The following is a 57,671-nucleotide window of genomic DNA, read 5'->3' as shown; positions in this document are numbered from 1 at the left end:
AGGGCTTCGAGCGTGCCGGCGAGCGTCTTGATCAGCGTCGACTTGCCCTGGCCGTTCGCGCCGAGCAGGCCGATGCGCTGACCGTTCTGGATCGACAGCATTACATGGTCGACGATTGGAATTTCGCCATCTTCACCGTGATAGCCGCAGCGCACGTCTTCCATCACCATCATCGGATTCGGCGCGGAATCGGGCGTGCGGAATTCGAACGTGAACGGCGAGGACGCATGCGCCGGCGCGATCATTTCCATCTTTTCGAGCGCTTTCACGCGGCTCTGCGCCTGACGCGCCTTGGTGGCCTGTGCCTTGAAACGGTTGATGTAGCTCTGCAGGTGCTCGACCGTGCGCTGTTGCTTCTCATATGCGCTCTGCTGCAAAGCGATCTGTTGCGCGCGCAGTATTTCGAACTGCGAATAGTTGCCGCCGTAACGCTTGATCTGCTGATGCTCCAGATGCAGCGTGACGTTGCAGACCGAATCGAGAAATTCGCGGTCGTGCGAGATCACGATCAGCGTGCCCGGGTAACGGTGCAGCCAGTCTTCCAGCCAGACGATTGCGTCGAGATCCAGGTGATTGGTCGGTTCGTCGAGCAGCAGCAGGTCGGAGCGGCACATCAGCGCCTGCGCCAGATTCAGCCGCATGCGCCAGCCGCCGGAAAAGCTGCTGACCGGCTCGCGCGTTTGGTCGAGCGTGAAGCCGAGGCCGAGCAGCAAAGCCTCGGCGCGGGCGGGCGCGGTGTAGCCGTCGGCGTCGGCGAACGCAGCGTGCGCTTCGCCTTCGGCGGCACCGTCATGCGCGGCCGAGGCTTCGGCGATGCGTGCTTCAATGGTGCGCAAGGCGGCGTCGCCGTCGAGCGTGTAGGCGACGGCGGTCTTGTCCGCGGCGGGCGTTTCCTGCGCGACGTGGGCGATCTGCCAGGTCGGCGGGATCGAAAAATCGCCGCCGTCCGCATGCAGTTCGCCGAGCAGCACGGCAAACAGCGTCGACTTGCCCGCGCCGTTCGCCCCCACGAGACCGGCCTTCTCGCCGGGGTTGAGGGTGAACGTGGTGTTTTCAAAGAGCGGCTTGGTGCCGCGCGCGAGGCTGAACTGGTTAAAGCGGATCACGAAGAGGCCGGCTGAAGAAAAACGCTATTTTAGACTGCTGGGGCTGACACCGGGCTCTCAGCCAGGATCGGCCATTCGGCCGACTGTACCGGCGCGGCTTTTGGCATAGACTGACGGCTTTCACGGGGAGAGCATATGACATCGATTTATTCGTTTTCTGCACGCACGCTCGGCGGCGAGGAAGTGAGCCTCGAGCGCTATCAAGGCAAGGTCTTGCTGATCGTCAATACGGCAAGCGAATGCGGGTTCACGCCACAGTACGCGGGTTTGCAAAAGGTTTATGACACTTACGCGGCGCGCGGACTCGCGGTGCTCGGTTTTCCGTGCAACCAGTTTGGCAAGCAGGAACCGGGTGACGCTACGCAGATCGGCAGTTTCTGCGAAAAGAATTACGGCGTGACCTTTCCGATGTTCGACAAGATCGATGTGAACGGCGCCAATGCGCATCCGCTGTTCCGCTATCTGACGGGCGAGGCGCCCGGTTTGCTGGGGCTCGAAGCGATCAAGTGGAACTTCACCAAGTTCCTGATCGGCCGCGACGGCAATGTGGTGAAGCGCTATGCGCCGCTCACCAAGCCTGAGGCGATTGTCGAAGACATCGAAAAGCAGTTGTAACGCGCGGCGGAGCCGGTGGTTCGGCTCGAGCCGGGTGCTGGAGTTGGAGACCGGACACGAGCCAGCGCTGGAACCCGGGCTGACGTTGATGCCAGTGCCGGTCTCGGTGGCGAAGCAGCCGGGGGGCTACAGGATCGGCGAGAACAACCGCGCCACGTGCATCAGCACGCGCCGCAGCGCGCTCGCCTTGCGGTATTCGTTGCGGTCGATTTCGAGCGACTCCGCGAAATCCTTGAGCAGCATCGCTTCGACATCTTTGGCGAAGCCGCGGTCCACGGTCAACACCATGATCTCGAAGTTCAGCCGGAACGAGCGGTTGTCGAGATTGGCGCTGCCGATGGCCGCCGCCGCGCTGTCGATCAGCACGACCTTCTGATGCAGGAAGCCCGGCTGGTAGCGGAAGATCCGGATACCCGCTCGCAGCGAGTCGTACGCATACAGTTTCGAGGCGGCGAACACCACGCGGTGATCGCGCCGGCAAGGAATCAGAATGCGCACATCCACGCCGCGTAGCACGGCCAGCCGCAGCGCGGAAAACACGGCTTCGTCGGGTATGAGATAAGGCGTGGTGATCCAGATCCGCTCGCGTGCCGCATTGATCGCTTCGACGAAGAAGAGCGAGCAGGTCTCCTGCTTGTCGGCCGGACCGCTCGGCACGACGAGGCAGTGCATGCCCTGGTCGTCTGGCTGGAAGGCCGGCATGGTGAACTCGGGCAGCTGCTGGGTCGCCCAGTGCCAGTCTTCGGTGAACACGAACTGGATGCTGGCGACCGCCGGGCCGCGCACTTCGATATGCGTATCGCGCCACGGCGACAGGGGCGGCTTGCCGCCGAGATATTCGACGCCGACGTTGTGTCCGCCGACAAACGCGCGCTCGCCGTCCACCGAGACGATCTTGCGGTGATTGCGGAAGTTCAACTGCAAGCGGTTGACGAAGCGGCGATTGGTGGCGAACGGGTGCATCTCCACGCCGCCCGCGCGCAGCGCTGCCACATAGCGGTGAGGCAGATCGAAACTGCCGATGCTGTCGTACAGGAAGTAGACGCGCACGCCTTGCTGCGCTTTCGCGATCAGCGCGTCTTTGAGCATGTCGCCGAGCGCGTCGTCGCGCACGATGAAGAACTGCACGATCACGTAGTTGCGTGCGCTTTCGATCGCTTCGAAGATCGCCTCGAAAGTCGCGGCGCCGTTCACCAGCGTGCGCACGGAATTGCCCGGCAGGAACGGCATGCCACCCAGGCGCGTCAGCGAATGCACGAGTCTGGCGCCAAGTTCCTGGGTAGGCAGCCCCGCGGAGGAGGCCAGGGTGTCCCATGCCTGAGGATGGGCGCGCGTGCGCAGCAATTCGTTTTCGATGCGGCGAGCGTCCGCGTAACCCTGGAATTTGCTTCGGCCGAGGAACAGATACGGCACCAGCGTCAGATACGGCATGGCGACCAGCGACACGGCCCATGCGATCGCGCCTTGCGACGTGCGGGTGTTCAGAATCGCGTGGCACGCCGCCACCACACCGAGAATATGGGCGAGGGCGACCAGCGGGCCGATGTGAAGCAGGTCGAATTCCATAGGCGGGCGAAGGGTTGGCAGGGTGCCGCCGCCGCTGCCTGACGGCGCAGCGTGCAGCTGACCGCGCCCATCTTACCGAACGTGAGTGCGTTGGGGTGGCGTGACGGTCCAGCTTCTTCGGGGATTCCGCGGATGCGGGGGGGAGGCGGGCGGTGCTGGCGTGTGCGGCTATGCGCTGCAACACGCACGGCAGGCAGTGAATGTCTGCCGCACGCGTCGCGCGATAAAGCGATCCGGCGACCCAGCGGCAAACGTCAGACCGGCAGATCCGCGGCCTGAATCAGGAACACATTGTCGTCGCCGGCACTCGTCGACAGCCAGACCAGATCGAGGCCGCCGAATGCCGCTTCGACGTTCGCGCGCTCGTTGCCGATCTCGACCACCAGCACGCCATCTTCGGTCAGCCAGTTGCGCGCTTCGGCGATGATCCGGCGCACGATATCCATGCCGTCCGCGCCACCGGCCAAAGCCATGTCGGGCTCGTGCTTGTACTCGGCGGGCAGTTCCTGCATCGAGGTAGCGTTCACATACGGCGGATTGCTGATGATCACGTCGTAACGGCGCTCAGCGAGCGGCGCGTACAGATCGCCTTCGAAGAGGGCGACGCGGTCGTCGAGCCGGTAGTCCGCGACGTTGCGCGTGGCGACTTCCAGAGCGGGTGCGGAGAGATCGACTGCGTCGATATCCGCGTTCGGGAATGCGTGCGCCGCGAGGATCGCGAGGCAGCCGGAGCCGGTGCACAGTTCGAGCACGGCGCTGACCTGTTCGGGATCTTCGACATACGGCTGCAGGCCGTCCTGCAGCAATTCGCCGATGAACGAGCGCGGCACGATCACGCGTTCATCCACGTAGAAACGGAAGCCATGCATCCACGCTTCCTGCGTAATGTATGCCGCCGGCACGCGCTGGCCGGCGCGGCGCTCGATCACGTTCAGCACGGCGTCGATTTCAGCCGCGGAGAGACGCGCGTCGAGAAACGGCTCCAGCAGATCGAGCGGCAGATGCAGCGTGTGCAGGATCAGATAGGCGGCTTCGTCGTAGGCGTTGGCCGAGCCGTGGCCGAACGACAACTCGGCCTGGTTGAAGCGCGACACCGCGAAACGCAGCAGGTCGCGGACGGTGGAAAACGGGAGCGTCATCGCAGAAATTCCTTGGTCAGGCGATCAGTTGTTCGAGCACGCGGCGATACACGTTCTTCAGCGGCTCGATGTGTGCGACTTCGATATGTTCGTCGATCTTGTGGATGCTGGCGTTCAGCGGGCCGAATTCGATCACCTGCTCGCAGATGCGGGCGATGAAGCGGCCATCCGAGGTGCCACCGGTGGTCGACAGTTCAGTCGTGACGCCGGTTTCGTCGTTGATCGCTTGAGCCAGCGCGTTCGACAGATCGCCACGCGGCGTGAGGAACGGCAGGCCGCTCACGGTCCATTGCAGGTCGTATTCGAGATTGTGTTTGTCGAGGATCGCATGGACGCGAGCCTGCAAGCCTTCCACCGTGCTCGCCGTCGAGAAGCGGAAATTGAACATCACGTCCGCATGGCCGGGAATCACGTTGGTCGCGCCGGTGCCGCTATGGATGTTCGAAACCTGCCAGGTGGTGGGCGGGAAGTATTCGTTGCCGTCGTCCCAGCGTTCGGCGACCAGTTCGGCCAACGCGGGCGCGAGCAGATGCACCGGATTTTTCGCCAGATGCGGATAGGCGATATGGCCTTGCACGCCCTTGACGATCAGCTTGCCCGACATTGAACCGCGCCGGCCATTCTTCACCATGTCGCCGAATTGCACGCTCGACGTCGGTTCGCCGACGATGCAGTAGTCCATGCGCTCGCCGCGCGCCTGCAGCGCTTCGACGACCTTGACGGTGCCGTCGGTGGCGGGGCCTTCTTCGTCGCTCGTAATCAGGAATGCGATCGAGCCACGATGCGCCGGGTGCGCTGCGACGAACTCCTCGCTTGCCACCACGAAGCCGGCGATCGACGCCTTCATGTCCGCCGCGCCGCGGCCATACAGCTTGCCGTCACGATGGGTCGGCTCGAACGGCGCCGAGTGCCATTGTTCGAGCGGGCCGGTCGGCACGACGTCCGTGTGGCCGGCGAACGCTAGCAGCTTGCCGCGCGTGCCGTCGACGCCACGTTTGACGGCCCACAGGTTGGTCACGCCGTTCGATTCGATCGTCTCGTGCTCGAAGCCGAGCGCGGACAGGCGTTCGATCAGGAGGCGCTGGCAATGCTGGTCGTCGGGCGTCACGGAGGCGCGCGAGATCAGTTGTTCGGTAAGGGCGAGGGTGCCGGACATGGATTCAGTACAAGCCACTTTGAAATGAAAAAATGCCGGCTGGCGGTTGGACACCGCAGCCGGCAACAGCTTTTAAGCAACGTGGCGAGGCCACGTTTTGCTTCTTGTTGCGTTCAATCTTCGCGCTTGACCCATGCTTCCGATCTTGCGTGTCAGGTCAGGCGGTCAGACAAAATCAGGCAAACAGCGTCAGGCAAACAGCGCCGCATATTCGTCCGCGGAGAAACCGAGCGACTTGACCTTTCCGTTGACCACCAGCACCGGCCGCTTGATTACCGACGGCTTGTGGATCATCAACGCGATCGCGCCCGACTGCGTGTCCGCCGCCGCCTTCATGTCGTCGGACAGGCCGCGCCAGGTCGTGCCACGACGGTTCAGCAGCGCATCGAGCTTCACGTCCTTCAGCCAGTCCTGCACGAGCGGCTCGGTCACACCGTGTTTCTTGAAGTCGTGGAATTCGAACTCGACGTCATGCTCTTCCAGCCACACACGGGCCTTCTTCACGGTGTCGCAGTTCGGAATGCCGTAGACCACGGTTTTGGTGCCGCGTGCCATCAGTCGCCTCGCAGCAGCTCGTTCAGGCCGACCTTCGCACGCGTCTTGGCGTCGACCTTCTTGACGATCACGGCGCAGTACAGGCTGTGCGAGCCGTCCTTCGACGGCAGGTTGCCCGCCACCACCACCGAGCCCGCCGGAATGCGGCCGTACGTGACTTCACCGGTTTCGCGGTCATAAATCTTGGTGCTTTGGCCGAGGTACACGCCCATCGAGATCACCGAATTTTCTTCAACGATCACGCCTTCCACCACTTCCGAACGCGCGCCGATGAAGCAGTTGTCTTCGATGATGACCGGGTTCGCCTGCAGCGGCTCCAGCACGCCGCCGATGCCCACGCCACCCGACAGGTGGACGTTCTTGCCGATCTGCGCGCACGAGCCGACGGTCGCCCACGTGTCGACCATCGTGCCTTCGTCCACGTAGGCGCCGATGTTGGTGTACGACGGCATCAGCACGACGTTCTTCGCGATGAACGCGCCGCGGCGCGCGATGGCGGGCGGCACCACGCGGAAGCCGCCGGCGGCGAAGTCTTCAGCGGTGTAGTTGGCGAACTTCGACGGCACCTTGTCGTAGAACTGCGAGTAGCCGCCAGCCGACATCGGCTGGTTGTCTTCCAGACGGAAAGACAGCAGCACGGCTTTCTTCAGCCATTGATTGACGACCCAGTCGCCGTCCTTCTTTTCGGCCACGCGCAGCGCGCCCTTGTCCAGTTGCTCGATGGCGTGGGCGACGGCTTCGCGCACCTCGGCCGGCGCGGCCTTCGGCGACAGTTCGGCGCGGTTTTCCCAGGCGGTATCAATGATCTGCTGAAGTTGTTGCGACATATGCGTGCTTTTCTGAAGAGTTGAAGTCTGAAGAAGGGAATGCGGTGCGCGGGGTTGCTGAATACGAAAAACTTACGAAAAACTCAGCCCGCGAGCGCGCGGCAAAAATGGACGATCCGTTGTGCGCCTTGCGTGCATTCGTCGACATCCGCGACGAGCGCCATGCGCACAAAATTGCGGCCGGGGTTCACGCCGTGCGCAGTGCGCGCGAGGAACGAGCCCGGCAGAACCGTCACATTATAGTCGGCGTAGAGGCGCTGGGCGAACTCGGTGTCCGACAGGCCCGTGCGCGAGACGTCCGCCCACAGGTAGAACGCGGCGTCCGGCAGGCGTACGTCGAGCACCTCGGCGAGCATCGGCGTCACGGTGGAAAACTTCTGCACGTACTTCGCGCGGTTCTCGCGCACGTGCGTTTCGTCATTCCAGGCCGCGATGCTGGCACTCTGGAACACCGTCGACAAGGCTGCGCCGTGGTATGTCCGGTATAGCAGGAAGTCTTTCAGGAGCGCCGCGTCGCCCGCCACGAAGCCCGAGCGCATGCCCGGCACGTTCGAGCGCTTGGACAGGCTCGAGAGCATCACGAGGCGCTCGAAGCCGCGGCCGAGCTGGTGGGCCGCTTCCAGACCGCCGAGCGGCGGATTGGCTTCGTCGAAGTAGATTTCCGAGTAGCACTCGTCCGAGGCGATCACGAAGCCGTAGCGGTCCGACAGCGCGAACAGTTCGCGCCAGTCGTCGAGCGTGAGCACCGCGCCGGTGGGATTGCCCGGCGAACACACGTACAGCAGCTGCGTGCGCGCCCAGATGTCGGCCGGGACCGCCGAATAGTCGCAGGCGAAGTTGCGCGCCGGGTCGCTATTGACGAAGTAGGGCTGTGCGCCGGCCAGAATCGCCGCGCCTTCGTAGATTTGGTAGAACGGGTTCGGACAGAGTACGATCGCAGGCTGGCCGTCAGCATTACGCTTGGGGTCGATGACCGTTTGCGCGAGCGCGAAAAGCGCCTCGCGTGAACCCGACACCGGCAGCACCTGGGTGGCCGGATCGACCGGAGGCAGGTTATAGCGCTGCGTCACCCATTTCGCAATCGACTCGCGCAGTGCCGGCGAACCGATGGTGGCCGGATACGCCGACAAACCGCCGAGCGAGGCAATCACGGCGTCGCGAATCAGCGCCGGCGTGGGATGTTTCGGTTCGCCGATGCCAAAGCTGATGTGCGCGAGGCCGGCCGGTGGCGTGACGTCCTTGAAAAGCGCTCGCAGCTTTTCGAACGGATAGGGCTGAAGGGAGTCGAGTAGCGGGTTCACTGGGCGGGATCGAGCCTGATCGAAGAGGGGCGCAGGGGAATGCTCGCACGTATGCTGACCGTAAAACGCATGAAACACGCGAAAAGGGCGGCAGCGGCGGCGAGCGAATGATTATAGCGTGGCGGCGCGCACGGGAAATTCATGGCGGCGCCAGGCGTGTGAGACGCGGCGCAACCCGCCAGGCGGCGCAGGCAATGCGACGCAGCGGGAACGACGCGAACCGCGGACGGTTCGCGCAAAAAAGAAGCAGGAGCAGCAATGTATGTAGCAGCAACGGAGACATCCGCACGATTCGAACGAAGCGGGCGCAAGAACGCCGCCGTCGGCAAAGTCAGCAACATCGCCCGCAGCAGCAACCGCCGCGGGAGTCTTACATCATGACCAACTGGCTCCGCAACGGCTGGCCGACGCTCGCGATCATGCTGGGCGCCTCAGTGTGGGGGATGATCTGGTACCCGCTGCGCATGCTGAATGCATTCGGCGTGACCGGTACGGCAGCGAGCGCGCTCACGAGCGGCGCGGGTTGCCTGTTCGTCCTGCTGGTGCGCTATCGCGCGCTCAGGACCGTGCGCTGGCACTGGCTGCTGCCCGCTTTGGCGCTGGCCGCCGGCGTGACCAATCTCGGCTTCGTGTGGGGCTCGATCCACGGCGAAGTGATGCGCGTCCTGCTGTTGTTCTACCTCACCCCCGCCTGGACCGCGCTCTTTGCGCACTTCATCCTGCACGAACGGCTGACCTGGGCGGGCGCGGGCCTCGCCGCGCTATCGTTGGCCGGCGCGATGACCATGCTGTGGTCGCCGCAACTCGGCATGCCGGTGCCCGGCAACCTCGCCGAATGGGCCGGGTTAGCGGGCGGCATGGGCTTTGCGATGAGCAACGTGCTGATCCTCAAGACGAGCCGTGTGCTGCCGGAGATGAAGCCCGAAATGCGTACCGCGACGATCTTTGGCGGCGCGGCGATTTTCAGTGCCTGTGCATCGCTGTTCGAGGCGATGCCCGCACCGCCCACCGGCGCGCATCTCGGCACGGCCGCGCTACTAGTGCTTGGCCTCGGTTTTCTGCTGGCGTCGAACAATATGCTCGTGCAGTATGGGCTCGCACGCGTGCCGGCCAATCGGGCCTCGATCATCATGCTGTTCGAGATCGTGGTCACGGCCTTGTCCGCGTGGCTCTTCGCCGGCGAGACGCCGGGCCCGCGTGAATGGGCCGGCGGCGCGTGCATCGTGCTGGCGTCGGCACTCTCCAGTTGGGTGCACCGGACCCGCGCGTTGCCGCCTGATCCGGCCAATCAGGATGCGGGGCTCGACGTCGATGACGATACAGGCCGTAAGGACGGTAAGAACCGCTCACGTGCGATGGTATGATTGCCCCTCATTAGCCTGGCGCATGCTTCACCGCGTGCGATTGGCGCCCGTATCGCGAGGGTTCGCGGGCTGTTTCGCTGCATCGGCGAACGGCCGGCGCGACCTTCACGAGCCACTTTTTATTTTCCCTTTTCAAACAGCGAAATCGCCGTGCGTCTGACCTCGATCAAACTCGCTGGCTTCAAGTCATTCGTCGATCCCACGCATTTCCAGGTCCCGGGCCAGCTCGTCGGCGTGGTCGGACCGAATGGGTGCGGCAAGTCCAACATCATCGACGCCGTGCGCTGGGTGCTCGGCGAATCGCGCGCTTCCGAGCTGCGCGGCGAGTCGATGCAGGACGTGATCTTCAATGGCTCGACCGCGCGCAAGCCGGGTAGCCGCGCCAGCGTCGAACTCGTGTTCGACAACGCCGACGGCCGTGCCGCCGGGCAGTGGGGGCAGTATGCCGAAATCGCCGTCAAGCGCGTGCTCACGCGCGACGGCACCTCGAGCTACTACATCAACAACCTGCCGGCGCGCCGCCGCGACATTCAGGACATCTTCCTCGGCACCGGCCTCGGGCCGCGTGCGTACGCGATCATCGGGCAGGGCATGATCGCGCGCCTGATCGAGGCGAAACCGGAAGAACTGCGCGTGTTCCTCGAAGAGGCCGCGGGCGTGTCGAAGTACAAGGAACGCCGCCGCGAAACCGAGAACCGCCTGCACGACACGCGAGAGAATCTGATCCGCGTCGAAGACATCGTCCGCGAACTCAGTGCGAACCTCGAGAAGCTCGAGGCGCAGGCGATCGTCGCGACCAAGTACAAGGATTTGCAAGCCGACGGCGAAGAGAAGCAGCGTTTGTTGTGGCTGTTGCGCAAGAACGAAGCCGGCGGCGAGCAGGAACGCCAGCAACGCGCGATCGAACAGGCGCAGATCGACCTCGAAGCGCAAACCGCGAAGCTGCGCGAAGTCGAAGCGCAACTCGAAACGCTGCGCGTCGCGCATTACTCTGCCAGCGACGCGATGCAGGGCGCGCAAGGGGCGCTGTACGAGGCGAATGCCGAGGTCAGCCGCCTCGAGGCCGAGATCAAGTTCATCGTCGAATCGCGTAACCGCACGCAGGCGCAGATTGCCGCGTTGACGGCGCAGCGTGAGCAGTGGCAGTCGCAAGCGCAGAAGGCGCAAGACGATCTCGAAGACGCTGAAGAACAACTGGCCGTCGCCGAAGAAAAGGCCGCGCTGGCCGAAGACGAAGCTGCCGCCAAGCATGATGCGATGCCTGCGCTCGAAGCGGGCTGGCGCGATGCGCAGACCGAACTGAACGCCGAGCGTGGCGGTATCGCGCAGACTGAGCAGGCACTCAAGCTCGAAGCGGCGCATCAGCGCAATGCCGATCAGCAATTGCAGCAGTTGCAGCAGCGTCACGAGCGGCTGAAGTCGGAAGCGGGCGGTCTGGATGCCCCTGACGAAGCGCAGCTCGAAGACTTGCGCATGCAGCTCGCCGAGAACGAAGAAATTCTGCATGACGCGCAAGCGCGCCTCGCCGACGCGCAGGAAACCCTGCCGCGTCTCGATGGCGAACGGCGCGTTGCCCAGGAACGTGTGCAGTCGGAAAGCGCACAGATTCATCAGCTTGACGCACGCCTTGCCGCGCTCAAGCAACTTCAGGAAAACGTCCAGACCGAAGGCAAGATCCAGCCGTGGCTCGAAAAGCATGAGCTGAATGGCTTGCCGCGTCTGTGGAAGAAGCTGCACGTCGAAGCCGGCTGGGAAGCCGCGCTCGAAGCAGTGCTGCGTGAGCGGCTCGCCGCCCTGGAAGTGTCGAACCTCGACTGGGTCAAGGCGTTCGCCACCGATGCGCCGCCCGCCAAGCTCGCGTTCTACGCGCCGCCGGCAGCGGGTCAGCCGGCCGCTACGCCGCCGGCTTTGCGTCCGCTGCTGTCGCTGGTTCGTATCGACGATGCGGGCATCCGTGCCGTGCTGAGCGATTGGCTCGGCCTCGCCTTCGTCGCTGACGATCTGCAACAGGCGTTGGCGATGCGCTCGCAATTGCCGGAAGGCGGCTCGTTCGTTGTGAAGGCCGGCCACGTCGTGACGCGTGTCGGCGTCCAGTTGTATGCCGCCGATTCCGAACAGGCCGGCATGCTGGCCCGTCAGCAGGAAATCGAAAACCTGGGCCGTCAGGTGCGCGCGCAAGCCTTGCTTGCCGATGAAGCGAAGGCCGCGGCGATCCGCGCCGAAGCCGCGCACACTCAAGCCGCGCAAGCGTTGACCGATGTACGTCAGCAGTCGGAGCGCGCGACGCAACGCGTGCACGCCTTGCAGATGGACGTGCTCAAGCTCGCGCAAGCGCATGAGCGCTACACGCAGCGCAGCACGCAAATCCGCGAAGAGCTTGCGGAAATCACGGCGCAGATCGAAGAGCAGCGCGCCTTGCGTGGTGAATCGGAAGCGAATTTCGAGCGTCACGATTCGGAACTCGCCGAATTGCAGGCGCGCTTCGAAGATCATCAAATGGCCTTCGAAGCCCTCGACGAAGCGCTCACCGCCGCGCGCGCCCAATCGCGCGATCTCGACCGGGCCGCCACCGACGCGCGCTTCGCCGCGCGCAACATGGCGAACCGCATCGACGAATTGAAGCGCAGCATCCAGGTCTCACACGAGCAGAGCGAGCGCGTCGCCGCGTCGCTGGAAGACGCCCGCGCCGAGCTGGAAACGATTAACGAGCAAACCGCGCATACCGGCTTGCAAGACGCGCTCGATATCCGTGCGGTCAAGGAAGAAGCGCTGCATGCTGCACGCCTCGAACTGGACGATCTGACGGCCAAGCTGCGTGCCGCCGACGAAACCCGTCTGACAGCCGAGCGTGCGCTGCAACCGCTGCGCGACCGCATCAACGAATTGCAGTTGAAGGAACAGGCCGCGCGCCTGAACGGCGAGCAGTTCATCGAGCAACTGGCGGCAGCCGGCGTCGATGAAGCCGAGTTGCAGGCCAAGCTCACGCCGGACATGAAGCCGTCCTACCTGCAAGGCGAAGTCACGCGGATTAACAACGCGATCACCGCGCTCGGGCCGGTCAACATGGCCGCGTTGGACGAACTGAAGGCGGCGAGCGAGCGCAAGACGTTCCTCGATTCGCAATCGGCCGACCTGAACAACGCGATCGAAACGCTGGAAGACGCGATTCGCAAGATCGACGGCGAAACGCGCACCTTGCTGCAGGGCACCTTCGACGAAGTGAACCGTCATTTCGGCGAGCTGTTCCCGCGTCTCTTTGGCGGTGGCCAGGCCAGGCTGATCATGACCGGCGACGAAATTCTCGACGCCGGCGTGCAGGTGATGGCGCAACCGCCGGGCAAGAAGAATTCGACGATTCACCTGCTGTCGGGCGGCGAGAAGGCATTGACCGCCACCGCACTGGTGTTCGCGATGTTCCAGCTGAATCCCGCGCCGTTCTGTCTGCTCGACGAAGTGGACGCGCCGCTCGACGACGCCAACACGGAACGCTTCGCGAACCTCGTGCGCGCGATGTCGGACAAGACGCAGTTCCTGTTCATTTCGCACAACAAGATCGCGATGGAAATGGCGCAGCAACTGATCGGCGTGACCATGCAGGAGCAGGGCGTGTCGCGGATCGTTGCGGTCGACATGGAAACGGCTGCGGGTTTCGCCCAGAATATCGTTTAAGTTTACGTTTGAGTTGATCATCGCGGGCGCCCGCGTTCAGCGCAGCGGCCAGCGGCCGCGCGACACATGGGGTGGGCGCATAGCCGCGCAGACAGAAGAATTGCTGATGGAGCATGCATGGACGAGTTGACACTCGGTTTGATCGGCGCGGGTGCCGTGGTGGTCGGGGGCGTGGTCGTGTACAACGCATGGCAAGGCGCGAAGGTGCGCCGCAAGATGCCGCGTCCGATGCCGGCCGATACCGCCGAAAGTTTTGCGCGGGACGATCAGGAGGAGCAGAGCCCGTTTATCGAACCGGCCCGGCCGACCACGCGGCGCGAACCGGTAGTGGGTTCAGACGCGGCGGCGGAAACCGCGGCGGCGCGCGTCGAGCCGACTTTTGGCGCAACAGCCGCGCCGCTCGATACGCCGGCCGATATCCAGGCCGAGACGACGACACCGAACGGCTATCCGGAAGCCGAGGGCATTGCTGAAGCCGAAGGCGGCCACGTGTCGACAGCCGGTGAACCGGTCGAGCCGATCCTGCCCGCTGCCACGACGATTTCGTCGGCGCCGCCGGCTATCGTCGACCGTCGCATCGATTGCATCGTGCCGATCCGTTTGAACGGCCCGGTGGCTGGCGACAAGGTGATTCCGCTTGCGCAGCGTCTGCGCCGCGCCGGCAGCAAGCCGGTGCATATCGAGGGCAAGCTCGAAGGCGGCGCGTGGGAATTGCTGCAAAACGGCGCGCGCTATGAAGAGCTGCGCGCGGCCGCGCAATTGGCCAATCGGAGTGGCGCGCTCAACGAACTGGAATTCTCGGAGTTCGTGACCGGCGTGCAGCAGTTCGCCGATGCGCTCGACGCGGCACCGGAATTCCCCGATATGCTCGAAACGGTCGCGATGGCGCGCGAGCTCGACGGATTCGCCGCGCAGTGCGATGCGCAACTGTCGATCAACGTCCTGTCCGACGGGGCGCCGTGGTCGGCCAACTATGTCCAGGCGATCGCGTCGCAGGACGGCTTGCTGCTCTCGCGCGACGGCACGCGCTTCGTGAAGCTCGACGCGAAGCAGAGCCCGGTGTTCATGCTGCAATTCGGCGACACCAATTTCCTGCGCGACGACCTGACCTACAAGGGCGGCCAGATGATCACGCTGGTGCTCGACGTGCCGGTCGCGGACGAAGACATCCTGCCGTTCCGCCTGATGTGCGACTACGCGAAATCGCTGGCCGAGCGGATTGGCGGACGGGTGGTCGACGACGGACGCCGTCCGCTGCCGGAAACCGCGCTGCTGGCGATCGAAAAGCAGTTGATGACGCTTTACGCGAAGCTCGAACAGGCGGGTATTCCGGCGGGTTCGCCGGCCACCCGGCGTTTGTTCAGCCAGTAACGGCGCTGTTTTCTATGCAGGACTCGACGGCCGCACCATGTGCGGCCGTCGGCGTTTGGGGCAGGGCTTCATCTGGCGTTTCACTCAGCGCTTTCCAGTGGCCGTTTCGCGGCAATGGTGAACGCACGAAACTGGCCATTCGGCCGATGTAAAGGGGCACGCTTCCTGCGATAATCCAATGTCTGAATTTCACTGAAGAACCTTCCGACAGCATGGCCCGAACTCCCGCCTCAAACCCTGCAACCAGCGCTCCGGCAGAGCGGGCCGCGTGGCTGCGCGCGGAACTCGAACGCGCCAACTACGCGTACTACGTACTCGATCAGCCGGACTTGCCGGACGCGGAGTATGACAAGCTCTTCAAGGAGCTGGAGCGAATCGAGACGGAGCATCCGGACCTGGTCGTACCGGATTCACCCACCCAGCGCGTGGGCGGCGAGGCGTCAAGCGGCTTCGAACCAGTTGTGCACGATCAGCCCATGCTGTCGTTGAACAACGGCTTCGCCGATGAAGACATCGTCGCGTTCGACAAACGCGTCGGCGATGCACTCGGCAAGAACGCGAGCGAACCGCCGGTGCCGGTCGATTACGCGGCTGAGCTGAAGTTCGACGGCCTCGCCATCTCGCTGCGTTACGTCGACGGCACGTTCGTCCAGGCGTCCACGCGCGGCGACGGCGCTACCGGCGAGAACGTCACCGAAAACGTCCGTACGATCCGTTCCATTCCGCTCAAGCTCAAGGGCAAACGCGTGCCGCACGTGCTCGACGTGCGCGGCGAAGTGCTCATGTTCAAGCGCGATTTTGAACGCCTGAACGAGCGCCAGCGGGCTGCTGAGCAGAAGGAATTCGCTAATCCGCGTAACGCTGCAGCAGGCAGTCTGCGGCAGCTCGATTCGAAGATCACCGCGCAGCGGCCGCTGTCGTTCTTCGCTTATGGAATCGGTGTGCTCGAAGGGTTCGAGATTCCGGCCACGCATAGCGAATTGCTCGACTGGTACAAGGAACTCGGCTTGCCGGTGAATGGCGAACGGGCGGTGGTGCAGGGCGCCGCAGGCTTGCTGGGGTTCTTCCACGCGGTAGGCGAGAAGCGCGACGCGCTGCCTTACGATATCGACGGCGTCGTCTACAAGGTCAACCGGCGCGATGAGCAGGACGCGCTCGGCTATGTCTCGCGCGCGCCGCGTTTCGCTTTGGCGCACAAATTCCCGGCGCAGGAAGCGCTGACCAAACTCGTCGCGATCGACGTGCAGGTCGGCCGCACCGGTGCGATCACGCCGGTTGCGCGGCTGGAACCGGTGTTCGTCGGCGGCGCGACGGTCACGAACGCGACGTTGCACAATGAAGACGAAGTGCGCCGCAAAGATATCCGCATCGGCGACACGGTGATCGTGCGGCGCGCCGGCGACGTGATTCCCGAAGTGGTGAGCGCGCTGCTCGACCGCCGCCCGGACGACGCCCGTGAGTTCGTCATGCCTACGCATTGCCCGGTGTGCGGCTCGAGCATCGAACGGCTGCCGGACGAGGCGATTGCGCGCTGCACGGGTGGCCTGTTCTGCCCGGCACAGCGCAAGCAGGCGCTGTGGCACTTCGCGCAGCGGCGGGCGCTGGATATCGACGGGCTCGGCGAAAAGATCATCGATCAGCTCGTCGAGCAGAATCTGGTGCGCACGCCGGCCGATCTGTTCAACGTTGGCTTTGCGACACTGGCTGAACTCGACCGCTTTGCCGAAAAGTCGGCGCAGAATCTGCTCGACTCGCTCGAAAAAGCCAAGCACACCACGCTCGCGCGCTTTATTTACGCGCTCGGCATCCGGCATGTGGGCGAATCGACGGCGAAAGATCTTGCCAAACATTTCGGCTCGCTGAATCCGATCATGGACGCCTCGGTCGAAGAATTGCTGGAGGTGAACGACGTGGGTCCTGTGGTGGCCGAGTCGATTCATCAGTTTTTCGCGGAGGAGCACAACCGCACAGTGATCGAGCAACTCCGCGCGCCGGGCAAGGTCACATGGCCGGAAGGCCCGCCCGCGCCGAGGGCGCCGCAAGGCGTGCTGGCCGGCAAGACGGTCGTACTGACCGGCACCTTGCCGACGCTTGCCCGCGAAGAGGCGAAAGAAATGCTCGAAGCGGCCGGTGCGAAAGTGGCCGGTTCGGTGTCGAAGAAAACAGATTACGTGGTGGCGGGGGCCGAAGCGGGCAGCAAGCTGGCGAAAGCCGAGGAACTCGGCATCCCGGTAGTCGACGAAGATGGTATGCGTAAGCTCCTGGAGGGGCAGTTATGATCCGCGAAATTCTCAAGATGGGCGACCCACGTCTTTTGCTCATTGCCGATCCGGTCGATCACTTCGACACACCCGAACTGCATGAGCTCGTCAAAGACATGTTCGAAACCATGCACGACGCGGATGGCGCGGGGCTCGCCGCGCCGCAGATCGGCGTCAATCTGCAGGTGGTGATCTTCGGTTTCGGACACAGCGAACGCTATCCGGATGCGCCACCGGTGCCCGAGACGGTGCTGATCAACCCGACCATCACACCGGTATCGCTGGATATGGAAGAGGGCTGGGAAGGCTGCCTGTCCGTGCCTGGCTTGCGCGGCGCGGTGAGCCGGTTTTCGATGATCAAGTATCACGGCTTCGATCAATACGGCAAGCCGATCGACCGTGTCGCCGAGGGCTTTCACGCGCGCGTCGTGCAGCATGAGTGCGATCACCTGATCGGCAAGCTGTACCCGATGCGGATCAACGATTTCGCGAAGTTCGGCTTCACGGAAGTTCTGTTTCCGGATCTGAACCCGAATAGCGACGACTGACGCCGCATCCCGGCCCGCGGTGCACGCATTGTCGCGTGCGCCACCAGCATAAAAAAACCCACATTTTCACGTGGGTTTTTTGTTGGGCGAGTGTCAGGGTGCGGGCACCGTGAGCCTTTCGCTGTTGAGCGTCAGGCCCCCGGCATCAAAACGACTCGTCCGCCGACAGATAGCGCCATTGGCCCGGCGGCAGTGCACCCAGCATCACCTGACCCATCCGCACGCGCTTCAGGCCGATCACTTCGAGGCCGACCAGCTCGCACATCCGGCGGATCTGGCGCTTCTTGCCTTCGCGCAGCACGAAACGCAACTGCTCGCCGTTTTGCCAATTGACCTGTGCGGGTTTCAGCGGCACGTCGTCGAGCGAGAGGCCGTGGCACAAGAGCGCGAGGCTTTCCGGCGGGAAGTGGCTTTCGACGTCGGTGGTGTGCTCGCCGAACGACACGCGCACCAGATACTCCTTGTCGATTTCCGAATGACCGCCGATCAGCTGCTTGGCGATGCGGCCGTCCTGCGTCAGCACCAGCAAGCCCGTCGAATCGATGTCGAGGCGCCCGGCCGGCGCGAGCTGGCGCAGATGCGAGACCGAGAAGCGGATGTCAGAACTGTCGCCTTCCCAGCGATTTTCCGGCGTGACCAGCGTGATCGCCGGTTGATAACCGTCTTCCGCCTGACCCGATACAAGGCCCACGGGCTTGTGGATCAGGACCGTCACCTGGCTCGCTTGCGCGGCTTCGGCGGCCGGGTCGATCTCGATGCGCTGGTCCGGACGAACCTTGGTGCCGAGCGTGTCGATCCGCTCGCCGTCGACCAGCACCCAGCCTTTTTCGATCCACTCGTCGGCTTCGCGGCGTGAGCACAGGCCGAGTTCCGACATCAGCTTGGACAGGCGCAGGGTGCCCGGCGCGTCTTCGTAATCGCGACGCGGTGTGCGCGGGGCGGCATCGGCGTCGTGTTCGGCTCTGGCTGCAGGCGCCGGGCCGCGTGGCTTGTCGGCGCGAGCGGGGCGGGCGTCATCGCCAAAGCGGCGGCCAGCGGCCGGTAGCGCCTTGTCGAAGCTGCGAGCAGGACGTTCGCCCCGGTCACTACGTTCGCCGGCACGCGCCGGACGATCGCCGAACTCCCGCTTGGCCGATGCGCGTTCGCCGCGGTCGACGCGCGGTGCGCGCGCCGGGCGGTCCGTGCGGTCGCTGTAGCCGCTTTTGACGGGCTTCGCGAAAGTGCGCTCGCCACGCTCGGACGAACCACGCTCGCCTTCAAAACGGCGCGGTGCGCTGTCGCTGCGCGGCCCGCGTTCGCCACCACGGCGCTCCTGCGGGGCACCACGGTCGCTGCCGAAACGGGGTCGATCCGAGGCGTCGCGCGCCGGACGCTCGCCACGCGGTCCGCCTTCAGGCGGACGGCCTGCGCCCGGACGCGGACCACTGAACGAGCGGCGTTCGCCGTCGTCACGGCGCGGGGCGCGGCTGCCTTCGAAACTGCGGGGAGCGCGTTCGCTGCGATCTGCGCTGCCTTCGAAGCGGCGGGGTGCGCCTTGGCTGCGCTCGCCGTCAGCGCGACGCGGAGCACGTTCGCTACGATCGCCACCACCTTCAAACCTACGGGGAGCGCGCTCACCGTCGTCACGACGCGGACCACGGTCGCCGCCGCCTTCAAATCGGCGCGGAGCGCCCTGGCTACGTTCGCCGTCAGCACGGCGCGGAGCACGTTCGCTACGATCGCCACCACCTTCAAACCTGCGGGGCGCACGTTCACCATCGTCACGACGCGGACCACGGTCGCCGCCGCCTTCAAACCGACGCGGCGCGCCTTGGCTACGTTCGCCGTCAGCACGGCGCGGAGCACGTTCGCTACGATCGCCACCACCTTCAAACCTACGGGGCGCACGCTCACCGTCGTCCCGACGCGGTGCGCGGTCACCGCCACCCTCAAACCGGCGCGGTGCGCCTTGAGTGCGTTCACCGTCAGCACGGCGCGGAGCGCGTTCGCTACGATCGCCGCCACCTTCAAACTTACGGGGCGCACGAGCGCCTTCGTCCCGACGTGGTGCACGATCGCCGCTGCCTTCGAAGCGGCGCGGTGCACCGCCGGCCCCTTCGCGCCGCGGCGGACGATCCGACGGCACGCGGCGCGCGGCGCCTGCACCACCTGCATCCCGCTCGCGGGAAAACGATCCTTCAGCCCGTGGCGTACGCGCACCGGCGCCCGCCGGCTTACCTGCACCAGCCGGACGCTTGCCGCCAACCGCCGCAGCGCCTTCACCCCGCGCCCCGTTAAACCCAGCCGTCGGCGTAGACGGCCTTGGCCCGGTCGGGCGCGTCGGCTTACGCGCCGAGGTGCTTCCGGTACGGACAGGGGCGCGTTCGGACGAAGCCGGCCGCGGGTGCTTGGCTGTTAATTTGACTCGCATGAAATCTCACACTGCAATCGCGCGCAGCAGTTCGGTCTCGACCTGAATTTGCAGGCGGTTGTCCGACAGACCGTATCCATCCAGCAGGAACACGTCTTCAACGCGTTCGCCGAGCGTATTGATCCGCGCCGACGCGACGCCGACCCGGTGCTCGGCCAGCACGCGCGCGATCGAATAAAGAAGGCCTGGCCGGTCATTCGCAGACACGGACAGGATGTAATATTGGCCGCGCTCGTCGGCCCGAAGATCGACGCGCGGCGTAACAGGGAAGGTCCGCGACAGCCGTGACAAACGGCCTTTCGACGGTCCCGGAAGCAGGGTGCCGTCACCGGTCAGGCGTGCGGTCAGTTCCTGTTCGACCAGATTGGCAATATCGCGATAATGCACGTCTTCTTCGGTATGCGCGACGAGGAAATTATCGAGCGCGTACCCGTGACGGGTCGTGCTGACCCGCGCATCGAGCACCGACAAGCCATTGCGGTCGAAATACGCACAAATGCCGGCGAACAGATCGGGCTGGTCTTTCACATACACCAGCACCTGAAGCGCCTCGCCGATCGGCGACGGACGTGCCCGCACGATCGGCGTCGTGGTCTCGACGTGCCGGTACAGCACGCGGGTTTGCCACGCGATATCCGCCGCGTCGTGGCGCAGGAAATAGCCGATATCCAGCTTGTCCCACAGCGCTTTTTGCGCGCCTTCCGGCACGGTTTCGAGGCGCAGCAGCGCAAGCGCCTCTTCCTGGCGCGATTTCAGTTCCGAATGCGCGTCAGGCCGTGCGCCGCCGAGCACCGCCAGGGTTGCGCGGTAGAGGTCCTCGAGCAGCTTGCCTTTCCACGTGTTCCAGACTTTCGGGCTGGTGCCGCGAATATCGGCCACGGTCAGCAGGTAAAGAGCGGTCAGCCGGCGCTCGTTGCCGACCAGTTCGGCAAAGCGCTTGATGACTTCGGGGTCGCTCGTGTCCTGTTTCTGTGCGACCTGGCTCATGGTCAGATGCTGCTGGACCAGCCAGACGACCAGTTCGCCGTCCTCGCCCTCGATGCCATGGTTGCGGCAGAAGCGCCGCGCGTCGGCCATGCCGAGCGTGGAATGGTCGCCGCCGCGGCCCTTGGCGATGTCGTGAAACAGCGCCGCCACGTACAGCACCCACGGCCGGTCGAAATTGGCGATCAACTGGCTGCAGAACGGATACTCGTGCGCATGCTCGGCGACCGCGAAGCGGCGCAGATTGCGCAACACCATGAGGATGTGCTGATCGACCGTGTAGACGTGATACAGGTCGTGCTGCATCTGTCCAACGATGCGCCGGAAGTTCAGCAGATAGCGCCCGAGCACGCTGGTCTGGTTCATCAGGCGCAGCGCGTGCGTGATGCCGGCCGGCTGCTTCAGGATGTCCATGAACAGGCGCCGGTTTTCCGGATCGCGGCGCCAATGCTGATCCATCACGTCGCGGGCGTTGTAGATCGCGCGCAGCGTGCGCGCCGACAGACCCTTCACGCCTGGCGTCTGTTCGTAGAGCAGGAAAGCTTCGAGGATGGCGTTTGGTTCGCGCTGGAATACGTCGTCGCTGGCGATTTCCAGCATGCCTTGCTTCTCGACGAAACGGTCCGAGAGCACGCGCGTGATGCCGCTCGTGTTGGGGAAAAGCTGCGCTTCGATATTCTGGATCAGGATCGTGGCGAGTTGCGTCACGGCCTTGGCGGACCAGTAGTAGCGGCGCATCAGCTGTTCGCTGGCGCGCTTGGTGGCCGTCGGTTTGTAACCGAAGCTTTCGGCTACCGGTGTTTGCAGATCGAACACCAGAATGTCCTGGCGGCGGCCGGCGATCACATGCAGCCGGGCACGCAGCGTTTTCAGGAAGCCTTCGTTGCGGCGCAGTTCGCGCGCTTCGCGCTCGGTGATCAGGCCGCGGGCTTCGAGCTCGCGCCAGCTACTGCCGAAACCGGCCGCCTGGGTAATCCACAGAATCAGTTGCAGATCGCGCAGGCCGCCCGGGCTTTCCTTGATGTTCGGTTCAAGCGAATACGGCGTGTCCTGAAACTTGGCGTGCCGCTGGCGCATTTCCAGCACTTTGGCCTGGAAGAACGCGCGCGGGTCGAGCGTCTCGCGATAGCGCTTGACGAAGTCGTCGAAGAGCGAGGTGCTGCCCGTAATGCGCCGCGCTTCGAGCAGCGAGGTGCGCACGGTGACGTCGTTGGCGGCTTCTTCGACACACTGCGCCACGCTGCGCACGCTGCTGCCGAGTTCGAGCCCCAAATCCCATGCGAGACTGATAAAGCGTTCAATGCGCGCTGCGAGGTGCTCGATCGGCGCGTCGGGCAGCAGGACCAGAATGTCGATGTCGGAGTGCGGCGCGAGTTCGCCCCGCCCGTAGCCGCCGACGGCCAGCAAGGCCAGTTCGGGCGGCAGCTGACAGGTGTTCCAGGCGGCGCGCAGCGACTCGTCCGTGGCGCGCGCCAAGGCGGCCATCAGCGCATCAACGTTGGAGGCCGTCTTGAAGCGTTCCAGCAACTGGGCTTTGGCCACTTTGTAGTCCGCCTTGAGCGACGTGGCATGGGATTGGGCGACGGCTGGAACACTACTCATTGGCAGGCGGACAGGTGAGGTCGGAAGTCGGTCAGGCCGTGGCCGCGACAGCCGGCGGACGCGCGGGCGTGCCGGCCGAGACAGTCAGCACGTCATAGCCGGTTTCGGTGACGAGGATGGTGTGCTCCCACTGTGCCGACAGGCTGCGGTCCTTGGTCTTGACGGTCCACTGGTCCGGCATGGTGCGGATGTCGCGCCGGCCGGCGTTGATCATCGGCTCGATTGTGAAGATCATGCCGGTCTGCAGCTCGAGCCCGGTGCCGGGACGGCCGTAGTGCAGAATCTGCGGGTCTTCGTGGAACACCGTGCCGATGCCGTGGCCGCAATATTCGCGCACCACGCTGTAGCCTTGCCCTTCGGCATGCTTCTGGATGGCGTAGCCGATATCGCCGAGATGGGCGCCCGGGCGCACCTGATCGATACCGAGCCACATGCATTCGAAGGTGGTCTGCACGAGGCGTTTGGCCATGATGGAGCCTTCGCCGACAATGAACATCCGGCTGGTGTCGCCGAAATAGCCTTCCTTGATGACCGTGACGTCGATATTCAGCGCGTCGCCGTTCTTCAGGGTCTTGTCGCCCGGAATGCCGTGACAGATCACGTCGTTCACCGAAATGCAGGTGGCTTTCGGATAAGGCGGATAGCCTGGCGGCTGATAATTCAGCGGCGCCGGAATCGTGCCCTGTTCGTTGAGCATATATTCGTGACACAACCGGTCGAGTTCGCCGGTCGTGATGCCGGCCGTGACGAACGGCGTAATGTAGTCGAGCACTTCGCTGGCAAGCTTGCAGGCGACGCGCATCTGCGCGATATCGTGTTCGTTTTTGAGCGTAATAGCCATGAGTCGGGCCTGAAATGCGATTTATTGCGAGATTATCGCACCATATTCCGGCTGCCGCAGGCTTTTGCCATGGTTTTGCGCTAAGGCAGCCGCCGCGCAGGTGCAACCCGGCTGCGGCAAACGGGAGCTACCGCGCAGGTTGAGTCGGCCGATAGTCACGTGCTATAATCTTTGGCTAAGTCGATCTCTGTCTTATTTTGTTGCTTTATTGCTGTTCTAATGAACACAAGCAAGGCACAAACAGGCAGGAAAGGCTCATCGTAGCGATAGTTGCCTGCGCTACGGGATAAGGCGGTACCAAGGCAACAGACTCGCAAGTCGGCGCACCCAGGGTGTCCGTCGCGTTCAGCCAGAAAGTATGACTGGCAGCGCGGCAGATACGGCAGCCGGCTTAAGACCCAACCCTCGCGGAGAATTTCATGGCAGTTACTATGCGTCAAATGCTGGAAGCCGGTGTCCACTTCGGTCACCAAACGCGCTTCTGGAACCCGAAGATGGCCCCCTTCATTTTCGGCCATCGCAACAAGATTCACATTATCAACCTCGAAAAGACGCTGCCGATGTACAACGACGCGCTGAAGTACGCGCGTCAACTGGCGGCGAATCGCGGCACGATCCTGTTCGTCGGCACGAAGCGTCAATCGCGCGACACGATCGCTGAAGAAGCGCAACGCGCTGGCATGCCGTTCGTCAACGCACGCTGGCTCGGCGGCATGCTGACCAACTTCAAGACGCTGAAGGTCTCGATCAAGCGCCTGAAGGACATGGAAGCGGCGCTGGAAGCAGGCGAAACCGAACGCATGAGCAAGAAAGAAGCGCTCCTGTTCGAACGCGAAATGGCCAAGCTGCAAAAGTCGATCGGCGGCGTGAAGGACATGGGCGGTATTCCGGACGCAATCTTCGTGGTCGACGTCGGCTACCACAAGATTGCCGTGACCGAAGCTAACAAGCTCGGCATTCCGGTCATCGCCGTGGTCGACACGAACCACTCGCCGGAGGGCATCGACTACGTGATCCCGGGTAACGACGACGCTTCGAAGGCTGTCGCTCTGTACACGGCTGGCGTGGCTGACGCGATCCTGGAAGGCCGTGCAAACGCGGTCAACGACGTGGTGCAAGCTACCCGTGGTGGTGACGGCGACGAGTTCGTCGAGGTCAACTCGGAAGCGTAAAGCTGCCCCGTGTCCGGCAAAAAAGGGGGCTTTCTACAGGCCCCCTTTTTTTAAGCCGCGACAAAGTAGTGGTGTGCTGTGAGCAGTGCCTGAAACATAGTCCGTAGAAAATACGTGCGATGTTGAAACGAATTCTTGCCGCCGGTATCGAAGTCCGGGCGGCGTGTGACAGACGGAACTCAAGGAGCAAATGATGGCGGCAATTACCGCAAGCATGGTTGCAGAACTGCGCGCAAAGACCGACGCGCCGATGATGGAATGCAAGAAGGCGCTGACGGAAGCCGAAGGCGACATGGCGCGCGCTGAAGAGCTGCTGCGCGTGAAGCTGGGCAACAAGGCCAGCAAGGCAGCGTCGCGCGTGACGGCTGAAGGCGTGGTCGCATCGTTCATCGGCGGCAACGCGGGTTCGCTGGTCGAACTGAACTGCGAAACCGACTTCGTTTCGAAGAACGACGACTTCCTGGCGTTCTCGAAGACGGTCGCTGAGCTGGTCGCTACGCAAAACCCGGCTGACGTCGCGGCCCTGTCGGCACTGCCGCTGGACGGCTCGACGGTCGACGCAGTGCGTCTGGCGCTGGTCGGCAAGATCGGTGAAAACCTGTCGATCCGCCGTTTCGTGCGTTTCGACACGGCGAACAAGCTGGCAGCGTACCTGCACGGCACGCGTATCGGCGTGCTGGTCGAGTACACCGGCGCGGACGAGCAGGTCGGCAAGGACGTGGCCATGCACATCGCCGCCATGAAGCCGGTCTCCCTGTCGTCGGACGACGTGCCGGCCGATCTGATCGCCAAGGAACGCAGCATTGCTGAACAGAAGGCTGCTGAATCGGGCAAGCCGGCTGAAATCGTCGCCAAGATGGTCGACGGCAGCGTGCAGAAGTACCTGAAGGAAGTGTCGCTGCTGAACCAGACGTTCGTTAAGAACGACAAGCAGACGATCGAACAGATGCTGAAGGCTGGCAACGCGAGCGTGCAGAAGTTTGCGCTGTTCGTGGTCGGCGAAGGCATTGAGAAGAAGCAGGACGACTTCGCAGCTGAAGTGGCCGCTCAAGTCGCTGCTGCAAAGCAACAATAAGTATCGCTTAAGCTTCAGTTAGTACCGTTGGACCCGCGGCGGAGCAAGACTTTGCCGCGGTCGGCGGCGCCGCAAGGCTGTGCGCGGGTTGACCCTCGCTGCACAGCCGCCGCTGGCGAACCCTAGGGTTCGTCAATTTGGCGACGCTTGCCCGAATCAGTATTTCACCCCTACATTAGTCCCTTGTTGTTGCCCTGTTCTGCGCGATCTGGATACCCCTATGCCCACTGCCTATAAACGCGTCCTGCTCAAACTCTCCGGTGAAGCTCTGATGGGCGACGATGCCTTCGGCATCAATCGCGCGACCATCGAACGAATGGTGGCGGACGTGGCCGAAGTGGTCCGTCTCGGAACGCAGCTGGCCGTGGTGATCGGCGGCGGCAATATTTTCCGCGGCGTCGCGGGCGGCGCGGCCGGTATGGATCGCGCTACGGCTGACTACATGGGTATGCTGGCTACAATGATGAACGCGCTGGCGCTGCAGGATGCAATGCGCCACGCCGGTATCGAAGCGCGCGTGCAATCCGCGCTGCGCATGGACCAGGTGGTTGAGCCGTACATCCGGCCCCGCGCGATTCGCCAGCTCGAAGAAGGCAAAGTCGTGATTTTCGCGGCCGGTACCGGCAATCCGTTCTTCACGACGGATACGGCCGCCGCGCTGCGCGGCTCGGAAGTCGGTGCGGAAGTGGTGCTGAAAGCCACCAAGGTGGACGGCGTCTATTCGGCCGACCCCAAGAAAGACCCGAGCGCGACCCGTTACACCACGATCAGCTTCGACGAAGCCATCGGCCGCAATCTGCAGGTGATGGACGCCACGGCGTTCGCGCTGTGCCGCGACCAGAAGCTGCCGATCCGGGTGTTTTCGATCGTCAAGCCGGGCGCGCTTAAGCGCATCGTACTAGGCGAGGACGAGGGTACCCTCGTCCACGTGTAAACTCTCGTTCACATAACGTGGGCTTTAACGCGAGCCCAGGCCGCCGCATAGTGCGCGCGCTGGCCGACTCGCACCGTTTTGAAGGTTCGGAGGTTTAAAAATGTCTGTGGCTGATATCAGGAAGGGCGCTGAGCAAAAGATGCAGCGTTCCATCGACGCGTTCAAGAACGACCTGTCGAAGATCCGCACGGGCCGTGCACACACGGGCCTGCTCGATCACATCCAGTGCGATTACTACGGTTCGCCGGTGCCGATTTCGCAGGTCGCGAACCTGACGCTGATCGACGCACGCACGATCGGCGTGCAGCCGTGGGAAAAGAAGATGGTCCAGGTCGTCGAAAAGGCGATCCGCGAGTCGGACCTCGGTCTGAACCCGGCTACGCAAGGCGACGTGATCCGCGTGCCGATGCCCGCGCTGACCGAAGAACGCCGCCGCGAACTGACCAAAGTGGTCAAGAGCGAAGCGGAAACGGCCAAAGTCGCTGTCCGTAACCTGCGCCGCGATGCAAACGAGCAACTGAAAAAGCTCGTGAAAGACAAAGAAATTTCAGAGGATGACGAGCGCCGTGCGGGTGACGACGTTCAGAAACTGACGGACAAGTTCGTCACTGAAATCGACAAGCTTGTAGTGACCAAAGAAGCCGAGATCATGACGGTCTGAGGCCGGTTGGCTCAGACTTTCAGATCTCCACTTCTTTTTTTGTCACAGTCCCGACGGCCATGACCTATACCAGCTCAACCGTGCGCGTGCCTGACGTCGCCGCGGTGCCGCGACATATCGCGATCATCATGGACGGCAACGGCCGTTGGGCGACCCAGCGCCGTCTGCCGCGCGTGGCCGGCCATACGCGCGGCGTCGACGCGGTGCGTGCGGCCGTCGAGGCCTGCGCCCGACAGGGCGTCGAATACCTCACGCTCTTTGCCTTCAGCTCGGAAAACTGGCGCCGCCCGAACGACGAAGTGTCGTTCCTGATGCGCCTGTTCGTCACCGCGCTGGAGCGCGAGATCGGCAAGCTGCACGCGAACGGCATCCGCTTGCGCGTGGTTGGCGATCTGTCGAAGTTCGATGCCCGCATCCGCGATCTGATCAAGCGCGCGGAGACCAAGACCGCGCGCAACACCCGTCTCACGCTCACCATCGCCGCCAACTACGGCGGCCGCTGGGACATCATGCAGGCCACCCGCAAGCTCGCTGAACAATCGGCGTTGGCGGGCAAGGCGGTCGAGGTGAACGAGGACTCGTTCGCCGAACACCTGTCGATGGCCTATGCGCCGGAGCCGGACCTCTTTATCCGCACCGGCGGCGAGCGCCGCGTCAGCAACTTCCTGCTCTGGCAACTCGCCTACACCGAGTTCTACTTCACCGACACGTTCTGGCCGGATTTCGACGCAGACGCGCTCGGCCACGCTATCGCCTCCTACGCGGAGCGCGAGCGCCGCTTCGGCCGCACCAGTGCTCAACTCGAGCCGCAATCGCAAAACGTCGATTCGCTTCCATGCTAAAAACCCGTGTCATCACGGCGATCATCCTGCTGGCGATCTTCCTGCCGGTCACGTTGCTCGCGCCGGTGGGCGCGTTCGGCGCGCTGATCGCCTTCGTCGTCGTGTTCGCCGCATGGGAGTGGGCGCGCTTGCTGAAGCTCGGCGGCGCGGGCCCGGTCATTTACGCGCTGGTGGCCGCGGTCGCGCTGGTCGCGAGCACGGGTCTCGGTACCGGCGTCGGGGAAGCCCGGCCGCTCCTTCAGGCGGCCGCAATTTTTTGGGTGATCGCGGGGCCGTATGTGCTCCTGCGCAAGCCAACGCTTTCCCAAGGCGCCTGGCGCGGCTTTCTATTCCTTGCCGGTATTGTGGTATTCGTCGCGTGCTGGCATGCTCTCGTCGCCGCGCGCATGAAGGGCGTGCCGTTCGTGCTGTCGCTGCTGCTATTGGTATGGCTGGCCGATATCGGCGCATACTTCTCCGGAAAAGCTTTCGGAAAACACAAGCTGGCGCCCGCCATCAGCCCTGGTAAGACGTGGGAGGGTGCGGTCGGCGGGTGGCTGGTGGTGATGATCGTCGCAGCGGCGGCGGTCTTTTTGCACGCGTTCGAGCCGACCCTGTATTCTGCGCTGCTGGCGCAATGGGGCGCCGTACGTACGCTGCTCGCCCTGACCCTGCTGGTGGCATTCAGCGTGGTGGGCGACCTGTTCGAATCAATGATGAAACGCCAGGCCGGAGTGAAAGATTCAAGCGGCCTGTTGCCCGGGCACGGTGGCGTACTCGACCGCATCGACGCATTGTTGCCGGTGCTGCCGCTTGCCATGCTGCTGCTCGGCTAGAGAAAGAGATATGCAAAAACGTCTGACATTGCTCGGTTCCACGGGCTCGATTGGAGACAGCACGCTTGACGTCGTCGCGCGTCATCCCGAGCGCTTTTCGGTTTACGCGCTCACGGCGCATCGCAACGGCGACAAGCTCGTCGAGCAATGCCTGCGCTTTCAGCCTGAAGTTGCCGTGGTCGGCGATGCCGATACGGCCGCGCAGGTCGCCGCGAAACTGCGCGAAGCGGGCTGCAGGACCGAAGTCACGTACGGGCCGCAAGCGCTCGTGGACGTCTCGAAGAGCGACGGCTGCGACACGGTAGTGGCGGCGATCGTCGGCGCCGCGGGCCTCGCGCCGAGCCTGGCCGCCGCGCGCGCCGGTAAGCGTATTCTGCTCGCCAACAAGGAAGCGCTGGTGATGTCCGGCGCGATCTTCATGGACGCGGTGCGCGACAATGGCGCCGTGCTGCTGCCGGTCGACAGCGAACACAACGCCATTTTTCAATGCCTGCCGCGCGAAGCGGAGCTGCACGGCGGCGTGTCGAAGATCATCCTGACCGCCTCGGGCGGCCCGTTCCGTACGCGCGAACCGGCCACGCTGGTCGACGTCACGCCTGACGAGGCCTGCAAGCATCCGAATTGGGTCATGGGCCGCAAGATTTCGGTCGACTCCGCCACGATGATGAACAAGGGCCTCGAAGTGATCGAGGCGCATTGGCTCTTCAACTTGCCGGGCGAGCGCATCGAGGTGTTGATTCACCCGCAAAGCGTGATCCATTCGATGGTGTCGTACGCCGACGGCTCGGTACTCGCGCAACTGGGCAACCCCGACATGCGTACGCCAATCGCGCATGCGCTGGCGTTTCCGGAGCGTGTCGATTCGGGCGTGGCGCAACTCGATCTGCTGCAGGTCGCGTCGCTCTCGTTCGACAAGCCGGATTACACACGCTTCCCGTGTCTCGCGCTCGCCGTGAAGGCGCTGGCCGAGGGTGGGTTGGCGAGCGCGGCGCTGAACGCCACGAACGAAATCGCTGTTGAAGCGTTCCTGTCGCGCCAGATCGGTTTCATGGCGATCGCTCAGGTGGTCGACGCCGTCCTCAACGCGTTACCGAACCGCAGCGCGCACGCGCTGGAAGACGTGATCGAAGCGGACGCGGCCGCACGCCGTGCCGCCGCCGACTTCATCGCACGTCTGCCGGACGCCGCCCGTCGCACGGAACGCGCCGTCCAGTGAGGCGTCTATGAATCTGCTGATCGAACTGCTTGCCTTCGCGGTCGCGATTGGCGTACTGGTGGTCGTCCACGAGTACGGGCATTACAGCGTGGCGCGTTTGTGCGGCGTCAAGGTGTTGCGTTTTTCGATCGGCTTCGGCAAGCCGCTGTTCCAATGGGTGAGCCCGAAGACGGGCACCGAATGGACGATTGCCGCGCTGCCGCTGGGCGGCTACGTGAAGATGCTCGACGAGCGCGAGACTGGCGGCGCGCCGATTCCCGCTGAAGCCTTGCCGTATGCGTTCAACCGGCAGTCGGTGTGGCGCCGGTTCGCGATTGTCGCAGCCGGTCCGATCGCGAACTTCCTGCTCGCCATCGTGCTGTTCGCCCTCGTGTTCGCCACTGGTGTGACGGAGCCGGCGGCGGTGGTGGCCGCGCCCGCTCCGAATACGCCGGCGGCGTTGGCCGGTTTCGACGGTGGCGAAACCATCGTCGCGGTGCGTGCCGAGAACGCTGGCGAATCCGAGCGCGTGCGCTCATGGTCCGACCTGCGCTGGAAACTGCTGGGCGCGGCGTTCGATCATAAGCGCATCGTGTTGAGCGCGAAAGATGGCCACGGCACCTCGGATTTCCAACTGGATCTGCGCGGGATCACCGAGAAAGAGGTCGACGACGACTTTATGTCGCATCTCGGCTTCGAGCCAGGTGGTGGCAAGCTCACGGTCGCGGGTGTGCAGCCGGATAGCGCAGCGCAAAAGGCCGGCCTTGCGATAGGCGACCGTCTGCGCGCGGTCGACGGTATTCCTACCGATAACGCCACGGCCTTCATCGCTTATGTAAAATCGCACGCCGGTGTGCCCGTGATGCTGCGGGTCGAGCGTGGTGGGCAAGCGGCGGGTACGCTGGAAGACGTCCGCATCGTCCCGCAGTCGCAGCGTGATGACGCAACGGGGCAGCAGATCGGCCGTATCGGCGCGGAACTCGCCACCCAGGTGCCGTCGATCGACGTGCGATACGGACCGGTCGAAAGTCTGCAACTGGGCGCTCGCCGTACGTGGGATCTGGCTGTTTATTCGGTGCGCATGTTCGGACGGATGATCGTCGGCGAGGCTTCGCTGAAGAATCTTTCTGGCCCCGTGACGATCGCCGATTACGCAGGAAAGAGCGCACGTCTAGGTCCTTCTGCATTCCTGTCGTTCCTGGCCCTTGTCAGTATTAGCCTCGGCGTACTGAACCTGTTACCAATTCCGGTATTGGACGGGGGTCATCTGTTATATTATTTGGTTGAAGCTGTAACCGGCAAGGTTGTCTCTGATCGCTGGCAACTCGTTTTGCAGAGGGCGGGTCTCGCCTGCATCGTCGCTTTGTCGGCGATTGCGCTGTTCAACGATCTGGCTCGTTTAATCCATTTTTAAAGTGTCTGGCGGCGTTCACGATGGCGACCGTCTGACCTGATGCAGCTATACACACTGGGGAAGCACGTTGTTTAAACCTCATCGCTTTGTTCCAAAGACGGTTATAGCCGCGGCATTCGCCGCGCATGGGCTGGTTGCTCACGCAACGACGCCCTTCGTGGTGCAAGACATCCGGATCGAGGGATTGCAACGCGTCGAACCCGGTACCGTGTTCGCGTACCTGCCTATCAAGCAAGGCGATACCTTTAGCGACGACAAGGCTTCTGAAGCCATTCGTGCGCTGTACGCCACGGGCTTCTTCAACGACGTCAAGATCGCGACAGAAGGCAATGTCGTCATCGTGCAAGTGCTGGAACGCCCGGCCATCGGCACGATCGACTTCGCCGGCATTCACGAGTTCGACAAGGACAACCTGACGAAGGCGCTGCGCGCGGTCGGTTTGTCGCAAGGCCGTTATTACGACAAGGCACTCGTCGACAAGGCCGAGCAGGAACTGAAGCGCCAGTATCTGACGCGCGGCTACTATGCCGCCGAAGTGACCACCACGATCACGCCGATCGACCGCAACCGCGTGTCGGTGCTGTTCTCGGTGGCTGAAGGTCCGAGCGCGAAGATCCGCCAGATCAACTTCATCGGCAACAAGGCGTTCAGCACGGGTACGCTGCGCGACGAAATGCAGTTGTCCACGCCGAACTGGTTCTCGTGGTACACGAAGAACGACCTGTACGCGAAAGACAAGCTCACCGGCGACCTCGAAAACGTCCGCTCGTATTACCTGAATCGCGGCTACCTCGAGTTCAACATCGAGTCGACCCAGGTGTCGATCACGCCGGACAAGAAGGACATGTATCTGACGGTCACGCTGCACGAAGGCGAGCCGTACACGATCAACAGCATCAAGCTGGCCGGTAACCTGCTCGACCGCGAGCCGGAGCTGGCCAAGCTCATCAAGATCAAACCGGGTGACCGGTTCTCGGCTGAAAAGCTGCAAGCCACCACCAAGGCGATCGTCGACAAGCTCGGCGAATATGGTTATGCGTTCGCCACCGTCAACGCGCAGCCGCAGATCGATCAGGAACACCACAAGGTCGACCTGACGCTGCAAGTGGACCCGAGCCGCCGCGTGTACGTGCGCCGCATCAACGTGGTCGGCAACACGCGCACGCGTGACGAAGTGGTGCGCCGCGAAATGCGCCAGCTCGAAAGCTCGTGGTTCGATTCGAACCGCCTCGCGTTGTCGAAAGACCGGATCAACCGTCTCGGCTACTTTACGGATGTCGACGTGACCACGGTGCCTGTCGAAGGCACGCCGGACCAGGTCGATGTGGATGTCAAGGTGGCCGAAAAGCCGACCGGTGCGATCACGCTGGGTGCGGGCTTCTCGTCGACCGACAAGGTGGTGCTCTCCGCGGGCGTGTCGCAGGACAACGTGTTCGGTTCGGGTACGAGTCTCTCGGTCAACGTGAATACCGCCAAGACGTACCGTACCCTGACGGTCACGCAGGTCGACCCGTACTTCACGGTCGACGGCATCAAGCGGATTACCGACGTCTACTACCGTACGTACCAGCCGCTGTACTACTCGACGGATTCGAGCTTCAAGATCGTCACGATCGGTGGCGACCTGAAGTTCGGTATTCCGTTCTCCGAAGTCGACACGGTGTACTTCGGTGCCGGCCTCGAGCAGAACCAGCTGGACATCGACGCGAACACGCCGCAAAGCTATATCGACTACGTGAACGAGTTCGGCCGTGTGTCGAACAACGTGCCGATCACGGTGGGCTGGTCACGCGACGCGCGCGACAGCGCGCTGGTGCCGAGCCGCGGCTACTTCACACAGGCGAACGCCGAATACGGCACGCCGCTCGGCGGCACGCAGTACTACAAGGCCGACATCAACGCGCAGTACTATTATTCGTTTGCGCGCGGCTTCGTGCTGGGCTTCAACTTCCAGGGCGGTTACGGTAACGGCCTTGGCGGCAAGCCATACCCGATTTTCAAGAATTACTACGCGGGCGGTATCGGTTCGGTGCGGGGCTACGAGCCGAGCTCGCTGGGTCCGCGCGACGCGAAGACGAACGACCCGATCGGCGGCTCGAAGCTGCTGGTGGGTAACATCGAATTGACGTTCCCGCTGCCGGGTACGGGCTACGACCGCACGTTGCGTGTCTTCACGTTCCTCGACGGCGGTAACGTCTGGGGTACGGAAGGCAACAGCGTCGGCGCGAACGGCCTGCGTTACGGCTATGGTGTGGGTCTCGCGTGGATTTCGCCGATCGGCCCGCTCAAGCTCAGCTTGGGTTTCCCGCTCACGAAGCACACCGGCGACCAGTATCAGAAGTTCCAGTTCCAGATCGGGACGGCATTCTGATCCGGCGGGCGGTGAACCGGCGGCGGGTGGCCTCGGCCAACACGGGCGGCTCCCGGCGGGCCCGGCCAAACTACAGTATCGAGAGGATGACTTTGCTAACCGGTATGTTTTCGAAACGTGTGGCGTGTGCGATGGCGCTGGCAGTGACGCTGGGAGTCGGCCTCGCCGGGACGGCGCACGCGCAGGAAGCCAGGATCGCTGCGGTGAATTCGGACCGTATCCTGCGCGAATCGGCTGCCGCGAAGGCTGCCCAGGTCAAGCTCGAGGCCGAGTTCGCCAAGCGCGACAAGGATCTGGCCGACATGGCACAGAAGCTGAAGTCGATGTCCGACTCGCTCGACAAGAACGGCGCGTCGATGTCGGCCACCGATCGCGCACAGAAGCAGCGCGATCTGTCGCAGCTGGATACGGACTTCCAGCGCAAGCAACGCGAGTTTCGGGAAGACCTGAACCAGCGCCGTAATGAAGAACTGGCGGCCGTGCTGGACCGGGCTAACAAGGTGATCAAGCAGATCGCCGAGCAGCAGCACTACGACCTGATCGTTCAGGAAGCGGTGTATGTGAGCCCGCGCATCGATATTACCGATCAGGTGCTCAAGGCTCTCGCGGCCTCGGGCAACTGAACGCGCGCTGGGTCGCTGCCCAGCGGATTTCCAGTCGCCGGATTGCCGGCCACCGGGGAGCGTAGGCCGGTTCGCAGCACGGTGTTGTAGCGCTGACAAGTTGGATTGATTTTGCAGGAGACAGGATAGGCATGGCATTTACGCTCGAGGACATCGTCCAACGGTTCGGCGGTGAAGTAGTCGGAGAGGGTTCGCAACGCGTCGGCAGTCTGGCGCCGCTCGACCAGGCAGGCCCGGACCAGCTGGCGTTCCTCGCCAATCCGAAGTATCTGTCGCAGGTCGAAACGACCCGTGCGGGCGCGGTGTTAATCAACGCCGACGACCTCGCGAAGCTCGGTTCCCCCGAAAATCGTAACTTCATCGTCACGCCGAATCCGTACGCTTACTTCGCGCGCGTCGCGCAGACTTTCATCGACATGGCAGCGCCCAAGGCCGTGCCTGGTGTGCACCCGAGTGCGACGATCGACCCGTCGGCCCAGATCGCCGCGAGCGCGGTAATCGGTCCGCACGTCACGGTGGAAGCGGGCGCGGTGATCGGCGAAAACGTGCGCCTGGATGCCAACGTGGTGATCGGCCGCGGTACGCGGATCGGCGCGGGCTCGCATCTGTATCCGAATGTCGCGGTGTACTACGGCTGCAAGCTCGGCGAGCGCGTGATCGTGCACGCGGGCGCGGTGATCGGTTCGGACGGTTTTGGCTTCGCGCCGGATTTCGTGGGCGAAGGCGATGCGCGTACCGGCAGTTGGGTGAAAATTCCGCAGGTTGGCGGCGTGTCGATCGCGGCAGACGTCGAAATCGGTGCGAACACCACGATCGACCGTGGCGCCATGGCCGATACGATCGTCGAAGAGTGCGTGAAGATCGACAACCTCGTGCAGATTGGCCACAACTGCAAGGTCGGCGCCTATACGGTGATTGCCGGTTGCGCGGGCATTGCGGGCAGCACCACGATTGGCCGTCATTGCATGATTGGCGGCGCGGTCGGGATTGCCGGTCATGTGACGCTGGCTGACTATGTGATCGTCACGGCGAAGTCGGGCGTGTCGAAATCGTTGTTGAAGCCCGGCATGTACACCAGCGCGTTCCCGGCAGTGAATCACGCGGACTGGAACAAGAGCGCCGCTTTGCTGCGTAACATCGACAAACTCCGCGACCGTATCAGGGCGCTCGAGCATGCCACGTCGGCGGACAAACCGGCCAACGCAGCAAGCAATTCCGCAGGCGACAAAGCCTGAGAAATCTGAAAAACTCGCAGGCCAACCGGCAGAACAGCTCGGGGGCCAACCGGCGAGGTAGGGCAACCGGCTGGCACCGCGTAAAATAGCGGGCAAGCATCAGAAGCAAAGTCGGTTGCCGTGACCGGGTGGCACGGCCGCCGGGTCCAGGCAAGCGCCGGCAGCACGCGTTACCAACCCACCTGCACCAGCATCCGCAGTCATCATCGCGCAGTTAATGCGTGAGTAGAAACACCATGAGCACCGAAAAAATCAATCTCGACATTCATAAGATTCTCACGCTGCTGCCGCATCGTTACCCGATCCTGCTAGTCGACCGGGTGCTCGAACTCGAGCCGCACAAGAGCATCAAAGCGTTGAAGAACGTGTCGATCAATGAGCCGTATTTCCAGGGTCACTTTCCGACCCGTCCGGTGATGCCCGGCGTGCTGATTCTCGAAGCGCTCGCGCAAACGGCGGCCCTGCTGACGTTTTCGGAAGAGCCGAGCGATCCGTCGAACACGCTGTATCTGTTCGTGGGTATCGACAATGCGCGCTTCAAGCGCGTGGTGGAACCGGGCGATCAGCTGATCCTGAATTGCACGTTCGAGCGTCATATGCGCGGCATCTGGAAGTTCAAGGCGCGCGCCGAAGTGGATGGTGTCGTGGCGGCGGAAGCCGACCTGATGTGCGCGGTGCGGCACACGGACAAAGACGCTTAAAGATCGGTGTCCGGGCAGTTAGCGGCTTACCGTAAGCCCTGCAAGCTCCGGCTACGCCCATCCACACAACGCAACAGAATCAGAATCAGAAGCGAGGACGCATGAGCAGGATTCATCCCACTGCGATCGTCGAACCGGGCGCGCAACTCGACGAATCCGTCGAAATCGGACCGTATGCCGTCATCGGCGCACACGTGACGATCGGCGCACGGACCACGGTCGGTTCGCACAGCGTGATCGAAGGTCACACCACGCTCGGCGAAGACAACCGGATCGGCCACTACGCATCGGTCGGCGGCCGTCCGCAGGATATGAAGTACAAGGACGAGCCGACCCGGCTCGTGATCGGCAATCGCAACACGATCCGTGAGTTCACCACGATCCACACCGGCACGGTGCAGGACGCGGGCGTCACCACGCTGGGTGACGATAACTGGATCATGGCCTACGTGCACATTGGGCACGACTGCCACGTCGGCAACAACGTCATTCTGTCGAGCAATGCGCAGATGGCAGGCCACGTGACGATCGGCGACCACGCGATCATCGGCGGCATGTCGGGCGTGCATCAGTTCGTGCGGATCGGCGCGCATTCGATGCTGGGTGGCGCTTCGGCGCTCGTGCAGGACGTCCCGCCGTTCGTGATTGCCGCGGGCAACAAGGCCGAGCCGCACGGTATCAATGTCGAAGGTCTGCGCCGCCGCGGTTTTTCGGCGGATGCGATCTCGGCGCTGCGCTCAGCGTACCGCCTGCTGTACAAGAACGGCCTGTCGCTGGAAGAAGCGAAGGTGCAGTTGCGCGACCTCGCGTCCGCGGGTGGCGATGGCGATGAGCCGGTACAAACGCTGCTCGCGTTTGTCGAAGCGTCGCAACGCGGCATCATCCGCTAAGCGATGGCCCTGAACCCAAGTCCGCTACGCGTGGCGATGGTCGCTGGCGAGCCGTCCGGCGACCTGCTGGCGGCGTCGCTGCTTGACGGCCTCGCGAGCCATCTGCCTGCCACCACCCAGTACTATGGGATCGGCGGCCCACGCATGATCGCCACGGGCTTCGACGCCCACTGGCCGATGGAAAAGCTCACGGTGCGCGGCTATGTCGAAGTACTGCGGCATATTCCCGGGATCCTCGGCATCCGCAACGAACTGAAGCGCCAACTGCTGGCTGAGCCGCCGTCGGTGTTCATCGGTGTGGATGCACCCGATTTCAACTTCGGCCTCGAGCATCCGTTGCGCGAGGCTGGCATTCCGACCGTTCACTTCGTCTGTCCGTCCATCTGGGCGTGGCGGGGCGGGCGCATCAAGAAGATCGCCAAGGCGGTCGACCACATGCTGTGCGTGTTCCCGTTCGAAACGGCGCTGCTGGAAAAGGCCGGCGTCGCGGCGTCCTACGTGGGCCATCCGCTCGCTGACGAGATCCCGCTCGAGCCCGATACGCTCGGCGCGCGACGCACACTCGGCCTCGCTGAAAGCGGTCCGATCATCGCGGTGCTGCCGGGCAGCCGGCGCTCCGAGATCGATCTGATCGGTCCAACGTTCTTTGCGGCGATGGAGATGATGCAGCACCAGGAGCCTGGGTTGCGTTTCGTGATGCCGGCGGCCACGCCTGCACTGCGCGAGATGCTGCGGCCGCTGGTCGATGCACATCCCGGTCTCGCACTGACCATCACCGACGGCCAGTCGCAAATCGCGATGACGGCGGCGGATGCGATCCTCGTCAAGAGCGGCACGGTGACACTGGAAGCCGCGTTGCTGAAAAAACCGATGGTGATCTCGTACAAGGTGCCTTGGCTGACCGGCCAGATCATGCGCCGCCAAGGCTATCTGCCGTACGTCGGCTTGCCGAACATTCTGGCGGGGCGTTTCGTCGTGCCCGAGATTCTGCAGCACTTCGCGACGCCGCAGGCGCTTGCCGAGGCCACGCTGAAACAGTTGCGCGACGAGGCCAACCGGCGCACGCTGACGGAAATCTTCACGGAGATGCATCACGTGCTGAAGCAGAACACCGCGCAGCGTGCGGCGGAAGTCGTGGCGAGCGTCATCGAAAATCGGAAGACGCGGCCGTGACCGCCGCGCGCGCACCACGCCGCAAGGCCGCGACTGTTGCAGGCGCGGCGGCGCGGCAGGTCGGTCTGGACTTCGAAACAGCGGACGACATCGTCTGCGGCGTCGACGAAGCCGGGCGCGGGCCGCTGGCTGGTCCGGTGGTTGCTGCGGCGGTGATTTTCGATCCGTCGAAGCCGATGATTCGCGGTCTCGACGATTCGAAAGCGCTCACCGCCAAAAAGCGCGATGAACTGTACGACAAGATCGTCGAGCGGGCGCTGGCTTACTGCATTGCCTCCGCGACGGTCGAAGAAATCGATACGCTGAACATTCTGCATGCCACCATGCTGGCGATGAAGCGGGCGGTCGAAGGTCTCTCAGTCGTGCCGACGCTCGTGAAAATCGACGGCAATCGCTGCCCGACGCTGAGCATTCGCAGCGAAGCCGTGATTGGCGGCGATGCACTGGTCAAGAGCATTTCGGCGGCGTCGATTCTCGCCAAGGTCACGCGCGACCGGATGCTGCTCGAATTGCATCAAACCTATCCGGTCTACGGTTTTAACGCGCATGCCGGTTACGGCACGCCGCAGCATCTCGCGGCCCTGCGCGAACATGGACCCTGCGAGCATCATCGGCGCTCGTTCGCGCCGGTGCGTGAAGCGTATCAGCGGTTCGGCGCGGCTTCGAAGCGGCTGCCGGCGGGCAACGTGATCGTCGTGTCCGGAACGCTTACCGACACCACGCTCGACGACGACGCCTTTGGCGAACGCAGCGGCGCCTGAGCGTCATGTGTCGCCCGGCGCGTCGTCCACTCTTTCCTCATTCTCTCTGTCTTCGCTGCCTGTGAAAGCCATCACCTCGCGGGACAATCCGCTCTACAAGCGCCTCAAGGCATTGGCCGGCTCGACGCATCAGCAGCGTCGCAGCGGCCAGGCGTTGCTCGAAGGATTCCATCTCGCAAGCGCCTATCTCGACGTCGCCGGGCAGCCGGAAATGTGCATCGTGACCGAGGGTGCGCTGCGCCACGACGAAGCGCAGGCGATCGTGTCGCGCATCGACGAGCACCGTATCGTCACGCTGCCCGACGCGTTGTTCGGCCAGTTGTCGAACGTCGTGCACGGTGTCGGGATTCTGCTGCTGGTTGAAAAGCTCGCTACGCCGCTTCCGGAGAAGGTCGGGGAAACCTGCCTCGTACTCGATGGCGTGCAGGATGCCGGCAACGTCGGGTCAATTCTGCGCAGCGCGGCGGCCGCGGGTATTCAGCAGGTGTTTTGCGCACCGGGCACCGCGTACGCGTGGTCGTCGAAGGTATTGCGCTCGGGCATGGGCGCGCATTTCCTGTTGCAAATCCACGAGGATGTCGAAGCACAGGTGTTGATCGAGCGCCTCACCGTGCCCGTCGTCATTACGGACTCGCACGGTGCCGAGGCGATCTACGACTGCGATCTGAGCGGACCGCTCGCATGGGTGTTCGGCAACGAAGGCGCGGGCGTGTCGCAGACCTGGCGCGATGCGGTTTCCTTGCGGGTGACGATTCCTCAGCCGGGCGGCATGGAATCGCTCAACGTGGCGGCCGCGGCGGCGGTTTGTGTGTTCGAACAGTGCCGCCAGCAGCGCCGCGCGTGACCTTGCACTGACTTCGGGTCTGAGGCGACCTCCGCGATCACCTCAGCACCACGCGCGTGGGTAAAACAGGCCACGCTCAATAAGCCGGCCGGTCCAGCTTGATCTCCTGCAGGATCGTCGTCGCGATCTCTTCGATCGACTTATGTGTCGACGACAACCACTTGACCCCTTCGCGCCGCATCATCGCTTCGGCCTCATTGATCTCATAGCGGCAATTTTCCGGCGCGGCGTACTTGCTGCCGGGCCGGCGCTCGTTACGGATCTCCGACAGCCGTTGCGGATCGATCGACAAACCAAACATCTTCTGCCGATGCGCCAAGAGCGGCGTAGGCAGCTTGCCACGCTCGAAGTCTTCCGGAATCAGCGGATAGTTGGCTGCCTTCACACCGTACTGCATTGCCAGATACAGGCTCGTTGGCGTCTTGCCGCTGCGCGACACGCCGACCAGAATCACGTCGGCGTCGGCCAGATTGCGGTTCGATTGACCGTCGTCGTGGGCGAGCGAGAAGTTGATCGCCTCGATCCGGTTCTTGTATTCCTCGGTATCGGCGTTCTGGTGGCCGCGGCCCATCGCGTGGCTCGACTTGAGCTCCAGTTCCTGTTCAAGCGGCTCGACGAAGGTCTGGAACATGTCCAGCACGAGCGCATTCGAACGCTTGACGATCTGATTCGACGCGCTGTCCACCAGCGTCGTAAAGACGATCGGACGACGGCCGTCCTGCTGGATCGCTTCGTTGATCTTTTCTAGCGTGGCGTAGGCTTTTTCCGTCGAGTCGACGAAGGGCACGCGAACCAGGCGGAATTTCTGGTCGAACTGGGAGAGGATCGAATGCGCGAAGGTTTCGGCAGTGATCCCGGTACCGTCGGAGACGATGAATACGGTGGGCGGCATCAGTGGGACTGGGGAACGTGAGCGGACAAAAACGCTCGAATGAAACATCGCTGCATGGACGTCGCTGCACACGGTGGCTAACCGGTGATTGCAGGGGCGTCATATCAGCGCGCCGTGGGCACCGCAACTGCGCCCGGATGGCGGCGGGGCCTCGCAAAAGCCCGCCAGCCGGTCCGGGGCGCGATTCGAGGCGCAATTCTCGTCCGACTGTCACATTTTGAGAGTCGGCACGGTAGAATAGCGGCAACCTGTTGGATAAGCAATTGCAGGCGATTGGCGCCTAACTTACCGCGAACGGTCGGTCAACGCCACGCTTTCAGCCGGCAACTTGTCGTGAATGGGTTGGATCGATCGGTAATTTCGGCCAACCGCTTTCTACGTCGTGCTTCTGGTGTTTCTGGCCATTTGCAGCGATTGCTTCTCCAACAGGTTGTGCAAGACGCGAGGTCACGCTTCCAATGGGCGTCTCGCGTTCAAGCCCACTTGCACAGCCGTGAATTTCTTTCACACTTAGGGGCTTGTATGACTAACGCAGTTACCGTCACAAAGGAAGAGGCGTATGTAGTTCCGTTTGAGCAGTTGCGGATGACCGATGTTGAGATTGTCGGCGGCAAGAACGCGTCGCTTGGCGAGATGATCAGTCAGCTCGCCGAAGCCGGCGTGCGCGTGCCGACGGGCTTCGCCACCACGGCACGGGCTTTCCGTGACTTCCTGCATCACAACAATCTGACTGAACGCATCGCCAAACGTCTCGAAACGCTCGACGTCGACGACGTGAAAGCGCTCGCCGAAGCGGGCAAGGAGATCCGTCAATGGATCATCGACGCCCCGATGCAGCCGCGTCTGGAAGCGGACATCCGTGCAGGCTTCGACACCCTGCAAAACAGCTCGCCTGAAGAGTTGTCGTTTGCCGTGCGTTCGTCGGCAACGGCAGAAGACTTGCCGGACGCATCGTTCGCGGGTCAGCAGGAAAGCTACCTCAACGTGGTCGGCATCGACGACGTGCTCGATCGCATGAAGCACGTGTTCGCGTCGCTGTATAACGACCGTGCTATCTCCTATCGCGTCCACAAGGGCTTCACCCACGCTGAAGTCGCGTTGTCGGCTGGCGTGCAGCGCATGGTGCGCTCGGACGTCGGCGCGGCGGGCGTGATGTTCACGCTGGACACGGAATCGGGTTTCAAGGACGCCGTCTTCATCACGTCGAGCTACGGCCTGGGCGAAACAGTCGTGCAGGGCGCCGTGAATCCGGACGAGTTCTACGTCTTCAAGACCACGCTCGCACAAGGCAAGTACCCGATCATCCGCCGCTCGATCGGCTCGAAGCTGATCAAGATGGAATTCACCAAGGCCGGCGAAGAAGGCCGCGTGAAGACCGTCGACGTCACGCATGAGCAGCGCAACCGTTTCTCGATCACCGACGAAGACGTGATCGAACTCGCGAAATACGCCGTCATCATCGAAAAGCACTACGAGCGTCCGATGGACATCGAGTGGGGCAAGGATGGCCGCGACGGCAAGATCTTCATCCTGCAGGCGCGCCCGGAAACGGTGAAGAGCCAGGCTGCGGGCAAGGCCGAGCAACGCTTCAAGCTGAAGGGCCAATCGAACGTGCTGGCGACCGGCCGCGCAATCGGCCAGAAGATCGGTGCGGGTCCAGTGCGCGTGATCCACGATCCGTCGGAAATGGACCGTGTGCAGCCGGGCGACGTGCTGGTGGCCGACATGACCGACCCGAACTGGGAGCCGGTGATGAAGCGCGCGTCGGCAATCGTCACGAACCGTGGCGGCCGTACCTGCCACGCGGCCATTATCGCGCGTGAGCTGGGCGTGCCGGCCGTGGTCGGCTGCGGCGACGCCACCGACGTGCTGAAGGAAGGCGCGCTCGTGACCGTGTCGTGCGCCGAAGGCGACGAAGGCAAGATCTACGACGGTCTGCTCGAAACCGAAATCACCGAAGTGCAGCGCGGCGAACTGCCGCCGATTCCGGTGAAGATCATGATGAACGTCGGCAACCCGCAACTGGCCTTCGATTTCTCGCAACTGCCGAACGCAGGCGTGGGTCTGGCCCGGCTGGAATTCATCATCAACAACAACATCGGCGTTCACCCGAAGGCGATTCTCGAGTACCCGAACATCGATCAGGACCTGAAGAAGGCCGTGGAAAGCGTGGCCCGCGGCCATGCTTCGCCGCGCGCGTTCTACGTCGACAAGCTGACCGAAGGCATCGCCACGATCGCGGCGGCGTTCTATCCGAAGCCCGTGATCGTGCGTCTGTCGGACTTCAAGTCGAACGAGTACAAGAAGCTGATCGGCGGTTCGCGTTACGAGCCGGACGAAGAAAACCCGATGCTGGGTTTCCGTGGCGCATCGCGCTACATCGCTGACGACTTCGCCGAAGCGTTCCAGATGGAATGCATCTCGCTGAAGAAGGTGCGTGAAGAGATGGGCCTCGACAACGTCGAGATCATGGTGCCGTTCGTGCGTACGCTGAAGCAGGCGGAGCGCGTGGTCGGGCTGCTGGAGAAGTTCGGCCTGAAGCGCGGCGAGAAGAATCTGCGCCTGATCATGATGTGCGAAGTGCCGTCGAACGCGATTCTCGCCGAGGAATTCCTGCAATTCTTCGACGGTTTCTCGATTGGTTCGAACGACCTGACGCAGCTCACGCTCGGCCTCGATCGCGACTCCGGCATGGAACTGCTGGCAGTCGATTTCGACGAGCGCGACCCGGCCGTCAAGTTCTTGTTGAAGCGCGCCATCGACACGTGTCTGCGACTGAACAAGTACGTCGGTATCTGCGGCCAGGGCCCGTCGGATCATCCTGACTTCGCGCAATGGCTGACCGATGAAGGCATCAAGTCGATCTCGCTGAACCCGGACTCGATCATCGAGACGTGGCAGAAGTTGGCGAAGTCGTCGGCGAAGTAAGCAAAAAAACAAGCGCCGGGCAGCTGCCCGGTAAGCGGTTTGCATAAAGGGTGTGCGGTACGTCAAAAGCACGTAAAAGCGTACTGCACCGCCCGATAAATGCACCCGCTTCGTGCTATAAACACCCCGGTAGATCCGGGGTGTTTTGCTTTGTGGAGGTCGACGTGGCGCCAGGTGGCTTGGTCTGGTGGATCGGGGCGGGTGTGCTGGTCGTGCTGGAGCTGATCAGCGGCACCTTCTATTTGCTGATGATCGCGTTGGGCTGCGTGGCGGCAGCCATTGCGCAACTGGCGGGCGTGGCCGCCGACCTGCAGTTCGCGATTGCTGCTGTTGTGGCGCTTGCGGCTGTCCTGTTGCTCAGGCGCTCGCGCTTTGGCCGTAGAACGCGCAAGGAGGCGTCGAAGAACCCGGACGTCAATCTGGACATCGGCCAGACGTTGAGCGTGCCGGCGTGGCACGAGCGCAGGGCGCGCGCCGATTACCGCGGCGCGGCATGGGACGTTGAATTGGCGGCGGGCGAGCCCGAAGATGCACAGCTCTATGAAATCGCCGAGATGCGCGGCAGTTGCCTCATTGTCGTGGCCAGCCGGCAGGCAAAAACCAAGGCAACCGTGGCCTGAGCGCGCGCCCATGCGTGCACAGCACCCTATACAACTATTCGAACAACGGACCGGAGGTCAGTCATGGATTCAACCATTGTCGGGGCGGTGTTTCTGCTTATCGTGATCGTGCTGGCGGCACAGACGCTCAAGATCGTGCCGCAGCAGCATGCGTGGGTGCTGGAGCGGCTCGGCCGCTATCACCGCACGCTGACGCCGGGCTTGAGCTTCGCGTTTCCTTTCGTCGACCGGATTGCGTACAAGCACATCCTCAAGGAAATCCCGCTCGAAGTGCCGAGCCAGGTGTGTATCACGCGCGACAACACGCAGTTGCAGGTGGATGGCGTGCTGTATTTCCAGGTCACCGACCCCATGAAGGCGTCGTACGGCTCGAGCAACTTCGTGTTTGCGATTACGCAGTTGTCGCAGACCACGCTGCGCTCGGTGATCGGCAAACTCGAACTCGACAAGACTTTCGAAGAGCGCGACTTCATCAACCACAGCATCGTGTCGTCGCTCGATCAAGCGGCGTCGAACTGGGGCGTCAAGGTGCTGCGCTACGAGATCAAGGACCTGACGCCGCCCAAGGAAATTCTGCACGCGATGCAGGCGCAGATCACCGCCGAGCGCGAGAAGCGCGCGCTGATCGCGGCCTCCGAAGGGCGCAAGCAGGAGCAGATCAATATCGCCTCGGGTGGGCGCGAGGCGTCGATCCAGAAGTCCGAAGGCGAGCGGCAAGCGGCGATCAATCTGGCGCAGGGTCAGGCTTCTGCGATTCTGGCGGTGGCGGAGGCTAACTCGCAGGCCATTCAGAAGATCGCTGCGGCCATCCAGTCGAATGGCGGGATGGAGGCGGTGAACCTGAAAGTGGCCGAGCAGTATGTGAACGCGTTCGGCAATCTCGCCAAGCAGGGCACCACGCTGATCGTGCCGGGTAACCTGGCGGATATGAGCTCGATGATCGCGTCGGCGCTGACGATTGTGAACAAGGGCAAGGGCGTAACCGAAGTGCGCTGAGTTGGCGGCAAGGCTGGCTGAGGCGGTCTGATCCGGCCCTCTGGCCCCCGTTGCCTGGAACTGCAAAAAAATGGCCCGCGAACTTGTGCGGGCCATTTTTATTCGGCGACTCTGCCGGTCAACCCGGGAGCGGCAAATCCGCGCAAGGTTTCACGCCGATCAGATCACGACGGCGAGCGCATCAGGCGCGCCTTTTCGCGTTCCCAGTCGCGCTTCTTCTCGGTTTCGCGCTTGTCGTGCTGCTTCTTACCCTTGGCCAGCCCGATCTCGCATTTGACGCGGCCGCCTTTGTAGTGGAAGTTCAGCGGTACGAGCGTGTAGCCGCGCTGCTCGACTTTGCCGATCAGTTTGCTGATTTCCTCGCTATGCAGCAGCAGCTTGCGCGTGCGCACCGGGTCCGGGTTGATGTGGGTCGAGGCTTCGGGCAGCGGGCTGATGTGCGTGCCGATCAGGAACAGTTCGTTATTCTTGATGACGACGTAACCTTCCTTGATCTGGCCGCGCCCGGCGCGCAGCGCCTTGACCTCCCATCCTTCAAGCACGAGCCCTGCTTCATAGCGTTCTTCGACCGAGTAGTCGTAGAAGGCTTTTCTGTTGTCGATGATGCTCATGAATGGAAAGTGCCCAACTCGTTTAAAATCACGATTTTAGCAAAGCGGGGCAAGGAAAGCCCGCGGCGCTTGTCCACCCTTGCCACGCGCTGTTCAATTTATGGCAGATGTCCAGAAAACCGTGTTGATCCGCCATTCGGCGGAACAGATGTTCGACCTCGTTACCGACGTCGCCGATTACCCCAATTTCCTGCCTTGGTGCGGGGGAGTCGAAATCCGCCGCCAGGACGAAACCGGCATGGAGGCGAAGATCGATATCAACTTCAAGGGCATCAAGCAGCACTTCGCCACGCATAACACCATGGAGCGGCCCACGCGCATCGACATGGAATTCGCGGACGGCCCATTTCGCAAATTCACCGGTTTCTGGCGTTTCACGCCGCTGCGGGCCGACGCCTGCAAGATCGAATTCGCGCTGCACTACGAATTCACCAACATCATTCTCGAGAAGATCATTGGGCCGGTGTTCAGCCACATTGCCAACACCTTCGTCGAATCGTTCGTGAAGCGCGCCGATCAGCGCTACGGTAAGGCATGAGCGCGCGCTTGTCGATTGAAGTCTGCTACGCGCTCGCCAATGAGCAGACGCTGATCGCCGTGGAATTGCCGGAAGGCGCCACGGTGCAGCAGGCGCTCGACGCGAGTGGCATCTTGCAGCGTTATCCGCAGATCGACCTGGGCACGCAGAAGGTCGGCGTGTTCGGCAAGCTCAAGCCGCTCGATGCGGTGCTCGCCGACCACGATCGTGTCGAGATTTACCGGCCGCTGCTGGTGGATCCGAAGCTGTCGCGGCAGCGGCGCGTCGAGAAGACCCGCAAGGCGGGTTCGATTGAAGGGCGCCGCTGGCTGAACAAGGATTCGCGCTAGGCTCGTCTTGTGGCTGTGGCTGTGGCTTGTGGCTGTGGCGAGGCGGCGCGCCGAGGGCGCCTCGTCTCAATCGTCTCAATGCACCGAAGGCTGCGCCTTCTCCTCAATCGACGCCGCCCCGGGCGTACCGTCATCCGCATGCTGGCGCACCGACCAGCACACCCCCGCCACCAGCAGCAGGATCGCCGCCGTTTCCAGCGGACGCGGCAGGCGCTGATCATAGATGAACGCGTAGAGCAGGGCGAAGAGCGTCTCGAACACGATCATCTGGCCAGACAAGGTGAGCGGCAGCCGCTTCGACGCGGCATTCCACAGCCCGTTGCCGAGCCATGAGGCGCCGACTGCGAGGCCCAGATTCAGCATCCAGAAGGTGTGCCAGCGCGCGTCGCTGAGCGCCCCCTGCAGGCTGCCAGACGGCATGACGGCGACCACCAGCCACAACAAGGCGCCGAGTGCACCCGTCACCACACCCCAGAGCACCGACCACTCGTTGCCGCTGAAATGTGTCTGACGCTGCAGATAACGGGCATTTTCGACCGCGAACCAGGTCCAGCAGGCGAGCGCACCCACCGCGCAGGCGAGGCCGAGGAGCTTCGTCGCGATACTCACTGGCGTGCTGTCCGCTACCGTGAATACGTCGATGTTGATGCAGGCGATGCCGGCCACCACCAGCGAAAGCGGCCATACGAGGCGGGCGAGCGGCACGGCGCCGTGATCGCGCCGGCCGAGCAGCGTCACCGTGACCGGCAGCACGCCGACGATCAGCGATGCCGGTGCGATGCCGATCATATGGACGGCCGCCGTCAGCAGCAGGTAGTAGAGCAGGTTGCCGGCCAAGGCCAGCTTGACCAGCGCGCCGAGATCCTCGCGGGTCAGGCGTTTGACGAGCGAACGGGCCATCGGCAGCGCGGCGGCCAGTGAAACGACGCCGTACATCGTGTAGCGGCCGGCGCTCAGCAGCAGCGGCGAAAAATCGGGCAGCACGCGCGGCACCAGAAACACCATGCCCCATAAGGCCCCGGCCAAAACTCCATATGCCACACCGCGCTGCATCGACTGCCCCTGCAAGAAAACTGGAATGGTCGGCAGAATAGCCGCTCAGCGGGCAGGGTGTCTTGTTTGATTCTGCATTCCGGCGGCTTTATCGGGCGTTTTCAGGCGCCTTTTAAGTTCCGGGCGCCGTTCGGTAGCACGGAAGCCCCTCGAATTGCCCGCGCGCCAACCGCGTGGCGCCTCCGTGGGCCCGAACGCGCAAACGAAACCGGATCGAACTTGAGGCGAACGTAGAAGCGAAATTGAAGGGCCCGAAGTCGCGAAAAAAATCGCCCGAAATTCGCTAAGCTGCTGTTAGTGCAGTGAAAACCAGGGAGGTATCGCGTATAATTCGCTTTTGCGCCTATAGGATTTGCCATGCGTCTGATCCAAACAGCACTCACGTTCGATGACGTGCTCCTCGTCCCGGCTTTCTCCGATGTTCTGCCGCGCGACACCAGCCTCAAGACCCGGCTGACCCGCAACATCTCCCTGAATATGCCGCTCGTGTCCGCCGCCATGGACACCGTCACCGAAGCCCGTCTCGCGATCGCGATGGCGCAAATGGGTGGCGTGGGCATCATCCACAAGAATCTCACGCCGGCCGAACAGGCGCGTGAAGTCGCCAAGGTCAAGCGCTTCGAATCGGGCGTCGTGCGCGATCCGATCATCGTGCCGCCGCAAATGAAGGTGCGCGACGTCATCGCGCTGTCGCGCCAGCATGGCATTTCGGGCTTCCCGGTCGTCGAAGGCGCGCAACTGGTCGGTATCGTCACGAACCGCGACTTGCGTTTCGAAGAGCGTCTGGATGAGCCGGTGCGCAACATCATGACGCCGCGCGAGCGCCTCGTCACCGTCAAGGAAGGCACGCCGCTCGCCGAAGCCAAGGCGCTGATGCACAGCCACCGCCTCGAACGCGTGCTGGTTATCAACGACGCATTCGAACTGCGCGGCCTGATGACCGTCAAGGACATCACCAAGCAAACCGAACACCCGGACGCGTGTAAAGACGAACACGGCAAGCTGCGCGCAGGCGCGGCGGTCGGCGTGGGCGAAGACAACGAAGAACGCGTCGAGCTGCTGGTGCAGGCGGGTGTGGACGTCATCGTCGTCGACACGGCGCACGGCCACAGCAAGGGCGTGCTCGAGCGCGTCAAGTGGGTCAAGCAGAAGTTCCCGCACGTCGAAGTGATCGGCGGCAACATCGCCACCGCGGCGGCGGCCAAGGCCCTCGTCGAATACGGTGCGGACGGCGTGAAGGTCGGTATCGGCCCGGGCTCGATCTGCACGACGCGGATCGTCGCCGGTGTGGGCGTGCCGCAGGTCACCGCGATCTCGAACGTGTCGGAAGCGCTGAAGGGCACGGGCGTGCCTGTCATCGCCGACGGCGGCGTGCGTTTCTCGGGCGACGTCAGCAAGGCGCTGGCCGCCGGCGCGAATTCCGTGATGATGGGCAGCATGTTCGCCGGCACCGAAGAAGCGCCGGGCGACGTGTTCCTGTTCCAGGGCCGCCAGTACAAGTCATACCGTGGCATGGGCTCGGTCGGCGCGATGAAGGACGGCGCGGCAGACCGCTACTTCCAGGACAACTCCGCGAACATCGACAAGCTGGTGCCGGAAGGGATCGAAGGCCGTGTCGCCTACAAGGGCTCGGTCAACGCGATCCTGTTCCAGCTGATCGGCGGCGTGCGCGCCAGCATGGGCTACTGCGGTTGCCGCACGATCGCGGAGATGAACGACAAGGCCGAGTTCGTGCAGATCACGGGCGCGGGCTTGCGCGAGTCGCATGTGCATGACGTGCAGATCACCAAGGAAGCGCCCAACTACCACGTGGACTAAACGCCAATGAAGCCATTGCTGCGCGCTGTACTCATCCTCGATGCGTTGTTGCTGCTTGCGTTCGGCCTGCTGTTTCTGCTGACGCCCTGGACTTCGTTGTACAACGCGCTGCTTTTGGTGCAAACCCAGCCGGCTCTGGTCGGCCAGGGGTTTGGCGTGGCGCTGATCGGGCTCGCGTGGCTTGCTTTGCACGCGTCGATCGACGGTTCGCTCACGTCGACGGTCGCCAAGGTCGTCGGCCATGTGAACTGGCTAACCGGCGTGCTGATGCTGGTCTGGCTGCTCGGGTTGCATACGCCGGCGCTGACCGGCTTCGGGCAGATCATCGCAGTGCTGGCCGGTGTCGTGCTGCTGGTGGTCGGCTTGGGCGGTGTGCGCCTGTCGGGCGCGGTGCGGCGGCGCGAAAAGGTGCGGCTGGTTGAAGCCGCGGCCGCCGAGCGCGCCGAAAAGCAGGCAGCGAAAGACGCTGCCAAAGACTCTGCCAACAAACGCGACTCCGGTCGTGCGACGGCGGCCTTTCCGGCCTATCGCGCCGAACCGGTAGTCGTCGAGCCCGTTATGCCGGTCACACAGCCTGTGAGCCCTGTTTCGGCGGCGCCGCTCCATCCGGCGGTCGACGAACCGGGTCTGACGGCCTCCGAACGCGCTGCACGTGCCGAGGCTGCAACTGCGCGTGACGATGCCCGTAACGCCGCTGCCGACGCACCTGGTGCGCCTCGGCCGCCGTTTCATGGCTGACGCGCGGAGCGCCAGAACGCCTGCCGAAGCAACCGGATTCCGTTCGCGCGCGCCGCAGGCAAGTGCCTGTGGTGCTGAATGGTCCAGCGCGCTTCATCGTCACGCTTCATGCTCGATCGTCCCCACGTGGACCGCTTTGAATTCAACGCCGCGCGTCATGCGCGGTATCCCGTATCCGTTCACTTTTGACTCCGTCCGCTGCCATGCATGACAAGATCCTGATCCTCGACTTCGGTTCGCAAGTCACCCAACTGATTGCACGTCGCGTTCGCGAAGCCAACGTGTATTCGGAAATTCATCCCCACGACGTCGACGCGTCGTTCATTCGCGATTTCGCGCCCAAGGGCGTGATCCTCTCCGGCGGCCCGAGTTCGGTGACCGAAACGGATGCGCCGCGTGTGCCGCAAGCGGTGTTCGAACTCGGCGTGCCCGTGCTGGGCATTTGCTACGGCATGCAGGCGATGGCCGAGCAACTCGGTGGCAAGGTCGATATCGGCCACCTGCGTGAGTTCGGCTACGCCGAAGTGCGCGCGCGCAACCATACGAGCCTGCTCGAAGGCATCAGCGACTTCACCACGCCGGAAGGTCACGGCATGCTGAAGGTGTGGATGAGCCACGGCGACAAGGTGCTGGAAATGCCGCAGGGTTTCCAACTGATGGCCTCGACGGAATCGTGCCCGATCGCGGCGATGGCCGACGAGCAGCGCCATTTCTACGGCCTGCAATGGCACCCGGAAGTCACGCACACCGTGCAGGGCCGCGCGATGCTCGAACGCTTCGTGCTGCAGATTTGCGGCGCGAACCCCGATTGGGAAATGGGCCATTACATCGACGAAGCCGTCGCGAAGATTCGCGAGCAGGTCGGCAACGAGCATGTGATTCTGGGCTTGTCGGGCGGCGTGGATTCGTCGGTGGCGGCGGCGCTGCTGCACCGCGCGATCGGCGACCAACTGACCTGCGTATTCGTCGATCACGGCCTCCTGCGTTTGAACGAAGCCGAGCAGGTGATGGCAACGTTCGCTGAGAATCTCGGCGTGAAGGTGATCCACGTCGACGCGAGCGAAGTGTTCCTGTCGAAGCTGGCCGGCGTGACCGATCCGGAAGCGAAGCGCAAGATCATCGGCGCGGAATTCGTCGAAGTGTTCCAGACCGAAGCCAACAAGCTGACCGATGCGAAGTGGCTCGCGCAAGGCACGATCTATCCGGACGTGATCGAATCGGCCGGCAAGGGTAAGAAGGCCACGCAGACCATCAAGAGCCACCACAACGTGGGCGGCCTGCCCGAGACGCTGAATCTGAAGCTGCTCGAGCCGTTGCGCGAACTGTTCAAGGATGAAGTGCGCGAACTCGGCGTGAAGCTCGGTTTGCCGCCGGCGATGGTGTATCGCCACCCGTTCCCGGGCCCGGGTCTGGGCGTGCGGATTCTCGGCGAAGTGCGCCGCGATTTCGCCGACCTGCTGCGTCGCGCGGACGCGATTTTCATTGAGACGCTGCGCACCTTTATCGACAAGGAAACCGGCAAGTCCTGGTACGACCTGACGAGCCAGGCGTTTGCGGTGTTCCTGCCGGTGAAGAGCGTTGGTGTGATGGGTGACGGCCGGACTTATGAGTACGTCGTTGCGCTGCGCGCTGTGCAGACGCTGGACTTCATGACCGCGCATTGGGCGCATCTGCCGCACGAGTTGCTGGGGCATGTGTCGAACCGCATTATTAATGAAGTGCGCGGGATCAACCGGGTGGTGTATGACATCTCGGGGAAGCCGCCGGCGACGATTGAGTGGGAGTGATCTGAACTGCTCCCAAGTCGTTCCGGGAGGTCCGGTTTTTCCTGTTTTCCCTTTAAAAAACATGAAGTTATTGTCCGGTGCGGTCTGCTGTGATCCGGACAATGCCAAGTGGGAATGTCGGTATCGCTGACGGTATCGAGATTCCCTCCTCGGACGACCCTATCCGATACCGTCAAGTAGCGTGACGGTATCGGTTGACGGTATACGTTCGAGGAGGGCATATGCTCTCTGACATGCAGTTATGGGCGCTGAAACCTGGCGAGAGAATTTATAAGGTCGCCGACCAGCAGGGCTTATACGCAGCTGTAACGCCCTCGGGTGCGGTGAGTTTCCGTTACGACTATCGGGTGAATGACCGCCGGGAAACCTTGGTCATCGGCCGGTATGACCCGCGGCTGCCGACGCGGCAGCCGCGTGAAGCTGACGGGCTTTGTCGCGATAAGGATCGAGAGACGAACGAGATCGATATGCGAAGTACTGCTTATATTGCGAGATCGTAGAATTGATCCGCGGCGGGCGGATGGGTTCCGCGAGCGCACTTCATCTGTCCTTTCGCGATCATGTGCATAAGCTCAATGCCGGCCAGAAGGATCCGGGCACAGCGAAAATTCTTGAAGCCCAGCATGGGCCGGGTGCGCCGCTTGATCGCCCGATGGTCCTGCTCGACGAGGTTGTTGAGATATTTGGCCTGGCGGATCTTGATGGGCGTTTCACGACCAGCATTGATCGCTTCGAGCGCGGCGAGATTGGCCAGACAGTGCAGTCATGTCATAAGCCAGGGATGCCTGACGAAATGCACCTCCCCAACTTTTGCACGCTCTCGTCTACGTCCGCCTCGAATTTTACCTCGCCCGCGTGAATGCGACAGAGCCAGTTCCGGCGCCTGCTGCTTCGCTTCGAGCGTCTGAGCCCGGTCCACTATGCATTCAAGACCCATCGCTTACACGATGATCAACATGCGGCACTACTGCTGACGACCAGCGCCGGTGCGAGCACCATGGCGATGGTGCCCCGCGCCATAAAGCTCTCCTCAACATCATCTGCAATCCTGACAAAGGCTCACGAGGGAGATGTACGAATTCAGCACGCTGTGGTGGAGCCTGAACACTGTCTCCGGGCACCTGATGAAGAACGCACACACGTTGGTCAACTACGGCGCTCTGCATCGCAAGGGCCTGCCGATCAGCAGCAGCATCGCCGAGTCCGCGGTGAACCAGGTCGTCACCCTCAACGCAGCGGTCTCAGTCGCCTACATCTGCGTAGTGTTGTCCAGTGAATGAATTCTGGACGATTTGACAAGCGGTCGGCGCCTTCGGTCAGGTGTTCCGGCGGTGGTCGGCTTATATTGAAGTCAACATGAAGTGCGACAGGGACCCTTCATCGCATCCGCGAACAAGGGTTCGCACGAAAGCCACTTTGTTAGTCGAAAGTAGGGATAGGTAGGCCGTTTTTTGAACGAGAAGGGATACGTTTCGCATACGAAGAATTCGGCCCTTCTGGGGTACCTGTCGTTGTGGTCAGTCATGGCGTCCTGATGGACGGCGACATGTTCGAGCCGAATATTGCGGAACTCCGGGACGAGTTCCGGTTTGTCGTATGGGACCAGCGAGGTTTTGGTGGGACCGTAGCGACAACGCGGGCGTTCAGCTACTGGCACTCCGCGAAAGATCTCATTGCGCTGCTCGATCATCTGGAGGTTGCCTCCGCATCGCTGGTTGACATGTCACAGGATGGATTTCTCTCGATGCATGCGGCTTTACTGTAGCCGGATCGTTTTCGGGCACTTGCCCTGATATCGACAAGGAGCGATGTCGACTCCGAGCAGGTCCGGCGGTTTTTTGAAGACTTGAAAGCAGAATGGACGTGCAATGGTGCCAGACATGTCGCGCATAATTTATCGGTGCTTCTGTTTGGTCCGGAGTAAGCGGCAGCGGCATGGATCCGCGACAGTACGAGCGTGAACGCATGTCTGATCATTTCTATTCGTAAAAGGTGTTCTAAATGGAGCATCGCTCTCCTACGCGCTACGGAGTTGTGGCCCAGGCGTTCCATTGGGCGACGGCGATCCTTTTGCTCGTTACGTTCACATACGGCCCTGGAGGATCCGAACACCGCGTTTACTCGCAGGTGCGGGCTTTCGACCGGCAGGTTCACGAGACCTTGGGATTGTGCGTGCTCGCGCTCGTCACCATGCGCGTGCTGTGGCGGATGGTCGACACGCGTCCTGAGTCACCGCAGGCAGCACGCTGGATGAGTGCCGCGGCGACGGCGGTGCAGGGAACGCTCTACCTGCTTCTCTTCGCTCTCCCGCTGACCGCTATTGCGGGGGCGTGGCTCGAAGGGCATCCCCTGACTGTCCTGGCGAGTGTGGAGGTTCCATCTATCCTCGGCGTTTCACACCGTGCGGGTGTGTCGATCGCGCGCATTCACACCTGGCTCGGCGATGCGATCCTGTGGCTCGCGGGAATCCATGCGCTTGCCGCGCTCTACCATCACGCTATCCTAAAGGACAGCGTGCTCATCTCGATGCTTCCTCGAAGGCTTACTCCGCGGCTACAGCGTAAAGATTGAGGAGCGTTTGATGGTTTTTGGTCTGTGAGCCGACGAAAAGCCGAGGTGACTTGTCCGGTCTAAATGATTCGGAATGCGATATAAATCATACAAAAACGCGGGGCATTGAGATGAACCGGACACCGGTTGAGTTCACATCAGCGTATGATCATCACACCGTCCATAGATTCGGCTGTAACGATCGATCCATAAAGCGTCAAAGGTAATTCCCGATGAGTCAAGCTATCGCTCGTTCAACCAGCGTTGATTTTCTGCGTGGACTGTCGTTGATTGCGATTTCAATCGATCATGTCCCACAGAGTTTACTCGCGCATTTGACGCTGCACACCTATGCGTATTGCGACGCGGCCGAGGTCTTCGTCTTTCTCGGCGGTTATGCGAGCGCCGCCGCTTATGGCTCGATGAGTGCGCGTGGTGGCGCATCGCTTGCACGATGCAGCTTTATAAGGAGAGCTGTGCAAATTTACCGCGCCTATCTGCTGACGGCCGGCCTAATGCTGCTCGTGGGCCTTGCAATGCTGGCGTTGCGCATCCATACGGCCGCGCTCGCCTATACCTATGCGGCGCAGTTGTTGGGCCGCCCGCTCCAGACGCTGCTAGATATTGCGATGCTGCGTAACCAACCTTATCTGGCGGCTGTACTACCGATGTACATGGGGTTTGCGTTGTGTGTACCTCTGCTGGTGCCCGTGAGCGGCCGCCGGCCGGGCATTGCCCTGGTGGCAAGCCTGTCGTTGTGGCTGTGTGCACCGGCGCTGGCACATCTGTTGCCAAGCGCCGAGCCTGGTGGCTGGGCATTTAACCCGTTTGCGTGGCAGTTGATGTTCGTGCTTGGCATGTTATGCCGGTTGCATCCTGTGCCCACGGCGTTCCAGACTTCCAGGATGGGCCTCTGGCTGACCTGGCTAGCGCTTGCGGTGGCGCTGGCTTTTGCCACTTACAAGTTGTTTCTTGAGAGCCAGCCAGAACCCGGATACTTGAAACAGAATCTGAGTTATCTGAGAGTCGTCAGCTTTGTCTCGATCGCGTGGGTGGTCGCCCAATTGACCCGGCTCGGGTGTATTGACCGCCTGGCTTCGGCGCTTCCATCGGTGGTAAAAGTCGGCCGCCAGGGGTTAGTCTGTTTTGTTTGCGGTGCGTTGATTTCGATCGTCGCCGATACCGCGATGAATACGGCGGCGCCCGCTTTCAATACGCGCGTACAAGCGATTGCTGCTGCGCTGTCGATGGATGCCCTAACAATCGCGGCGGTGCTCGGTGTCGCCATGGTTGCTACTTCGCTTAGGGCGAATCGGTGGCCGTGCAGAGGAAACCGCGACACACAACCGGCACCGGTAAGTAAGGCAGCAGGATAAGTTGAGTTGCGGCAATCAAAGGCGGGCGTAAGCGGAGTCGGACCAAGCTGAGCGCAGATTGGCTCGCATTAACGCGGGCGAGGTAAAATTCGACGCGGACGAAAACGCTCTGGCCACACGATGAAGAAGACAATGACGCCACGAACGACGCTTGCTCCGGACTTCGCCAAGGTTCTGAATCGGCTGCACTATCTGCTTGAAGTGATCCTGCTGTGCGGGCGATGGAACGTTGCCTACTCGCTGAGTCTTCGCAATCTCGAGGACATGATGGCCGAGCGCGACATTTGTGTCGATCATTCGACGGTGCGTCGCTGGGTCATCAAGCGGGTGCCGCTGTTCGAAAGGACGTTTCGCAAGCACAAGCGTCCGGCCGGCAAGAGCTGGTGTGTTGACGAAACCTATATCGAGGTCAAGGGCTCGTGGACGTTTTTTTACCGGGCAGTGGATTAGGCGGGCAATACCATCGATTTTCTGTTCAGAGCCAAGCGGGACAAGGCTGCTGCGCGGCGCTTCTTCGAAAAGGCAATTGGTCAGAACGGCTCGCCCGAGACCGTAACCATCGACAAAAGCGGCGCCAATCTGGCCGCGCTTAACGCGGTGAACGCCGAGCGCGAGACGCCCATCAAGGTTCGTCAGATCAAGTATTTGAACAACAGCGTGGAGCAGGACCATCGAGCCATCAAACGCCGAACCCGACCGATGCTCGGGTTCAAGGATTTCAACTACGCGCGCGTCATTCTGAGTGGCATCGAAGTGCACATGATCAAGAAAGGACAGGTGAAATGTTCGGGCGGAACTTCGCTGTCTGCCGCTCAGCAATTTTACTCGTTGGTTTTGTAAGCCATCCTTCTCATATCACCTTTGCTTGCCCCCCTTTCCTTACTGCGACAGAACCGTAAAAAGATGTCGCCCACCTGCATCACGACGTTGGGCGGGAAATTCGCGATGCGAAAGACCTCCACGAACCCTTGATACGCCGCGAACCCTTTGCTACGCGAAACGAACATATTTCTCTGTTCCATCGGTTTCCTGCGTATTCCGACTGATTCCGATCGTGTAATTCTATCGTCGTAAGGGGTATTGACGAGCCGTTTCACGATTCGGATGATGGTCGCCGATGGCGACGCATGGGAGCGAATTGTCTTATCGGCACGGGTGGTTATACGTCAACATTGATCGCCGACCGGGGCCTGGTTTTGTTGGCTGCGACGGGCAGTACGCGGCCATCTACGGAAGTTCGGGGTTGAGTCGGGAGATCGACCGTTTGCCGACAACGAACTTCCGGCCTTGTTAAGGGTTGTGCGATGCCTGCCCTGAAGCCGCATGCATGTGAGCGCGCCGGTGAGCCAGCGGGCAGGCGTCGCACAAGCCTCGATGGAGGAAACCGCGGAGTGCTCCGATGCGGTGGGAACCT

The 57,671-nt window shown here is 62.6% G+C and carries 47 protein-coding genes and 3 pseudogenes (1 of these 50 running past the window's edge); 36 read left to right on the top strand and 14 right to left on the bottom strand.

Annotated elements, in window-relative coordinates:
- A protein-coding gene (locus GNZ12_RS28970; protein WP_172315592.1) for an ATP-binding cassette domain-containing protein crosses the window boundary here: on the bottom strand, positions 1 to 1,106 show its 5' portion. Its footprint begins 829 nt before the window's first position; the window shows 1,106 of its 1,935 coding nt (coding positions 1–1,106); its start codon is at positions 1,104 to 1,106; its stop codon lies beyond the left edge, outside the window.
- A 135-nt stretch (positions 1,107 to 1,241) separates the two neighbouring features.
- On the opposite strand from GNZ12_RS28970, the gene GNZ12_RS28965 reads away from it, so the two are divergent.
- On the top strand, positions 1,242 to 1,721 hold the full coding sequence (locus tag GNZ12_RS28965; RefSeq protein ID WP_054041016.1) for a glutathione peroxidase: 480 nt from the start codon (positions 1,242 to 1,244) through the stop codon (positions 1,719 to 1,721).
- A 126-nt stretch (positions 1,722 to 1,847) separates the two neighbouring features.
- Here GNZ12_RS28965 and cls read toward each other — a convergent pair whose 3' ends face one another.
- The 6 genes from cls to dapC form a co-directional block, all read right to left on the bottom strand.
- Positions 1,848 to 3,287, bottom strand: coding sequence for a cardiolipin synthase (gene cls / locus GNZ12_RS28960; protein ID WP_172315591.1), 1,440 nt, complete (start codon positions 3,285 to 3,287; stop codon positions 1,848 to 1,850).
- Between the two features lie 254 nt (positions 3,288 to 3,541).
- Positions 3,542 to 4,426 carry a 50S ribosomal protein L3 N(5)-glutamine methyltransferase gene (gene prmB / locus GNZ12_RS28955; RefSeq protein ID WP_172315590.1) on the bottom strand — a complete coding sequence of 295 codons (885 nt, stop codon included), beginning with the start codon at positions 4,424 to 4,426 and terminating at the stop codon, positions 3,542 to 3,544.
- A 16-nt stretch (positions 4,427 to 4,442) separates the two neighbouring features.
- Positions 4,443 to 5,582, bottom strand: a complete 1,140-nt coding sequence (gene dapE, locus GNZ12_RS28950) for a succinyl-diaminopimelate desuccinylase (RefSeq protein WP_172315589.1) — start codon at positions 5,580 to 5,582, stop codon at positions 4,443 to 4,445.
- Between the two features lie 189 nt (positions 5,583 to 5,771).
- Positions 5,772 to 6,137 (bottom strand): ArsC family reductase, encoded by a 366-nt coding sequence (locus GNZ12_RS28945; protein WP_074283086.1) that lies wholly within the window; start codon positions 6,135 to 6,137, stop codon positions 5,772 to 5,774.
- Complete coding sequence (gene dapD / locus GNZ12_RS28940; RefSeq protein ID WP_172315588.1) at positions 6,137 to 6,964, bottom strand: 2,3,4,5-tetrahydropyridine-2,6-dicarboxylate N-succinyltransferase; 828 nt, start codon at positions 6,962 to 6,964, stop codon at positions 6,137 to 6,139. Before dapD ends, GNZ12_RS28945 begins: the two co-directional genes overlap by 1 nt.
- 83 nt (positions 6,965 to 7,047) lie before the next feature.
- Entirely contained in the window at positions 7,048 to 8,265 is a 1,218-nt protein-coding gene (gene dapC / locus GNZ12_RS28935) for a succinyldiaminopimelate transaminase (RefSeq protein WP_172315587.1), read from the bottom strand.
- Positions 8,266 to 8,642: 377 nt separating this feature from the next.
- Between dapC and GNZ12_RS28930 the strand changes: the two genes are divergently transcribed.
- The 5 genes from GNZ12_RS28930 (at position 8,643) to def (ending at position 17,478) form a co-directional block, all read left to right on the top strand.
- Complete coding sequence (locus GNZ12_RS28930) at positions 8,643 to 9,629, top strand: DMT family transporter (protein ID WP_172315586.1); 987 nt, start codon at positions 8,643 to 8,645, stop codon at positions 9,627 to 9,629.
- A 150-nt stretch (positions 9,630 to 9,779) separates the two neighbouring features.
- Positions 9,780 to 13,298 (top strand): chromosome segregation protein SMC, encoded by a 3,519-nt coding sequence (gene smc, locus GNZ12_RS28925; protein WP_172315585.1) that lies wholly within the window; start codon positions 9,780 to 9,782, stop codon positions 13,296 to 13,298.
- A 117-nt stretch (positions 13,299 to 13,415) separates the two neighbouring features.
- Positions 13,416 to 14,669 (top strand): cell division protein ZipA C-terminal FtsZ-binding domain-containing protein, encoded by a 1,254-nt coding sequence (locus tag GNZ12_RS28920; RefSeq protein ID WP_172315584.1) that lies wholly within the window; start codon positions 13,416 to 13,418, stop codon positions 14,667 to 14,669.
- A 212-nt stretch (positions 14,670 to 14,881) separates the two neighbouring features.
- Positions 14,882 to 16,948, top strand: coding sequence for an NAD-dependent DNA ligase LigA (gene ligA / locus GNZ12_RS28915; protein WP_172315583.1), 2,067 nt, complete (start codon positions 14,882 to 14,884; stop codon positions 16,946 to 16,948).
- Entirely contained in the window at positions 16,945 to 17,478 is a 534-nt protein-coding gene (gene def, locus GNZ12_RS28910; protein ID WP_172315582.1) for a peptide deformylase, read from the top strand. Before ligA ends, def begins: the two co-directional genes overlap by 4 nt.
- A 145-nt stretch (positions 17,479 to 17,623) precedes the next feature.
- Here the strand turns inward: def and GNZ12_RS28905 are convergent, their stop codons facing one another.
- From GNZ12_RS28905 to map, 3 genes are read right to left on the bottom strand one after another with little or no spacing between them, the layout of a single operon-like run.
- A complete protein-coding gene (locus GNZ12_RS28905; protein WP_172315581.1) occupies positions 17,624 to 19,888 on the bottom strand; it encodes a pseudouridine synthase in 2,265 nt (754 codons plus the stop codon).
- A gap of 6 nt (positions 19,889 to 19,894) precedes the next feature.
- A complete protein-coding gene (locus GNZ12_RS28900) occupies positions 19,895 to 22,474 on the bottom strand; it encodes a [protein-PII] uridylyltransferase (protein WP_172315580.1) in 2,580 nt (859 codons plus the stop codon).
- Between the two features lie 31 nt (positions 22,475 to 22,505).
- Positions 22,506 to 23,315 carry a type I methionyl aminopeptidase gene (gene map, locus GNZ12_RS28895; protein WP_172315579.1) on the bottom strand — a complete coding sequence of 270 codons (810 nt, stop codon included), beginning with the start codon at positions 23,313 to 23,315 and terminating at the stop codon, positions 22,506 to 22,508.
- Between the two features lie 419 nt (positions 23,316 to 23,734).
- Between map and rpsB the strand changes: the two genes are divergently transcribed.
- From rpsB to GNZ12_RS28815, 16 genes are all read left to right on the top strand, one after another.
- Positions 23,735 to 24,487 carry a 30S ribosomal protein S2 gene (rpsB, locus tag GNZ12_RS28890; protein WP_074283097.1) on the top strand — a complete coding sequence of 251 codons (753 nt, stop codon included), beginning with the start codon at positions 23,735 to 23,737 and terminating at the stop codon, positions 24,485 to 24,487.
- A gap of 193 nt (positions 24,488 to 24,680) precedes the next feature.
- The gene (gene tsf / locus GNZ12_RS28885; protein WP_172315578.1) at positions 24,681 to 25,562 is read left to right on the top strand and encodes a translation elongation factor Ts; all 882 of its coding nucleotides are present in this window, start codon (positions 24,681 to 24,683) and stop codon (positions 25,560 to 25,562) included.
- A gap of 220 nt (positions 25,563 to 25,782) precedes the next feature.
- Complete coding sequence (gene pyrH, locus GNZ12_RS28880) at positions 25,783 to 26,496, top strand: UMP kinase (RefSeq protein WP_054926390.1); 714 nt, start codon at positions 25,783 to 25,785, stop codon at positions 26,494 to 26,496.
- Positions 26,497 to 26,596: 100 nt separating this feature from the next.
- On the top strand, positions 26,597 to 27,157 hold the full coding sequence (gene frr / locus GNZ12_RS28875) for a ribosome recycling factor (RefSeq protein ID WP_054035184.1): 561 nt from the start codon (positions 26,597 to 26,599) through the stop codon (positions 27,155 to 27,157).
- 59 nt (positions 27,158 to 27,216) lie between these two features.
- Complete coding sequence (gene uppS / locus GNZ12_RS28870; RefSeq protein ID WP_172315577.1) at positions 27,217 to 27,999, top strand: polyprenyl diphosphate synthase; 783 nt, start codon at positions 27,217 to 27,219, stop codon at positions 27,997 to 27,999.
- On the top strand, positions 27,993 to 28,814 hold the full coding sequence (locus tag GNZ12_RS28865) for a phosphatidate cytidylyltransferase (RefSeq protein ID WP_172315576.1): 822 nt from the start codon (positions 27,993 to 27,995) through the stop codon (positions 28,812 to 28,814). The genes uppS and GNZ12_RS28865 overlap by 7 nt, the downstream gene beginning before the upstream one ends.
- A 10-nt stretch (positions 28,815 to 28,824) precedes the next feature.
- Complete coding sequence (locus tag GNZ12_RS28860; protein WP_172315575.1) at positions 28,825 to 30,030, top strand: 1-deoxy-D-xylulose-5-phosphate reductoisomerase; 1,206 nt, start codon at positions 28,825 to 28,827, stop codon at positions 30,028 to 30,030.
- Positions 30,031 to 30,037: 7 nt separating this feature from the next.
- On the top strand, positions 30,038 to 31,423 hold the full coding sequence (gene rseP / locus GNZ12_RS28855; RefSeq protein ID WP_172315574.1) for an RIP metalloprotease RseP: 1,386 nt from the start codon (positions 30,038 to 30,040) through the stop codon (positions 31,421 to 31,423).
- A 67-nt stretch (positions 31,424 to 31,490) separates the two neighbouring features.
- The gene (bamA, locus tag GNZ12_RS28850) at positions 31,491 to 33,794 is read left to right on the top strand and encodes an outer membrane protein assembly factor BamA (RefSeq protein ID WP_172315573.1); all 2,304 of its coding nucleotides are present in this window, start codon (positions 31,491 to 31,493) and stop codon (positions 33,792 to 33,794) included.
- Positions 33,795 to 33,886: 92 nt separating this feature from the next.
- A complete protein-coding gene (locus GNZ12_RS28845) occupies positions 33,887 to 34,417 on the top strand; it encodes an OmpH family outer membrane protein (protein WP_172315658.1) in 531 nt (176 codons plus the stop codon).
- 131 nt (positions 34,418 to 34,548) lie between these two features.
- Positions 34,549 to 35,652, top strand: a complete 1,104-nt coding sequence (gene lpxD, locus GNZ12_RS28840; RefSeq protein ID WP_172315572.1) for a UDP-3-O-(3-hydroxymyristoyl)glucosamine N-acyltransferase — start codon at positions 34,549 to 34,551, stop codon at positions 35,650 to 35,652.
- A 236-nt stretch (positions 35,653 to 35,888) separates the two neighbouring features.
- Entirely contained in the window at positions 35,889 to 36,353 is a 465-nt protein-coding gene (gene fabZ, locus GNZ12_RS28835; RefSeq protein WP_006048683.1) for a 3-hydroxyacyl-ACP dehydratase FabZ, read from the top strand.
- Positions 36,354 to 36,454: 101 nt separating this feature from the next.
- The gene (gene lpxA / locus GNZ12_RS28830; protein ID WP_172315571.1) at positions 36,455 to 37,243 is read left to right on the top strand and encodes an acyl-ACP--UDP-N-acetylglucosamine O-acyltransferase; all 789 of its coding nucleotides are present in this window, start codon (positions 36,455 to 36,457) and stop codon (positions 37,241 to 37,243) included.
- A 3-nt stretch (positions 37,244 to 37,246) separates the two neighbouring features.
- Positions 37,247 to 38,416, top strand: coding sequence for a lipid-A-disaccharide synthase (gene lpxB / locus GNZ12_RS28825; protein WP_172315570.1), 1,170 nt, complete (start codon positions 37,247 to 37,249; stop codon positions 38,414 to 38,416).
- Entirely contained in the window at positions 38,413 to 39,177 is a 765-nt protein-coding gene (gene rnhB / locus GNZ12_RS28820; RefSeq protein ID WP_172315569.1) for a ribonuclease HII, read from the top strand. Before lpxB ends, rnhB begins: the two co-directional genes overlap by 4 nt.
- A gap of 61 nt (positions 39,178 to 39,238) precedes the next feature.
- Entirely contained in the window at positions 39,239 to 40,021 is a 783-nt protein-coding gene (locus GNZ12_RS28815) for a TrmH family RNA methyltransferase (protein ID WP_172315568.1), read from the top strand.
- A gap of 76 nt (positions 40,022 to 40,097) precedes the next feature.
- Here the strand turns inward: GNZ12_RS28815 and ppsR are convergent, their stop codons facing one another.
- Positions 40,098 to 40,913: a posphoenolpyruvate synthetase regulatory kinase/phosphorylase PpsR gene (ppsR, locus tag GNZ12_RS28810; RefSeq protein ID WP_120304748.1), complete on the bottom strand. Its 816-nt coding sequence runs from the start codon at positions 40,911 to 40,913 to the stop codon at positions 40,098 to 40,100.
- Between the two features lie 522 nt (positions 40,914 to 41,435).
- Here ppsR and ppsA point away from each other — a divergent pair.
- From ppsA to GNZ12_RS28795, 3 genes are all read left to right on the top strand, one after another.
- Entirely contained in the window at positions 41,436 to 43,841 is a 2,406-nt protein-coding gene (ppsA, locus tag GNZ12_RS28805; protein WP_172315567.1) for a phosphoenolpyruvate synthase, read from the top strand.
- A gap of 164 nt (positions 43,842 to 44,005) precedes the next feature.
- Positions 44,006 to 44,461, top strand: coding sequence for an NfeD family protein (locus GNZ12_RS28800; protein ID WP_172315566.1), 456 nt, complete (start codon positions 44,006 to 44,008; stop codon positions 44,459 to 44,461).
- 63 nt (positions 44,462 to 44,524) lie between these two features.
- Positions 44,525 to 45,457, top strand: a complete 933-nt coding sequence (locus GNZ12_RS28795; protein ID WP_172315565.1) for an SPFH domain-containing protein — start codon at positions 44,525 to 44,527, stop codon at positions 45,455 to 45,457.
- Positions 45,458 to 45,621: 164 nt separating this feature from the next.
- Here GNZ12_RS28795 and smpB read toward each other — a convergent pair whose 3' ends face one another.
- A complete protein-coding gene (gene smpB / locus GNZ12_RS28790) occupies positions 45,622 to 46,068 on the bottom strand; it encodes an SsrA-binding protein SmpB (RefSeq protein WP_042323149.1) in 447 nt (148 codons plus the stop codon).
- Between the two features lie 100 nt (positions 46,069 to 46,168).
- On the opposite strand from smpB, the gene GNZ12_RS28785 reads away from it, so the two are divergent.
- Both GNZ12_RS28785 and GNZ12_RS28780 read left to right on the top strand, forming a co-directional pair.
- Positions 46,169 to 46,606, top strand: a complete 438-nt coding sequence (locus GNZ12_RS28785; RefSeq protein WP_115780217.1) for a type II toxin-antitoxin system RatA family toxin — start codon at positions 46,169 to 46,171, stop codon at positions 46,604 to 46,606.
- Entirely contained in the window at positions 46,603 to 46,935 is a 333-nt protein-coding gene (locus tag GNZ12_RS28780; RefSeq protein WP_172315564.1) for an RnfH family protein, read from the top strand. Before GNZ12_RS28785 ends, GNZ12_RS28780 begins: the two co-directional genes overlap by 4 nt.
- A 75-nt stretch (positions 46,936 to 47,010) precedes the next feature.
- Here GNZ12_RS28780 and GNZ12_RS28775 read toward each other — a convergent pair whose 3' ends face one another.
- On the bottom strand, positions 47,011 to 47,988 hold the full coding sequence (locus GNZ12_RS28775; protein WP_172315563.1) for a DMT family transporter: 978 nt from the start codon (positions 47,986 to 47,988) through the stop codon (positions 47,011 to 47,013).
- A gap of 357 nt (positions 47,989 to 48,345) precedes the next feature.
- Here GNZ12_RS28775 and guaB point away from each other — a divergent pair, with 357 nt between their 5' ends.
- The 4 genes and pseudogenes from guaB to GNZ12_RS28755 all read left to right on the top strand — a co-directional run.
- On the top strand, positions 48,346 to 49,806 hold the full coding sequence (gene guaB / locus GNZ12_RS28770) for an IMP dehydrogenase (protein WP_172315562.1): 1,461 nt from the start codon (positions 48,346 to 48,348) through the stop codon (positions 49,804 to 49,806).
- A 6-nt stretch (positions 49,807 to 49,812) separates the two neighbouring features.
- Positions 49,813 to 50,544, top strand: coding sequence for a hypothetical protein (locus GNZ12_RS28765; protein ID WP_172315561.1), 732 nt, complete (start codon positions 49,813 to 49,815; stop codon positions 50,542 to 50,544).
- A 203-nt stretch (positions 50,545 to 50,747) separates the two neighbouring features.
- Complete coding sequence (gene guaA / locus GNZ12_RS28760; protein WP_172315560.1) at positions 50,748 to 52,331, top strand: glutamine-hydrolyzing GMP synthase; 1,584 nt, start codon at positions 50,748 to 50,750, stop codon at positions 52,329 to 52,331.
- 221 nt (positions 52,332 to 52,552) lie between these two features.
- Positions 52,553 to 52,762, top strand: a pseudogene (locus tag GNZ12_RS28755) (Arm DNA-binding domain-containing protein); the annotation flags it as partial.
- 50 nt (positions 52,763 to 52,812) lie between these two features.
- Here GNZ12_RS28755 and GNZ12_RS28750 read toward each other — a convergent pair.
- Positions 52,813 to 53,082, bottom strand: a pseudogene (locus tag GNZ12_RS28750) (DDE-type integrase/transposase/recombinase); the annotation flags it as partial.
- A gap of 319 nt (positions 53,083 to 53,401) precedes the next feature.
- Here GNZ12_RS28750 and GNZ12_RS28745 point away from each other — a divergent pair.
- The 5 genes and pseudogenes from GNZ12_RS28745 (at position 53,402) to GNZ12_RS28725 (ending at position 57,097) form a co-directional block, all read left to right on the top strand.
- Positions 53,402 to 53,611 carry a hypothetical protein gene (locus GNZ12_RS28745; RefSeq protein WP_172315559.1) on the top strand — a complete coding sequence of 70 codons (210 nt, stop codon included), beginning with the start codon at positions 53,402 to 53,404 and terminating at the stop codon, positions 53,609 to 53,611.
- Between the two features lie 233 nt (positions 53,612 to 53,844).
- Positions 53,845 to 54,096 (top strand): alpha/beta fold hydrolase, encoded by a 252-nt coding sequence (locus GNZ12_RS28740; RefSeq protein ID WP_328806084.1) that lies wholly within the window; start codon positions 53,845 to 53,847, stop codon positions 54,094 to 54,096.
- A 236-nt stretch (positions 54,097 to 54,332) separates the two neighbouring features.
- Positions 54,333 to 54,902, top strand: a complete 570-nt coding sequence (locus GNZ12_RS28735) for a cytochrome b (protein WP_172315557.1) — start codon at positions 54,333 to 54,335, stop codon at positions 54,900 to 54,902.
- A 212-nt stretch (positions 54,903 to 55,114) separates the two neighbouring features.
- On the top strand, positions 55,115 to 56,257 hold the full coding sequence (locus GNZ12_RS28730) for an OpgC domain-containing protein (RefSeq protein ID WP_172315556.1): 1,143 nt from the start codon (positions 55,115 to 55,117) through the stop codon (positions 56,255 to 56,257).
- Between the two features lie 132 nt (positions 56,258 to 56,389).
- A pseudogene (locus GNZ12_RS28725) lies at positions 56,390 to 57,097 on the top strand (IS6 family transposase).
- Positions 57,098 to 57,671: the final 574 nt, after the last annotated feature.

It is taken from the genome of Paraburkholderia solitsugae (assembly GCF_013177695.1).
GTDB lineage: Bacteria > Pseudomonadota > Gammaproteobacteria > Burkholderiales > Burkholderiaceae > Paraburkholderia > Paraburkholderia solitsugae.
Note: the sequence above shows the minus strand (reverse complement) of the source record. Positions and strands in the feature narration are given on the sequence as shown.

What these genes read in the sequence shown, in the direction of transcription:
- GNZ12_RS28965 (WP_054041016.1), top strand. Translation starts at nt 1,242, where the DNA reads ATGACATCGATTTATTCGTTTTCTGCACGCACGCTCGGCGGCGAGGAA.
- cls (WP_172315591.1), bottom strand. Translation starts at nt 3,287, where the DNA reads ATGGAATTCGACCTGCTTCACATCGGCCCGCTGGTCGCCCTCGCCCAT.
- prmB (WP_172315590.1), bottom strand. Translation starts at nt 4,426, where the DNA reads ATGACGCTCCCGTTTTCCACCGTCCGCGACCTGCTGCGTTTCGCGGTG.
- dapE (WP_172315589.1), bottom strand. Translation starts at nt 5,582, where the DNA reads ATGTCCGGCACCCTCGCCCTTACCGAACAACTGATCTCGCGCGCCTCC.
- GNZ12_RS28945 (WP_074283086.1), bottom strand. Translation starts at nt 6,137, where the DNA reads ATGGCACGCGGCACCAAAACCGTGGTCTACGGCATTCCGAACTGCGAC.
- dapD (WP_172315588.1), bottom strand. Translation starts at nt 6,964, where the DNA reads ATGTCGCAACAACTTCAGCAGATCATTGATACCGCCTGGGAAAACCGC.
- GNZ12_RS28930 (WP_172315586.1), top strand. Translation starts at nt 8,643, where the DNA reads ATGACCAACTGGCTCCGCAACGGCTGGCCGACGCTCGCGATCATGCTG.
- GNZ12_RS28920 (WP_172315584.1), top strand. Translation starts at nt 13,416, where the DNA reads ATGGACGAGTTGACACTCGGTTTGATCGGCGCGGGTGCCGTGGTGGTC.
- ligA (WP_172315583.1), top strand. Translation starts at nt 14,882, where the DNA reads ATGGCCCGAACTCCCGCCTCAAACCCTGCAACCAGCGCTCCGGCAGAG.
- def (WP_172315582.1), top strand. Translation starts at nt 16,945, where the DNA reads ATGATCCGCGAAATTCTCAAGATGGGCGACCCACGTCTTTTGCTCATT.
- GNZ12_RS28905 (WP_172315581.1), bottom strand. Translation starts at nt 19,888, where the DNA reads ATGCGAGTCAAATTAACAGCCAAGCACCCGCGGCCGGCTTCGTCCGAA.
- GNZ12_RS28900 (WP_172315580.1), bottom strand. Translation starts at nt 22,474, where the DNA reads ATGAGTAGTGTTCCAGCCGTCGCCCAATCCCATGCCACGTCGCTCAAG.
- map (WP_172315579.1), bottom strand. Translation starts at nt 23,315, where the DNA reads ATGGCTATTACGCTCAAAAACGAACACGATATCGCGCAGATGCGCGTC.
- rpsB (WP_074283097.1), top strand. Translation starts at nt 23,735, where the DNA reads ATGGCAGTTACTATGCGTCAAATGCTGGAAGCCGGTGTCCACTTCGGT.
- tsf (WP_172315578.1), top strand. Translation starts at nt 24,681, where the DNA reads ATGGCGGCAATTACCGCAAGCATGGTTGCAGAACTGCGCGCAAAGACC.
- pyrH (WP_054926390.1), top strand. Translation starts at nt 25,783, where the DNA reads ATGCCCACTGCCTATAAACGCGTCCTGCTCAAACTCTCCGGTGAAGCT.
- frr (WP_054035184.1), top strand. Translation starts at nt 26,597, where the DNA reads ATGTCTGTGGCTGATATCAGGAAGGGCGCTGAGCAAAAGATGCAGCGT.
- uppS (WP_172315577.1), top strand. Translation starts at nt 27,217, where the DNA reads ATGACCTATACCAGCTCAACCGTGCGCGTGCCTGACGTCGCCGCGGTG.
- GNZ12_RS28865 (WP_172315576.1), top strand. Translation starts at nt 27,993, where the DNA reads ATGCTAAAAACCCGTGTCATCACGGCGATCATCCTGCTGGCGATCTTC.
- GNZ12_RS28860 (WP_172315575.1), top strand. Translation starts at nt 28,825, where the DNA reads ATGCAAAAACGTCTGACATTGCTCGGTTCCACGGGCTCGATTGGAGAC.
- rseP (WP_172315574.1), top strand. Translation starts at nt 30,038, where the DNA reads ATGAATCTGCTGATCGAACTGCTTGCCTTCGCGGTCGCGATTGGCGTA.
- lpxD (WP_172315572.1), top strand. Translation starts at nt 34,549, where the DNA reads ATGGCATTTACGCTCGAGGACATCGTCCAACGGTTCGGCGGTGAAGTA.
- fabZ (WP_006048683.1), top strand. Translation starts at nt 35,889, where the DNA reads ATGAGCACCGAAAAAATCAATCTCGACATTCATAAGATTCTCACGCTG.
- lpxA (WP_172315571.1), top strand. Translation starts at nt 36,455, where the DNA reads ATGAGCAGGATTCATCCCACTGCGATCGTCGAACCGGGCGCGCAACTC.
- lpxB (WP_172315570.1), top strand. Translation starts at nt 37,247, where the DNA reads ATGGCCCTGAACCCAAGTCCGCTACGCGTGGCGATGGTCGCTGGCGAG.
- ppsR (WP_120304748.1), bottom strand. Translation starts at nt 40,913, where the DNA reads ATGCCGCCCACCGTATTCATCGTCTCCGACGGTACCGGGATCACTGCC.
- ppsA (WP_172315567.1), top strand. Translation starts at nt 41,436, where the DNA reads ATGACTAACGCAGTTACCGTCACAAAGGAAGAGGCGTATGTAGTTCCG.
- GNZ12_RS28795 (WP_172315565.1), top strand. Translation starts at nt 44,525, where the DNA reads ATGGATTCAACCATTGTCGGGGCGGTGTTTCTGCTTATCGTGATCGTG.
- smpB (WP_042323149.1), bottom strand. Translation starts at nt 46,068, where the DNA reads ATGAGCATCATCGACAACAGAAAAGCCTTCTACGACTACTCGGTCGAA.
- GNZ12_RS28785 (WP_115780217.1), top strand. Translation starts at nt 46,169, where the DNA reads ATGGCAGATGTCCAGAAAACCGTGTTGATCCGCCATTCGGCGGAACAG.
- GNZ12_RS28780 (WP_172315564.1), top strand. Translation starts at nt 46,603, where the DNA reads ATGAGCGCGCGCTTGTCGATTGAAGTCTGCTACGCGCTCGCCAATGAG.
- GNZ12_RS28775 (WP_172315563.1), bottom strand. Translation starts at nt 47,988, where the DNA reads ATGCAGCGCGGTGTGGCATATGGAGTTTTGGCCGGGGCCTTATGGGGC.
- guaB (WP_172315562.1), top strand. Translation starts at nt 48,346, where the DNA reads ATGCGTCTGATCCAAACAGCACTCACGTTCGATGACGTGCTCCTCGTC.
- GNZ12_RS28765 (WP_172315561.1), top strand. Translation starts at nt 49,813, where the DNA reads ATGAAGCCATTGCTGCGCGCTGTACTCATCCTCGATGCGTTGTTGCTG.
- guaA (WP_172315560.1), top strand. Translation starts at nt 50,748, where the DNA reads ATGCATGACAAGATCCTGATCCTCGACTTCGGTTCGCAAGTCACCCAA.
- GNZ12_RS28745 (WP_172315559.1), top strand. Translation starts at nt 53,402, where the DNA reads ATGTACGAATTCAGCACGCTGTGGTGGAGCCTGAACACTGTCTCCGGG.
- GNZ12_RS28735 (WP_172315557.1), top strand. Translation starts at nt 54,333, where the DNA reads ATGGAGCATCGCTCTCCTACGCGCTACGGAGTTGTGGCCCAGGCGTTC.
- GNZ12_RS28730 (WP_172315556.1), top strand. Translation starts at nt 55,115, where the DNA reads ATGAGTCAAGCTATCGCTCGTTCAACCAGCGTTGATTTTCTGCGTGGA.